A 57,671-nucleotide genomic window follows, 5' to 3' on the forward strand; every position below is an offset into this window, starting at 1 on the left:
ACGACCCACTGTGCGCTTGCCCTGCCCGCGAAAAGCAGGCACAGGCAGATAATCATTGTTATTCTTGTTCTCATGTTACTTTGGATTTTAGTGGTTGTTATTCTTCGGTCGGATGTCCCGGCTGCGGCTTCACCCGCACATAGTCCCCGTTTGGCGAGAAAGTCAGCACATCCGTGGCCTCGTTGTAGGACACGTCGATGCGGAAGCCGGTGTTCATGAACAGGTTGCCGTTCTCCTCCTGCAAGAGATAGGTTTCCGGCTTGAGCTTGCGGCGCAGACCGCTACGACGGAACACCGTCACTTTGTAGGCTTCGCCCTCCTTGTAGATAAGCACGTCAGGTTTTCCCTCCACGCTCTCCCAGTTCCCGCACAGCATGTCGCGGCGGTTGTCGGCCACGTCGCAGGATTGCAGCATCATGACCGCCAATCCGATAAGGCACTTGCTGACTTGCAGCATTTTCACTTTTGGTAAATTCATACGCGTTTTTCTTTTTTGGTTGATACATTCTGTTTTTTAGTTATTCCTTGTTTCTCCGCCTTTCGGCAAGCTGCCGGATGGCGGCTTCGATGTCGTCGCCCAGCTTCTCCGCCAGACGGTAAACCTCCACTTTTTCCGTTTCCTCGGTGGTGTACGCCAGATACTCTTCCGCGCTGACCTCCGTGGCATAGACCGCCGACTGCGTGCCGCCCAAGCCTATCCACACCTCCTTGTAGAGCCGTGAAGGGTTGTTCGCCATGTTGATGGAGAGTATCTGCGACTTCTCCTTTTCCGTCAGTCCGAGCAACGCCTGTATCTGGTCGAACTTGTTCATATATTTCCTTTGGTCAAGCAGGATTTTACAATCCGAGTTGTTGATAATGCTCTCTTTGACCACCGGAGAACTGATAATGTCGTCCACCTCCTGCGTCACCACGATTGCCTCGCCGTAATATTTTCTGACCGTCTTATACATATAGCGCAGATATTCAGCCATGTTCGCCGATGAGAGGGCCTTCCAAGCCTCTTCCACGATAAGCTGTTTCCGCACGCCTTTCAGCCGCCGCATCTTGTTGATGAAGGCTTCCATGATGATGATGGTCACGACGGGGAACAGTTCGCGGTTTTCTTTAATCGAATCTATCTCGAAGACGATGAACCGCTTGCCGAGCAGGTCGATGTTCTCCGTGGAGTTGAGCAGGAAATCGTAACGCCCGCCCCGGTAATACTGCCGCATGGTGGTGAGCATGTTGTCGATGTTGAAGTCGGACTTCTCCACCTTGATGTCACGCTGTGCCAGTTCCTTGCGGTAGTCGTCACGCATATACTCGTAGAAGGTGTTGAACGACGGCACGATGCTACGGTCGGATTGGATGCGCTCAATATAGGCACTCACGGCACTGCCCAGCTCGCCGCTCTCCGTCTTTGTCACCTTGTCGTCCTCCGACTTCCAGAGCGTCAGCAACAGGGTCTTGATGCTGTCCTTCTTCTCCACGTCGAAGATGTAATCGTCGGTGTAGAACGGGTTGAAGCTGATGGGCTTATCTTCCGTGTAGGTGAAATACACACCGTCCGCTCCGCCTGTCTTGCGTCGGATCATGCCGCACAAGCCCTGATAGGAGTTTCCCGTGTCCACCAATACCACATGTGCGCCTTGCTCATAATATTGGCGCACGAGGTGGTTCATGAAGAAAGACTTGCCGCTGCCCGAAGGACCCAGCACGAACTTGTTGCGGTTGGTCGTGATACCTCGCTTCATGGGCAGGTCGGAGATGTCAAGGTGCAGCGGTTTTCCCGTGAGCCTGTCCACCATCTTGATGCCGAAGGGCGAGAGCGAGCTGCGGTAGTTGGTTTCCTCTGTGAACAGGCACACCGCCTGTTCGATGAAGGTGTGGAAACTCTCTTCCGCCGGGAAGTCCGCCGCATTGCCGGGTATCGCCGCCCAGTAGAGTGTCGGGCAGTCGATGGTGTTGTGGCGCGGCACGCATTCCATGCTTGCCAACTGGCTGCCCACGTCGTTCTTGATATGCTTCAGTTCCTCCGCATCGTCGCTCCACGCCATGACGTTGAAGTGTGCCCGTACCGAGGTCAGTCCGTAGGAATGGGCTTCGTTCAGGTATTGGTCTATCCACTCGCGGTTGATGCTGTTGCTCCTTGAATAGCGAGATAGCGACTGCATGTTACGGGCGGACTTCTCGAACTTCTGCAAGGTTTCCTCACTGTTGTCTATCAGCACATACTGGTTGTAGATATGGTTGCAGGAGAGCAGAAGCCCCACCGGGGAGGCGAATGACAGTCGGCAGTCACTCCGGTCGGTGGAGAGCTTCTCGTAACGGGTGTCGGTAGCCACCTTGCCCGGCAGGTCTTCCGCGTCGGAGAGGGTGTGCAGACACAGGCGGTTGTCGCCGATGCGCATCTCCCTTGCCGAAAGCTCGATGTCCTGCAAGGTGGTGTCACCTTCCGGCATGAGCGAGAAGTAGCGTTCAATAAGTCCCGTCTTTCCCTCAGTACCCACAATCTCATCGGTGGAGAGGCGGCGCAGCCTGACAAGCCCGCTGTCGTTCATGATGCGCTCGAACTGTTCGCAGGCTTCCAAGAACTTGGTCGTGGTTTCCCTGTCCAGCTCCTTCGGGATGATATGTCCCCGGCACAGCGTGCTGAAATTGCTCTGCATCCGGTTACGCTCCTTTGTTGTCTTGGTCAGGTAGAGGTAGCAGGTGTGTTTCAGGTACGGACGCTCGTTGAAGTGACGCTCGAAAGAGCGGCTTAAAAAGCTCATGTCGTCCTTCTGAAGCTCCGGTTTGTAGCGTTCCTTGATGAACCAGTCCTGTTTGTGGACGACGGAGTAGTCCGGCAGCACCTTGATAGCCTTGCACCAGCAACTGTGTATCGCCTCGTACTCCGCACCCGTCACGGTGTAAAGTTCCGGTAGTTCCACCTCGAAAGCCACCGTGATGTCGGCGTCCTTTGAGATGATGCAGCCATGCTCCACCGCTAAAAGTGGGAACCTGTTTTCCAGTGTTGTCATTTTCGATGTATTCCTCATTGTCTTTCTTCCTTTCGTTGTCGTTTGAACAGACGGGTTATCCGCCGCCGGTTGATAAGGTATCGGGGATGGCTCCGTGCCGCTCCTAATTTCATCAGCCCGTGTTCACCGTACCGGGCGTTCAGCGCGAAGGTCTGCCATACAAGGAGGGAGGACGATGCCGCGCCGAAGCCGATACATATCCACTGGTCGATACCGACCATGTAGAGGATGACGAACAGGACGAAGAGAGCCAGCAGACCTCCGCAGAAGATGAAGAGGTACTGTGCCTTCAAGCCCTTGAACTCTACCGGACGGCCGATACCCTTGTTGATTGGGTATTCAGCCATACATTATTTATTAAAGGAAGAATGAGCGCAGGATGGTGGCGGCAACAATCAGGAAGATGCACGCGCCGAACCACGAGGCGGCTGTCTTGCTGGTGTCGGGGTCGCCCGATGAAAACTTGCCGTACACTTTTACGCCCCCGATAAGCCCGACGACTGCACCGATGGCGTATATCAGTTTAGTTCCGGGGTCGAAATAAGAACTCACCATAGAGGTGGCTTCGTTGATGCCCGCGATGCCGTTTCCCTGCGCGAAAGCGGAGGCGGTTGCGGCGATGACAAGTGCCGCGGAGAGGATTGCTTTTCTGTTTTTCAAGATGTTCTTGTTCATAAACTGTTCTTGTTTTTTGCCGTCAAAAGGGTGGATGGTCCTTTGTCGGGCGGTTGATACTTTGTTTCTTTACTTTGGTTTTAGTGGATGCCCGTTTGTTTCCACGGACGTGGGCGTGTCCGTTGCGGATGGGGATGCGCCTTGCGTTTCCTCGCCGCGTGGGTTGATGTCATTCTTTCATGTTCATTTCTTTTATTGTTGTCATACATAGTTGCGAATGTCGAACTCCTCGATGTTGTCCGGCACGACGAACTCCTTTTCAGATTTCTTCAGCCGAATCTCGATAAGCCCCTTGATGCGGATGCCTATCTCCGAAGAGCCTTCCATCATTTTCTCGTACAACTCCGTGCCCTCCATGTCGGTGAACACCTTAGCCGCCTTTTCACGTTCCGCCTGTGTCGCGTCCGGGTTTTTGGCGGTCTTGCAGGCGTCGTCAATCTCGTCAAAGCTGCTGCCCGAAGCCCGTGGCGTGTCCGAGGCGTCCTCTTCCGGTTCGTCGTCCCCGTATCCCAGTTCCTCCGGCGGTATGCTCGTGAAGGTCTCATCGAGTTTTTCCTCCGGGACTTGTGCCGGGCGGGATGCGTTTCCCGTTTTTCCGTCGTCAAAAGTAGCCTCTTCCTCCGACAGCTCAATGCCTTTTTCAATAGTGGCGGCTTCTTGCGTCGGTATGGCAGCGGTTGTCCGGGTGGATGCCATCCTGAAACGGCTCTTGCCGATGATGTCCGCCTTTTCCGCAGGGACTTCCTCGTGTGCCGCTATGCGTTTAGCCTCATTCCCGTCCAGTGACCGCCATAATCCGACAATGCCCTTGAAGAAGCGGACAATCCGCGTGTCCATGATGCGCTCGTAAAGGAGCAGGAACAGGAACCAGAGGTTGCAGCCGACCGATACCGCCAGCAGAATGTCTGTCATGCTGATTGTGTAATTCATATCCTTCCGTTTTTGGTTAGAATACTGAATTGTAATTTCGGGCATAAAGGCTCTTTATCGCATCTTCGCACTGGTTGAAGTGGTGCGTCAGCACATGGTCGATGTAAGCGGACAGCGTAAGCCGGTCATGCCCGATTACACGGGTGATACGCATGATACGCTCGTGGTACTCCGGGCGCACATACGCCATCTTCCCCTCACGTGCCTTTACTTCCGGGTCGCGGATGAACAGGCGTTCATAGTCCTTCTCACTGCATTTGCCGCTTACCGGGACAGGCGACAGTATTTCCACACTCGCCTGCACTTGGGTAAACATACCTCCGCAGTCTTGCTGTGGTCTTTTTTCATTCGGTGTCATTTCTTTTTCCATTTTCAAATCAGATCTTCACGTTGTTTCTTGTACAGTTCGTTGATTCTCTCCTTGTGCTGTTCCAGATGCTGGCGCAGCACGGTATCCACATATCCGCCTACTGAGATTTCCCCTCCGGCGATGTCGTTCACGATTCTGAGGATCTTGCCGTGGACGTCACGGCTGATATAGACACATTGGCGGGTCTTTATCTCGTTGCGGCGCAGGAATAGCTCGTTGTAGTCCTCGTCCTGCCTTTTCCGGCGTCCACTTTCCCTCTGCGCTTTTTCCCGTGTTACGGGTTGCACAGGAGATGGTTCCGGTGCGGCGGTGTCCTCTTCGGTCGGTGCAGCTGCGGGTACTTCCTGTGCGGGGCGCAGTGTCCCGTCCTGTGTGCGCCGCCCGATGGAGGCTAACAGCAGTTCCTCGTCGATGCCTTCCGTGTTCACTTTCCTGCTGCCCATGCTCACTGCGGTCTGATGATGTCGCTTATCTCTTCGGAAAACTCCCGGATGCCACTCCCTTTCAGCAGTGCCGTGTCCATCGGGAAGATGGTGGAGCGGAAAACGCTCTTGCGCTCTTCCGAAAGGTCACGGCGGAACTTCTTGCTGTCGGGCAAGCGGGTGGAAAGTACCGGAAAGCCCATTTCGGCTATCACTTCCTCGTAGATGCCGTACAAGTCGTTCCTCTCCCTGCCGTCCACCATCGTCCAGAACAGATGCAGCCCCTTTGTTTTCGCCTGTCCGGTAGTCATCAGCCTGTCGCGGAACATCGTGACGAATTTCAGGGTACTCTCCACGACAAAGCGGTCGGCACTCAGCGGAGTGAAAATGTAGTCCATCTGCGAGAGCGTCTTTATCACGCCGTTGCTTCGGAGTGTGCCGGGCATGTCGAAGAACACCACGTCGGGTTTCACGTCCTCAGTGGCAATCATCCTCTCGGCATCGTCGAGGGCGTTCACCGCATTGCTTTTGACGATGGTGTAGGCGTTCTTTTTGATCCGGCGGAAATGGTCGCAAGCGAGAGCCTTGAAGTAGGTGCTGCTGTCGATAAGCCCCATTTCGTGTTCGCGCAGCCCGTGGATGCTGTGCTGCGGGTCGTCGCAGTCCACGACGGCGACATTGTAGCCTTTCACGTTGTGCAGGTAGCTGGCGGCAAGTGCCGTGACAGTGGATTTGCCGATGCCACCTTTCTGTGTTGCGAATGCAACGAAGATTTCCTTACTCATAGTTCCATTTATTTTAATTGTTGATGATTTGTTTTTCTGTTTCCATACGGATTTGGCTGTCGCACCATCCGCTTCCGTGACTACACACGCAGGCGGGTCGTCGCGTATCCGGTTCTGTGGTGAAGCGGTGCGTCGGACAAATGGTGATTGACGACATTGCGTCATGAAGTCATTGAATCCATACGTCACCGAATTGTCGGAGAACCGGGTTTCCGACGGTTAGGGTATCCGTTTCGGCAAGTATCCGAAGAAGCGGATTTCCGGGTATTTGAATGTTCCGTTTATCATATCTTCAAATCGTTCGTTTCTTGAATCATGCTGCAAATAAACAAGTATATTTTGGAACCTGTATCACTTCTCCGGCAAGTGGCGGCACGTTGCGCCGGTTGGCAGTCATTGACCGGGTCAAGCATCTGTCCGATACCGCTTTAAGGGCGTAACTTTGCACCCGGACAGCAGGGTTCGCCGATGACGCGCGGCCCGGAGTCCTGAAAGGTATTTTCCCAATCCGTCCCCTGACGGATTTTTATGTTCACCTGAACATAGCAAGATGTCTTTTCAGCCGCTCAAAATATTTTGAGCAGCCACGAAAAGCACTTGCCCTTGCAGGGGGCGGGCTTTCCCTCCGAAGTCGGGAAGCCTTTCAGAACTGCGGTGCTGTAATCCGAAGCGGCGGCTTATGCCGTCAATCCGCTAAATCCAAAGTAATATGAAAGAGAAAAGGAAAAGCAAATCAGGGAGAAATCCCAAACTTGATCCGGCGGTGTACCGGTACACCGTCCGTTTCAACGAGGAGGAACACAACCGTTTCCTCGCCATGTTCGGAAAATCGGGTGTCTATGCACGGTCTGTTTTCCTCAAAGCGCACTTCTTCGGGCAACCGTTCAAGGTGCTGAAGGTGGACAAGACGTTGGTGGACTATTACACCAAACTGTCGGATTTTCATGCACAATTCCGTGCCGTGGGTACGAATTACAACCAAGTCGTGAAGGAACTGAGGCTGCATTTTTCAGAGAAAAAGGCGATGGCGTTGCTCTACAAATTAGAGCAACACACCGTCGAACTCGTGAAACTGAGCCGCCGGATTGTGGAACTTTCAAGGGAAATGGAGGCAAAATGGTCGCAAAAATCAGTGTAGGAAGTTCGTTGTACGGCGCGATTGCCTACAACGGGGAGAAGATTAACGAGGCGCAGGGGCGGCTTCTCACCACCAACCGCATCTACAATGACGGTTCGGGAACGGTGGACATAGGCAAGGCGATGGAGGGTTTTCTCACCTTCCTGCCACCGCAGATGAAGATCGAGAAGCCGGTGGTGCATATCTCTCTCAACCCGCACCCGGAGGATGTGCTGACCGATATTGAGTTGCAGAATATCGCCCGCGAGTATCTGGAAAAACTCGGTTTCGGAAACCAGCCTTATCTTGTATTCAAGCACGAGGACATCGACCGCCACCACCTGCACATCGTGACGGTCAACGTGGACGAGAACGGGAAAAGGCTCAACCGGGATTTTCTCTACCGCCGCAGCGACCGTATCCGCAGGGAACTGGAACAGAAGTACGGATTGCATCCGGCAGAACGTAAAAATCAGAGATTGGATAATCCGTTGCGCAAGGTGGCCGCATCGGCAGGTGATGTGAAGAAGCAGGTAGGCAACACCGTGAAGGCTCTGAATGGGCAGTACCGTTTCCAGACGATGGGCGAATACCGTGCGCTCCTTTCCTTATATAATATGACGGTGGAGGAAGCGAGGGGCAACGTGCGCGGACGGGAGTATCACGGGCTGGTCTATTCCGTCACGGACGACAAGGGTAACAAGGTGGGCAACCCGTTCAAATCCTCGCTTTTCGGGAAGTCCGCAGGCTATGAAGCCGTACAGAAGAAGTTTGTCCGTTCCAAATCGGAAATCAAGGATAGGAAACTGGCAGACATGACGAAACGCACCGTCCTTTCCGTGCTGCAAGGCACTTATGACAAGGACAAATTTGTATCCCAACTCAAAGAGAAGGGCATCGACACCGTACTGCGCTACACAGAGGAAGGGCGCATCTATGGGGCTACCTTCATCGACCACCGCACGGGATGCGTGCTGAACGGTTCGCGCATGGGTAAGGAGCTTTCGGCGAATGCCTTGCAGGAACACTTCACCCTGCCATACGCCGGACAACCGCCGATACCGCTATCCATCCCTGTGGATGCTGCGGACAAGGCACACGGGCAGACCGCCTACGACAGTGAAGATATATCGGGCGGTATGGGCTTGCTCACTCCCGAAGGTCCGGCGGTAGATGCCGAGGAAGAGGCTTTCATCCGGGCGATGAAGCGCAAAAAGAAGAAAAAACGCAAGGGCTTGGGTATGTAATCAGAGTATCAACAATTAAAAAATCAATGTATGTCACAACAAGAAGACGATTTGAGGGCATTGGCGAAAATCATGGATTTTCTGCGTGCCGTGAGTATCATTTTAGTGGTCATGAACGTGTACTGGTTCTGCTACGAAGCCATCCGGCTGTGGGGCGTGAACATCGGCGTGGTGGACAAAATCCTTCTGAACTTCGACCGCACGGCGGGGCTGTTCCATTCCATTCTCTACACGAAGCTGTTTTCCGTCCTTTTGCTTGCCTTGTCCTGTCTGGGTACGAAGGGTGTCAAGGGTGAGAAAATCACTTGGGGGAGAATCTGGACAGCATTTGCCGTCGGGTTCGTGCTGTTTTTCCTGAACTGGTGGTTGCTGCCCCTGCCGCTGCCGCTTGAAGCGGTGACGGGACTGTATGTCCTTACCATTGGAACGGGCTATGTCTGCCTGTTGATGGGTGGTCTGTGGATGAGCCGCCTGTTGAAACACAATTTGATGGAGGATGTTTTCAACAACGAGAACGAGAGTTTCATGCAGGAAACGAGGCTTATCGAAAGCGAGTATTCGGTCAATCTGCCGACACGTTTCTATTACAGGAAACGCTGGAACAACGGTTGGATCAATGTAGTTAATCCCTTCCGTGCGTCCATCGTGTTGGGTACGCCGGGCAGCGGCAAGTCCTATGCCGTGGTAAACAATTTTATCAAGCAACAGATTGAAAAGGGCTTTAGTCAATACATCTACGATTTCAAGTATCCCGACCTATCTACTATTGCCTACAACCATTTGCTGAACCACCCGGACGGCTACAAGGTAAAGCCGAAGTTCTATGTGATCAACTTCGACGACCCGCGACGCTCTCATCGGTGCAATCCCATTCACCCGGATTTTATGGAAGATATTACGGATGCCTATGAGAGTGCCTACACAATAATGCTCAACCTCAATAAAACGTGGGTGTGACCTGTAAAGTCACGTAATTGATTGTTAGACAGTGATATTAATTGCATGATTTAACCCGCTGTTCCGTCAGCGGTAGCCTACTATAAGGTGCATCTCCAGTGATGGGTTGTGCCAAGCTTATAGGACAAAGTACACTTTCCGAAAGGACAAGACTGAACCGTGAGGGAATGTCAAGGACGGTTAGTATCATACCGTTGAGTGGCGAGGCTGGATAGCATGGTTAACGTAAGTGAACTGACTTTAGCCGTCGTAAGGTTTGAAGGAGCGCAAGATACTTTAGCTCTCACCAAAAGGTAAGCAGTCGGATAACCCTTGCCCATGTTGGGGTTACACGGACACAGCACTGCCGGCGGACTTGGCAGAACCTAAACTATCCGTTTGTCAATTACGTGGAACAGGGCAAGCCTGTATCTCTCTCGTAAGAATGCGAGTAAGCGAACCGCAAGGCAAGCCGAATGGGGTGCAGGTATGAGATAACGGAAAAAGCGAATGCCACCCTGTAATGGGGTGGATACGGATTGAATCAACATCACGGGTTGTTATTGGTGACATCATCCGACACGAAAGTGGGCAGACTTCCGTATATGGTAACTCTTTACAAGATAACTTTTAGAACTTTCAAAAGGAGGAAAGCAAATGAACGAAACTAAAACATCGTGTGCGCCTGCTGATAGTAGGAATCTAACTTGGGACGGCATGGACTGGTCCAAGTGTGAAGCCTATGTCCGAAAGCTACAAGCGCGTATTGTAAAGGCTCAAAAGGAAGGCAGACATAACAAGGTGAAAGCCTTGCAGTGGATGCTGACCCACTCTTTTTACGCCAAGGCATTGGCGGTAAAGAGGGTTACTTCCAACAAAGGGAAGAAAACGTCTGGAGTAGATAAACAGCTTTGGGATTCTCCCAAGCGCAAGTACAAAGCAATCGGTGAACTGAAACGTCGTGGTTACAATCCGCAGCCGCTTCGTAGGGTTCACATCAAGAAAAAGAACGGTAAACTCCGACCGTTGGGAATACCGACAATGAAAGACAGGGCGATGCAGGCATTATATCTCATGGCATTGGAACCGATAGCCGAAACGACAGGCGACCGCTTTTCTTATGGTTTCCGCAAGAAACGCAGGACAATGGACGCTATCCGTCAGATTGATACGGTTCTAAACCGCCAGCATTCCCCCGAATGGATTTTGGAGGGAGACATTAAAGGCTGCTTCGACCATATCAGCCACGACTGGCTTCTTAATCATATCCCTATGGATAAGACGATACTCAGAAAATGGCTGAAATGTGGAGCTGTATTCAATGGCAAACTATTTCCGACAGAAGAGGGTACACCACAAGGAGGTATCATATCACCGACACTTGCAAATATAGCACTTGACGGACTTCAACCACTCTTGGCTGAAAGATTCAAAAGATTATGGCGCAACAATAAGACATTCCACTACAAGGTAAACCTTATTCGTTATGCGGATGACTTTATAATCACAGGTCGAGATAAGGAGCTATTGGAAAACGAAGTCAAACCTATCGTGATAGAATTTCTCAAAGAAAGAGGGCTGACCTTATCCGAAGAGAAAACTACCATTACGAACATATACGACGGTTTTGATTTCTTAGGTTTCAATGTGAGGAAGTTTGGCAAAAGGCTATACACATCCCCGTCCAAAGATGCACAGAAACGCTTCAGGGCAAAAATCGGTGACATCGTTAAAGGACATAAAATGTGTAAGCAGGAATCGCTGATACGAATGCTTAATCCTGTAATCACAGGTTGGGGCAACTATTACCGATATGGTGCATCAACCGATGCTTTTCATGGTTGTGACAATCACATTTACAATCTCACGAAGAAATGGGCTTTACGTCGCCATCCAAAGAAACGCAAGTCTTGGGTTGCAGACAAATATTGGCATGAAATTCGGGGGCGTAAATGGACGTTTGCATGGAAATATGAAACCAAGAGCAAGAAAGTGAACTACCTGACCCTTAAAAGGTTGTCGGATATACATTATACCCCGTACAAGCAAATCAAAGGTGAGGCAAACCCTTTCGACCCGGAATACGATGATTATTTCTTTCAGCGAAAGGAGCAACAAATGCTGGAATCTCTCAAGGGACGTAAGTCTCTCTTATATTTATGGAACAAGCAGAACCGGATTTGTCCGTTATGTGGCAAGGAAATAGATTGTACAAAAGCATGGAACGTCAACGAAATATCTGTTGGTGGTTCGATTGTACGGCAACTTGTCCACAACAACTGCTACAAGCGAAATAAACGAAAATGTTGAAAGTATGAGCCGATTTCTAACAACAAATAGAAATATTGAGTTGCTTGAGCCGTATGAGGGGAAACTCTCATGTACGGTTCTTAGGGGAGAAGGGGGCAGCAATGCCCTTGACTTACCCGATGTGCAAAAGCAGGGCGACTTCTTCGTGGAGTCACCTATCATTCTGTTTGCCAGTATTATCTGGTATCTCAAAATCTATCAGAACGGGAAGTTTTGCACGTTTCCCCATGCTATCGAGTTTCTGAACCGCCGTTACGAGGATATATTTCCGATACTGACCTCTTATCCGGAGCTGGAGAACTACCTTTCGCCGTTCATGGATGCGTGGCTTGGAGGGGCTGCGGAGCAGCTCATGGGTCAGATAGCGTCGGCAAAAATCCCGCTTTCGAGGATGATTTCACCGCAGCTCTACTGGGTGATGTCAGACAGCGAGTTTACGCTGGACATCAACAATCCCGAAGAGCCGAAAATCCTCTGCGTGGGTAACAATCCCGACCGTCAGAATATCTACGGTGCGGCACTCGGTCTGTATAATTCCCGTATCGTGAAGCTCATCAACAAGAAGGGGATGCTGAAGTCATCGGTCATCATCGACGAGTTGCCCACAATATACTTCAAAGGGTTGGACAATCTTATAGCTACCGCCCGAAGCAACAAGGTTGCCGTGTGTCTGGGCTTTCAGGATTTCAGCCAGTTAGTGCGTGACTACGGGGACAAAGAGGCGAAAGTGGTGATGAACACTGTCGGCAATATTTTCTCCGGTCAGGTGGTGGGGGAAACAGCCAAGACGCTCTCCGAGCGGTTCGGTAAGGTGTTGCAGAAACGGCAGTCCATCTCCATCAACCGGCAGGATGTTTCCACCTCCATCAACACGCAGATGGACGCGCTCATTCCACCGAGTAAGATTTCCGGGCTTACGCAGGGAATGTTTGTCGGTTCTGTATCCGACAACTTCAACGAGCGTATCGAGCAGAAGATTTTTCATTGCGAGATTGTGGTGGATGCCGAAAAGGTGAAACGGGAAGAAAGTGCCTACAAGAAAATTCCCGTCATTACAAACTTCACGGACGAGGACGGCAACGACCGCATGAAGGAAACGGTGCAGGCGAACTACCGGCGCATCAAGGAAGAGGTGAAGCAGATTGTGCAGGAGGAACTGGAGCGTATCAAAAACGATCCGGTGCTGTGTAAACTGCTACCAGATAATGAGACTGTCTAACAAGTCCCCAAAATTGAAAATTATCCCTATCGAAGTTTGAAGTGACCCCCAAAAGTTGGATACAATTTTTTTGGGGGGCACTTCAGTTCTGACGGGTAAAATCGTAAAATTCGGACTTGTTAGACAAATACTTACGCGGTTTCAACCTCAGGTACTGAATCTATCGAATTGACAAATTTAACCAATTGCGGATCTGAATCTTTTTGTATGAGGTTTCGGAGACTCTTTTTCAATTCATAAGCATCATCCCCTGCTGTATTTATTAAATCCATATAAAAATCTTTGTTTTGCAGAATCAATGAACGGCATGCCCCATCGGAAATTACAGGTTTCACTATTTTATCAATAACGTCTCCAGCTTGACTTTTCAAATTACCATGCGATCTAAGCCATGTTTCGAAAAATTGAAACTTTATTGCATTGATAGTCTTTTTACCGATGCAGAAATCATTTCTTATATCGGTAACTGTCGATTTAATTTTTCGTTTATCCAATCTTTCAACTATATTCTTGAAACAATTAGGGAAAGGATTCAAACTTTGAGTTCCAGAAGCAATATCCATCAGAATCTTTTTGCCAAATTCAGTCAAGTTATCTGGCAAGGATTTGATTTTAGCCAGTAAATGTTTTATTGCGACAAACCAATAATATGATGTATGTGCTGTTCTTTGGGCGTATAATGTATCAACACTTATTTCAGACAACGCTTCGAACGCTATTTTATTGATATGATCGGTCAGGACATTGCTTATTTTAGTGGTCAAATCGTAAAAAGATGCGTCAGGAATTACATCTTTAATATTGTTCTTAGTGATATACTTATCCAAATCGGTATTCCACTCTGCTAAATGCTCGATAAATACCTCATCCGTTACACCTATTCTGTTCTTAATATCTTCAAATTGGGGCAATATGTCTGAGAGCAATAATTTATAGCCAAGTTTATGATTTACCATGTATTGTAGTGTTTCATTTAATAGCGGTATATTCCATCCCACACTATTTACTAATAAGTCTCCATGATCCACATAATAGTCCATGAGTTCTGCAACATATTTTATATCTCCACCCTCTATTAAGGAAACGGAATGACCATGTGCCAATTGCATGGCGACTAAATCGTAATATCCAGACTCTTTAATGTTTCGGCCATCAGTTTCTAATTCAGAATGCAACTGATTTATGTAGGTTGAATCTAACGTTACAGGTAAAGGTCTTTCTTCGTCAGATGCCAATAAACGATAGGTTGTAAATATAGCCCCTATATTATCTTTATTTACATTCTGTTCATCAATGCAATTCGTGATCGCTTGCAAAAGCGTTGGAAACGTATAGGTAGAATTATCTTTTAACGTTTTTACAATATCTGCATGGTCGAAATTATCGGGTAGTAAGTTTGCCAAATAATTATCGAGCGCCTCCGAATTTGTTGCTACTTGATAATATTTATATGCTTTAGTTGTCGCGTTATCCCGATAGGCAGCATCTGTTGCATTTGCAGCTTGAATATAATCGATAAATGTATTTGGCTTGACTGTTTTTGCTTCAATCAATGACGTAAAATCGCACGCCAACTTATTTTGCGCAATAAACCTGTCTATTGCATCTAACGTTTTGAAATAGTCGCCGCCATTGAAGTCATTGAACCGAACTATCTTCTTATATAATTGAGCAATCACATGGTTTTGGCTTTCCGTGTCTAAATGCAACAGCAGTTCTTGGTATTCGACAGGGAACACCTGCTTCTCTATGGATTCTTTTAATTTCAATTGTGCTATTCTTTGCCATACACGCAGAATAACATCGCTCTTTCGAGTTAATTTATGCAAACAATGTATAATCTTATCGATAAGCGCATTGTCCATACATTGTATAACTTCTTCTAATACAGTGTCAAATTGTTTATTAGTCTCTGCATATTGATTTATGTCGTGGTCTTCTTCTCCGTTGATGCAGCCTTCAATATATTTTTTCAATGGAATTTGTCGAGCATCTTCAACATCGACACCATATACCAAAGCTGCAATTTCGCGTTGTGTTTGCAGATCATTGTTAATTATTGTTTGAATGCCATTCAGATAGTCGCCGGACAATATTTGTTCTACTGGATTTGCCAGAATATCCGTCTTCTTCAAACAGAACAATGCTATGTTTATCATCAAAATTTCGTTACACCACTCTTGTTTAAGAGCGACCATCTCATTGATATATGATATAATTTCCCTAACATTGGCATTAGGATTTACCAATCTGAATATCCGATTTATAGTTTCTTTCGCTTCATTTTCTGTTTCTCCAAATGCTTCAACAAACAGTTTGTTGAATATACTTCGATAGTCGGTAATAACAGGAGGAGCAACACGATAAACAATAGGGAAAGTTTTATTGATAAAATACTTGGTCAGTTGTTTCGTTTGTTCGTCGGTCTCATCTCCGAATGCACAAGCTAAATGTGTTTCATCGAAAGGAATAACAGCCCAAACATTTTCAAAACCGCTATCGGCGAAGAACGTATGGATAGAAGACCATAATTCTTTTACTTTTTCAGCGGGGAGACGATCCATGTTGTCAAAAACAAGGACTAATTTACGTTGTCCTTTTTCCTTGATAAAATCAGAAATGTCTTGCATCCATGTTTTGAACTCGTAAACCGTTGGTTCGTCTTCGCTCAAAGTCTCATAGCAAACGTCCTTTTCGACTTTATCTTGATAAATAGCTAACATATAACTCCATCCATATTTATGATCTTTGCTATATGCCCATTTCCAAACGCACAATGCAATAAGAACTGGCAGTGCAGCTATGATAATAGACAATAAAGAAAACCACCATGTTGTGGGTGTAGGTTTTACTGCATACGCAATAAATGTAAATATCGGAGTTAAAACTGCAACCAAAAATGCCGCAACCATACCATTACTGATAAGGGGATATTTTTCGGTTACGGTCTCCGTTTTACGGGCTAATAAATATTTCAGCTTTTCAGACCATGATACGGTTTTCGTACCTCCACCTTTGACTTTTATTGTTGCATTTCCAGATAGGATACCATCATCAATAAGTTTGCTTGTAAGCAATTCCAATATAGAGCGGCGTTGCAAGTCCTCTTGATGTCCCCATGCGTCATACTCAAAAAAGTAATAGTCGTCTGATAATTCACGTTCCAACATTTTAACCACGTTGGATTTTCCAGATCCCCAAATACCTTCGATGCCGATAATTCGAGGTAAAGTACATTCCTCATCCAATGAATCATTCTGACAAAAATGGCGAGCAATAGTTTTTGCCAACCTTTCTTGCGAACCTCCATCGAATTTGTCAATACCACACGGTTTATTTTGGATAAACCGCGGATATTGCTGTTTGGATTGTAGTTTTGTTTCCATATACGTAATTTATTGATTATACGAACTCCAAATAATTCTCCCGATTTACCACATGAAACTCGGCATAGGGATAGGCTTCTTGGAAGGCTTTCGGTGCGGCCGGCATTTTATTTCCCCACTTGAACTCCAAGGCGGTAAGACTGTCGGCACTCTCCTCAATCAGGTCGATTTCCTGTTTGTCGTAGGTGCGCCAGAAATAGAACTCCCTGTGCAGTCCCTCATTGAAGTTCGCTTTGCGCCGCTCTCCGATGATGTAGTTCTCCCACAGCGCACCGACATCCTGCCGAATGGCCAGCGGTGAGAAAGCCCCGATAATGGCATTGCGAATGCCGTTGTCGTAGAAGTACCACTTGCCAGCTTTTGTAACCTCCTTGCGTAGGTTACGCGAATAAGCCCCCAGACGATAGATAACGAAGACCTTTTCCAATAGGTCGAGGTATTTTTCAACGGTCGTCTTGCTCATGCCGAGTTGTTTACCTAACTCTTCGTAAGAAACTTCGCTGCCCAACTGAAAAGCTATCAATCGCAGTAGATCGCGCATCTTGCTCGAATTTTTTAAGCCGTCAATTGCTAAGATATCTTTAAGCAGGTATGCACCGACAATATCACGTAGGTAGTCTGTTTTACGTTCATAGTTCTCCATCATTACTACTTCGGGATAGGAACCGTAAATCAAGCGCGCTTCGAGGTTCTGGCGGGTTTCAAGTGCCGTTTCCGTCTGTGCGATTTCCCGTTGCGAGAATGGTGTAAGGAGAAATTGCGTACTGCGGCCGACCAACGGTTCACCAGTCTTATTCAGCAAATCGAATGACGAAGAACCACTTGCCAAGACACTTATTCCCGGTATTTCATCAACTATCAACTTCAGAATACTACCGATTTGTGGTATGTTCTGTGCCTCATCAATAGCCAGCAAATCAATACCATCCAATAAATGCCGATAATTGGCTATTGAGCGATTCTCCAATAGTGCTAATGTGTCGTAGTCTTCGCCGTTGAGCATCATCGTCCTACCTGAATAGTTGTCCACAATTTTACGCATCATTACCGTTTTACCAACACGGCGAGCACCAAAAATCAGTACTGCTTTATTGGGCGCGATTCGTGCTGTAATCTTCTCTTGAAGTATTCTATTTACTGTTTCCATACCTTATAAAATATAATGCAAAGATAATCATATTTTTTTAATTGGCGAATTTTACAAAAAAAACGGGCTATTAAATGGCGATTTTTACAACCACAATCTTATGGAAGTTGTTTCATTGTTTTTAGTAATGATATATGTTCATACTATGATGACTCAATAATTTACCAGACATACGTTTCTGAAATTTGTCCTTATAGGAATGAAAAACTCACATATATTGTGCTAATTAATATATAATTAAATGAAAATAAAAAGACAGGATACGAGTATTCCTGTCTTCTCATATGTAATGGATATTTTTTTATTTTCTCATCCGCTCCAACTCCTCATCACGCAACATTCTCTCGTTCAGTTTTTCCTGCATCCTGTCAATGAAATAGGTGCGGCTTTCGTTCTTCCGGCGTTTGATATCAGTGTAGAAGCGGTAGCAGTCTTTAGAATCAACCCCGAATATCTTATAGAGAAGTGGGGCGAGCTGTTTGAGCGGCATATTGCCGTTGTTGATGCAGCCCATCACGTCTATGCCGTAGATAAGTTCCACGAGGTCGATGGCATTGCCCGTCCATTGAAGAAGGCTGGCGGTGGTTTCTGTTGCGTTGTTGGCGGATATTAGTGGTGGCACTTGGGGCGTGGCAAGGAATTTCTGCATCTTTCTTACGAAAGACAGAGCCTTGCTGACGTAGGCGGCAATCTCTCTTTTTTCTTCTGACAGATTACGTACGGGATGGTGCTGCAACTCGATTTCGATGTAGGCAAGCGCGATGACGGTAAGGTTCATGTCCATGCCGCCGTTGCACAGTTCGATCACTTGGGTGGCGAAAGCCGTGTATGCCGTTTCCATATTGCAGTCGCCGGCTTCGTTTATCAGGCGGAAAAAGTCGGTTTCCGCCAGCAAGAAATAATTCATGGTTCTGTCAATTTTGAAAATTACACTTTGTTTTCTGCGTGCGCACATGAATATAATTGGCAAAAAACGCGGCAGAAAATAAAAAATCCAACACTCAATTTTACAAAGTGCTGGATTTCAGAGGTATAAAATTCAGTATTTTTTCACAAGGACAAATTATCTCCGACTTAAATTGTTTGTAATCGGAACATTTATTCTATTCCTGAAAATAGAAATGTATGCTTGCCGCACATTTTGGCTATCTTGCTTTTTTATCAAGGATATAGATAATGCGACATACACCGTTGGGATAGCTTTTCAAAGAGGAAAGCGTCCAGTGTTGCTCTGGCAGAGCCGACTTAAAAAAATGTCGTCCGCTTCCGGATATGAAAGGAACGGTGTATAGTATGATTTCATCCACAGCGTGCATCCGCAGCAGTCCGTTTATATAGTCTGCCGTGTCCGGTGTGGCTTCCGCGAGGTAACGGATGTTTGTGCAGTCTTTTCTCCATTCGTGCAGCATTGAAATGGAATAGTCCGGTGTCACACGGTAAAAGGCTTTCTTCCTGATTTCATCAAGACCGCAACGGTCAAGGCACAAATCCTGATGTGCTTTATCATATAACTCTGAAGAAAGACATCCGTCCATCGTCAGTACGGCGAGAATCTGAACTTTACCCATAATCGTTTCCTTTCGTTAGGCAAGGGTAAAAAAGTAGCGTGCAATTCACACTACCTTCAAGCGATGGCTCTGGTAAAGCCTTTACGGAGAGTACGTGAATGCACGCTATGCGTAAGCATAGCATAAGCATCACGCAATCGTCTCCGTAGTTCCAATTTACCAGATTTTCGCTTGAAACGCCTTGCGGTCTTATCCTATATGTTGGCGGCGAAAAGCTCCTGCCAATCGCCGTTTTTCTCAAATGTTATGCAAAGATAGCCAAATTCAGTGAATTACGGGCTATGATTGCTTGAATTTATATTTAAGTCCATACTCTTCAAGTTTGCTGTATAGTGTTGTCCTGCCTATGCCGAGCAGTTCTGCGGCGACACTCCGGTTGCCGTTTGCCTGTTTCAACGCACGCAATATCCGCTCCTTATCCTCCGCGTCATTGCGCAAGGCGAAGCTGACAGTAGAGGTCGGTTTCGTCACGGCAAGTTCCAGATGCTCTTTCATGACAACACCTTCCTGCGCCTGCAATACAGCACCCATAACTTTCTGCCGAAGTTCCCGCACGTTGCCCGGCCATGCGTGTGTCAGCAACGCTTTACGTGCTTCGGAACTGAACCCGCTCACGCTACACTCCAGCTCTCTGTTTGCCATATCACGGAAGAACTCTGCCAGCGGCATAATGTCTTCTTGACAGTCACGCAACGGAGGAACGGTTATCCCGAAGTCGTGCAGGCGGTACAGAAGATCCTGCCGAAAACGCTTTTCATTCACCGATACCTCCAAATCTTCATTGGTAGCAGCGATGATGCGGACATTGAAATTCCGGTCTGCCTTGTCTCCGACCGGGCGATACCGCCTCTCCTGTATGGCACGGAGCAACATCTGTTGGGTTTCCAACGCGAGGTTTCCTACCTCGTCCAGAAACAACGTGCCGCCTTCCGCCTCATGGAAATATCCTTTCTTGGCATTGTCCGCACCTGTAAATGCACCTTTGACGTGTCCGAAGAAAGCCGACGGTGCAAGCTCTTTGGAGAGTGAACCGCAGTCCACCGCCACAAATGGCTTGCCTGCACGTTTGCTCTTGTCATGCAACAGGTGGGCAATATGCTCCTTGCCCGTGCCGTTCTCACCAAATATCATCACGCTCATATCGGTGGCGGCTACCAGCCTTATGCGGTGCATGATTTTCTGAAAGGCGGAACCTTCACGGGCGAATATAGGCATACGGCGTTGTCCTGCCTGACGTTCTTTCAGTATGGAACGGATCAGGGGGACAAGTTTATCCTCCACAAGCTGTTTGGGAATATAGTCTATCGAGCCGAGTTTCATGCTTTCCACGGCGGTATTAACTTCGGCGTAGTCGGTCATAATGATGAAGGGCTGCATCTTTCCCTCCTTTCGCATCCAGCACAAAAGGTCTATGCCACTGCCGTCAGGCAGACGCAGGTCGGCAACCACGATATCATTATCTGTTGCCTGTTGCAGATGTTTCTTCGCGGTTGAGAGGTGGTAAGCCTTCATATTGCGGTAGCCCTCCCGTGACAGCATATTGCAGACATATTCGCAATACACGATGTTGTCTTCCACCACAATTATTTTTGTCTTATTCATCTTCGTATTTTCTCCTTTCCTCTTCTGCCAACCGTATTATTTCCACTCCCTTATCCAGCACGGCAGTCACGGCATGGCTTAACGCTTCACCATCCGGGAGAGCATCGCCACGAAGCAATCCGTAAAGTACATTCAGCGGTTGGTCGGCACGGAGCACCTCCCACGAACTGCGCAGGTGGTGGATCAGGGAATCCAGCTTTTGCAGGTCTTTTTCTTTTGCTGCATCCCGTACCGCCTGCATTTCCTTTTCTGTTTCAGTTATCAACTTTTCCAGCATGACGGCTTCATTGCCATAGGACAATAAGGCGGAAAAGTCCGGTTTCCCGTCCGGTGTCGCTTTTATGGCACACCTGTCGGAAACCTCCATCAGTTCCGATATGGAGAACGGTTTGAACAGGCATCCGGCAAAGCCTTTTGCCAATAGTTCCCCTTTGTTACAACTGCCCGAAGCGGTTGCCACAACCACCGGGATTGTTGGTGAATTGCCCACGTTGGACGAACGCAACAGTTCCAGCAATTCGAAACCGTTTATATCGGGCATATTCAAGTCTGTCAGCAACAGGCTGTATTCTTTCTGGCGTATCATTTCCATCAGTGCCGCAGCATCGGTGCAAGTGTCGCAGTGTATTCCTTCTTGGGAATACATCTCTTTCAGCATCAGAAGTAATACCTCATCATTGTCAATGGCGACAACATCATGGAATTTATTGTTATGATAAACAGGTGTATTGCTTGTATATCCAAGCTGTTCTTCAGCTTCCTGCATAGAAATTTCAACTGTGAAACGACTGCCTTTCCCTTTCTTGCTGTCTAAACGGATTGTTCCGCCAAGCATCGACACAATATTACGCATTATGGCAAGCCCAAGCCCGAAACCCTCCTTTGCGGCGGCATTTGATAGACGTTCAAACGCACCGAACGCTTGTTTCTGTTCCTCTTCTGTCATGCCTGTACCTGTATCTTCAACGACCAGTGTCAGAACTCCATTATCATATTCAGTAATCAAAGAAACACCGCCTTCTTCTGTGAACTTGACAGCGTTTGACAGCAGGTTATTCCCGATTTGTATTATTCGCTCTTTGTCGGTCAATACAATGGCATCGTGTCCAGTCTTCACGGACAAGGACAGCCCTTTGTTCACGGCAACAGGCATGAACTCCGTTTCAAGTGTGTGCGTGATTGCTGAAATCCGGCAGGGTGACAGACGGGGCTGTTCCTTGCCGTTGTCCAGGCGGAAGAAGTCAAGCAAAGTGTTAAGCATATCCCGCATACGGTCGGAGGATTGCAGTATGTTTTGGATATACTGCCCGGACTTATCCTCACACTGTTCTTTCCGTATCAGTCCGGCATAGCCTGTTATTGCTGTCAGCGGTGTGCGCAGTTCATGGGTGATAGTATGTACCGCCTTCTTCCTTGACGTTATCAGTGCCTCGTTCCGTTGTACGGATTGTTCCAGTTGCCTTATCAAATCAGTTGTCTTGTGCTTGTATTGTTTAATGCTTTTTGCATCACGATGTATGATGATGTAGGAAATTAACAACAATAGAAGAACGAATCCCATTAAACCGCCTACTTGCATAAATGACTTTTCACGCATGGCAACTATTTCGTTTTCCCGGCTTTGCAGTTCGGTTTGTACCTTTTCTTCTATTTGGCAAATCAATTCTTGCAGTTGTCTGTTAAGTTCTGCATTACGAGCTGCAAGGCTGTCGGCTTGTTCCGACAATTGGCGATCCTGCACTTTCTGTTCGCTGATTACGTTTCTATTGACCGAATGAAGGATAGTGGTTGATACTGCTGGAGTTACTTCCTTTTTTTTGCCGAATATGCCTAAGAAACCTTTTCGTTTTGGCTTTTTGGACTGTTCCTGCACACTTTTCTGTACAATAACCGGAATTTGATTGGCTATCTTCTTGTTAATAGATTGTTGTTCATCCATTAACCGGACTATCTGGAACATCTGTCGTTCCTTATCCTCTAAAAGACTGCGCACACTATCGATGCGCTCTGCTGGATAGGTGGCCTTGAAACGGCAGAGCATACTGTCCATTGCCATACGCCGTGCATGGTAATGCTCGATATCTTTATCGTTCCATTCCAGTATTGTTTCACCCAATAGAGAAAATTTTATCATTTGAATATTGATATTGTTTATTTCTTTTCGGAGCTCGTCTATTTTTTTATTGCCAAGTTCTAATGCTTCTATCTCCTGCCATTCATAGAGGCTATTATATGCCATACATCCGATAAGAATGGAGATAAGTATATATCCCAACCGTATTGCCTTATAGAAATTTCCTGACCGCTCCATTATTTTAATGACATTGATTTTTGGAACATGAATAAAAGTTTATCTTTTTCGTTCATGCGGATATTATCAGAATAACCGTCTTTTGTTATTTGATACCCACATGGCTTAACCATAAAAATGCCTAAGCCCTTAGTGTACGAACTTACTTCTGAGGCATAGTCTTTACTTGTATTTAATGGAACTTTCCCTTTAATATGACACCACTCATTATTACAACTGATGTCTTCAATCTCAGACATCAGTTTTTGCAAATCTGTAATAGCTTTGGAACTCGCTACTTGGGGTATCTGCAACTCAAAACAGAGCATCGGTTCGAGAATGTCCACACCTGACTGTTGCAAAGCCAGCCTGAAGACATAAGGGGTCAGCTGTCTGAAATCAGCAGGTGTACTTACCGGGCTATAATACTCGGCTTGAGTAAAAGTTACTTTCAGATCTGTCACTTCCCATCCATGTAAACCAGATTGGCAAGACATACGAATCCCTTCAAAAACGGCATTTTGAAAAGAATGGTTCAGATAACCATAGGAGATGTCACTTTCGATTTGCAACCCTGCCCCTAACGGTAAGGGTTCAAGAGTCAGCCCTATTGTGGCCCAGTAAGGGTTGGGTGGTACTTCGATCTGAATAATCTTATTGACCTTTTTTATAGGTCGTTCTTTGTAGATAGTCTTGATCTCATCAAAATGGACCTTTACGGAAAATCGTTCTTCCAGCAATGTCTGTATGATTTCCTTTTGGGTCAAACCATATAACGAGATTTCCAATTCATCACTATATGAGTTTATGGAAAAGGACAAAGACGGGTCTTCAATCCACAATGTATTCAGAGCGGATATCACCTTGCTTCTCTCTTCGGGCTTATTTGGCCGGACGGAGGATTTGAGAGCGGGATGCTGATGAGATAATCCTTGAATCAAACAAGGTTTAGCACCTAAATAATCTCCGATTCGAAAATCTTCTATATCTTCTACAATCGCGATATCATTGGCACCCACTTCATCAACATTTATCTCTCTGCCCTGATAAATAGTCTTTAGATTTTTAATCTTGATGAATTTTTCCGAATCGTTGATTCTTACAACGTCTCGAAGTCTCAGACTTCCGTCAATTATTTTAAGAAAACTTCTTTTATGCCCTTTGGGGTCATGCTCTATCTTATAGAGATAAGCTGAAAGTCTGTTTGAGACTGATGCCGGAGGAAGTATAAAAGAAGAAATGGCGTCCAACAACTCATTGATACCGATATTGAACATTGCTGATCCATGTAGCACCGGATAGACTTTGGCTTTTGCCACAAGAGCGATTATCGTATTCCAATAATCAGCCGGTGAAATTTCGCTATCCGCCAAATATCGTTCTAATATATCGTCGTCATGGTTGCATACAAATTCTTTGTATTCTTCCTTTATATATGTTTGGGAGCAAACCGGATAAACCGATCCATCGACAACAGTTTGCATAAACAGGACATCTTGCGACAGATTTGTTTTTATATCCATATACAAACGCTCCAAATTCACACCGGCACGGTCAATCTTATTGATAAATATAATTGTCGGGATTTGCAGCTTTTGTAAAGTACTGAACAGCAACTTTGTCTGCGCTTGTATGCCTTCCTTTGCGGATAAGATGAGGACTGCTCCATCAAGCATTTTGAATGTCCGCTCCACTTCCGCAATAAAATCCATGTGTCCCGGAGTGTCAATGATATTGCATTTCACTCCATTCCAGATAATAGATGTCGTAGAAGCCCGGACAGTAATTCCTCTACGTTTCTCTATATCCATAGAGTCCGTTATGGTGTCACCATTATCCACACGGCCGCACTTTTCCGTTGCTCCACTGGCAAACAGCAGATTCTCGGTTACGGAAGTTTTTCCTGCATCAATGTGAGCAAGAATTCCTAAATTTATAATATTCATTTGGATTAAGCAATAATATACTACAGTAGATGCATTGTCGAAACGCACCTTTTAATACCTCCTCGTAGCATATGAGAACTACAGGATTACTAACTCGTATTAATATGTATATTATTACTGCCGCATAACGATTACAAAATTACACAAAAAAATATATCTAACAAAAGTGGGAGGATTTTTTAACTTTTTACCATAGACATTTTATTAGGGAAGCGTAGGTTCAACTGGCAAGTACAAATAAGTAGAAATGTTTGAACAACACCGTTTTAGGAAGTTGAAAAATCAAGTTTCTCTCTCGGTATAGCGTTTATTTTGGCCAATATCTTCTTTAGTTTAGCATTTGTGTATTTCCCATTCGTGTTCTATTTAGCTCCTTATTATGAGTATGTAGCAAGTTACTTATCAAATTCAGCCTCTTTGAGGGTCAAATATGGTTTTGCAAATGGTGACTGACAAGACATAAACAAGGTCAGCAGGAATTTTTTACATAAATGGACATGAATGTATATAACCTAAAATAAGAATAAATTTTAATAAGGGCTGCCCAAAAAGAAAAAAATGCAGTTGCCATCCTATAGATACTTGCAGAAAGGATAAAATTTACTTTTAGACCTTTTGGGATAGCCCTTATTAATACTTCAGATAAAATTCCTTAGGTTATATTTTCAATCCTTTGGACCGGGTTTCCTCCTTGGCATACAGTCCCGGACGCCCGATTATGACATGGTTGGCAACGATACTATCCGCCGGACTGCGTATCTGCGGCGGTGCATTTTCGGGATATTGCGCCTGCCTGTTCCTCACATCTTCCGCTTCCGGCTTGAGCTGTTGCCCTTCATTCTCCTTTTCTGCGACTTCGGGCGTGGGTGGCGCAAGCTCCAGCTGAATTTTTCGGTCAAGGGCGGCAAGTTCGGACTTCAACTGCTTCAGCTCGTCCTCCTTCTTCCACACCTTACCCGCTATCTCCTGTAACTGCGGTATCTCCATCTCCAGCACCTCGTTCTTCGCCTTGTACTGGTCGATGATGGAGGGTATCCTCTCCATCGCGTTGAGGAAGTTGCGGGCGGCGGCCAACGGGTCAGCCATCGCCAGATGCCCGTTGTTGTAGGTGTACTTGTAGTTCCCCTCGACCACGAAGCGGTTGTCGGTGAACTCCAATCCCTCTTTGAGTATCCTTTCGCTCACCACCTTTATCGGAAAACCGTAAAGTTCACCGACCTGCGTGTACAACCCTCCGGTCGTGGCATTCTTGGCTATCTCCTGCAAACGCTTTCCGATGACCTTCTCATCGGCGGAATCCACTCCGTCCACCTTTATTATATTAAGGCGGTTGCCCTCCTTGTCGGTCTGCACCACCGACAGGAAGCGGTTCCAGTCCTCCGTCATGGCATCTATGAAAGCCGTGTTGTTGCGCAACTCGCCGGTCTTTGACTCCAGCTTGAACTCCGAATCACGCTTGCCCTTGTTGAACGACTTGCGTTCCCCTTCGAGCGATGCGATCCGCTTTTCCAGTTTCGCCTTGTCCAACAGGTCGGTATTGCCGGAGAGCAACGCCATGTATTCCGAGAAATTCATGCCCGATTTTTCGTCCATTGCCCCCTCGTCGATGGTACGCGCACCCATCGCACCGCTTTTGAGCTGGCTTATGAAAGTCTGCTTGCAGTGCAGGAGGTTGAACTTGTAGCTGTCCAGTGACTTCTCCACCGCGTAGATGATTACATCCACGTTGTTCCCGGCGAAATGTTTGGCAATCTCATTACCTGCCCTAACTCCGCGTCCGTCACGCTGTTGCAAGTCGGACGGTCGCCACGGCGTATCGAGATGATGGATAGCCACACACCGTTTCTGGGCGTTCACACCCGTTCCGAGCATAGAGGTAGAGCCGAACAGCACACGCACCGTCCCGGCGTTCATGGCGTCTATCACCGCCTTCCGCGCCTTGTCGGTCTTGCACTCCTGAATGAAGCGCACCTCGCTTGGCGGTATACCGTAGTCCTCCGTCAGTTTGCGCTTGATTTCCGAATAGACGTTCCACCCGTCGCCCGGCTGGTATGTCCCCAAATCAGAGAAAACGAACTGCGTGCCTTTCTGGGCGTCGTATTTTTGATAATACTCCGCGATCATCTTGGCACAGTGACTCGCTTTGTTGTCGGGATGATCTTCGTAATTCGGGTCTATCATGCGCATGTCGAGTGCCATTTTCCGGGCATAGTCCGTGGCGATGAGCATCTTCGCCTTTTCTTCCGTTTCCGAAAGCGGCAGCCTGCCCAACAAGGTGGCATCGCCCGTCTTGGCGAACTGCATCAGTTTCTGTATGAAGTCCTCCTGTTCCGGCGTGGGCGGTATATGGTGCAGTATCTCGTTCTTGGCAGGACGGTCAACGCCCACATCCTCCGCCGTGCGGTAGTCCGTGATTTCATTATAGAAGGCGGCAAGCTCCGGCACTTTGATGAAGTAGCGGAAACGCTCCTTCTGGACCACATTGTTCGTCACGTTAAATTCAAAATCCGTCGTCTTCTTGGCAAATATCGCCGCCCAAGCGTCGAAACACCTTATGTCCTGCCGTTCCAGCTCCTTCGGGCGCAGGTACTTGAACAGCAGGTACAATTCAGTCAGTGAGTTGCTGATAGTCGTGCCGGAGAGGAAGGTCGCACCCAAGTCTTTTCCTGTGCGCTCCTGTATGGTGCGTATGGCAAAGAGCATGTTAAGTGCCTTCTGGCTTCCCTCGCTGTTTCCCAATCCCGCCACACGGTCGTGGCGCGTGTTGAAAGTCAGATTCTTGAACTGGTGGCTCTCATCTATGAAGATGTGGTCGATGCCCATCTGCTTGAAATCCACCACGTCGTCCGTGCGTGACTTTATGGCGTGTTCCACCTTCTCCAGCTTCGCTTCAAGGTTGTGCTTGCGCTTCTCCAATCCTTTCAGCATCGCCCGCGACACGTTCTTTCCCTGCTGCCGTAGCACTTCGAGGTTTTCCTCCACCGTGTCAAGCTCTGCTTGCAGGATGCGCTGCTGCAATTCCGGCGACTGCGGTATCTTGCCGAACTGGTCGTGCGACATGATGACGCAATCGTAGTCGTTGTTCTTTATATTATTGAAGAAGCGCACACGGTTGGCGGTCGAAAAGTCCTTCTCCGAAGCGTACAGAATACGTGCGTTGGGATATGCCGCCTGATAGGTGGCTGCAATCTCCGCAACGTTGGCTTTCAGCCCGATAATCATCGGCTTGTGTGCCAAATTCAGACGCTTCATCTCATGCGCGGCGATGCACATTATCAGCGTCTTACCGGTTCCCACCTCGTGGTCGCAAATTCCGCCGCCGTTCTGTTTCAACATCCAGACGCAATCCATCTGTGAGGGATAGACGCTCTTGATACCCCGGCTTGCCAGCCCTTTCAGGTTGAGGTCGGGAAAGGTCTGATGGGAGCCGTCGTAGCGCGGGCGCACGAAACAGTTGAACTTGCGGTTATACATCGTCACAAGCCGCTCCTTGAACTGCGGCGACTGCTCTTCGAGCCATTCGGAGAAGCCGTTTCGTATCTCGTCAATCTTGGCGTTGGCGAGTTGTATTCCCTCGCTGTCGCGCATCTTGATGTCGTTGCCATGCTCGTCCTTGCCGATGGACTTCATCATGTCAGGGCAGGTGTTGTGCAGGGCGTGTTTTAGGAGGTGCATACCGTCATAGTTCCGGTAATACCCCTTCACCAGAAACTCGTCCGTGATTTTCATGGTGCGGTAGCCGCACACCACCGAAAACTCGTCCATGCTTGCGGAATAGGCGATTTTCACCTCCGTGTCGAACAGCCGGCTCATGTAGGCGGCATAGACACCCGTCGGAATCCAGCGTTCCCCGAAATTGAAGTCCAGATCCTCGAAGGCGATGCGCTGCGGCTCGGCATCTTTCAGAGCCTCCAACGCCTGCTTCACCTCCGGCATACGCTCATTTTCGGGATTGTCACCCATCCATGCCTCTATGCGTTCCGCTTTCTCTATGACATTTCCGGCGATGAAACGGTCTTTGATTTCGTAACCGGTCACGAGCGGATTGTAGTAGATGCGCCCTTGCAGGGCAGTGAGCAAATCCTCCGCCGTGCTGTCGGTTATCTCCCGCATATAGTCGAGATTGACCGTACCATATTTGTTGAGCGACGCAGACAGGGCTTCTTCGGGAGAGCCTACGTTGGCATGGCTCTCCACCGCGAAGGAAACAGGATGCTCGAAGATGTCCGCCTTGACGAACTTTCCGTTTTCCATCCGTTCCAGCGAAAGGATGTCGCGCCCGCCCGCATCCATCATCACTAACTTCACGTTCTGCTTGGCGTTGAGGTTGCCGTAGCGCATGACAAACTCATCGTAACAGGTATTCAGATGCTCTCGCCACGGAACATTTGCCTCGCGCCGGAGCGATTCATAACGGTACAGACGCTCGTAGGCGTCACGCAGCGACACATACAACAACGCCTTTTCCTTCTGGTATCCTTTCAGGTCGAGCGGCTGGAATGTCGCCCCGTATGGCGTGATGTCTTTCAGGTAGCCGATGTTATGACGCCCCCGGTCAGCCACCAGCGACCCTTCGCGCAGGTGCATCTCCGGCGTGCGGTGGTAGGCACGCGGAGAAAGGTCCACGACTTCCTCCTTCGGCTTTTCCGCTTCGATGTCGGGGAAAAGGAAAGTCCCCACCGCTTCCGATGGGGTATCTGTAACGGCAGGTGCGGCGACTGCCTCCGGCTGTGTTTCCTCCTGTCGTGGCTGCTCACGGGAAGTTTCCGGCACGGCTTTCACTTCCGTCTTTTCCGCCACTTGTTTCTCGTTATGCTGCCTTGCCAGTTCCCGAAGTTCTTTCCTACGCTCCGGCGTCAAACCCATCATCATTTCATAGAAACCGTTGATGGGAGGATTGGTATCCCAGTCCAGTGTGGCATAGATGTCGTCCGGGTCGGCAGGCTTGGCGGTGTTCTCCGCTTTCACCTCCTTATTCTCCATTGCGGGTTTTGCAGTTGGAGCTGTCGGTGTAACCGTGACTTTCGGTTTGGGCGGAGTGGACTTTGCCGTAACTGCCTTTTTCACCGTCTTTTTCTTTTTGGAGGTTTTCGGTTGGCTGACCTCTTCCGTCATCCCCCAGAGGTCAAGCAGGGTGAGCTGCACGCCTGCGGAATATTGCGGGCGCGGTTCTATCTCCGGCTTTTCATCTGCGGGTTGCGGCTTTTCTGTCGGAGTTTCCACCGTCTGCGCCGAGGATACTGTTTCCAATTTTATGGCAGGACGCTCTACTTTATTTTGAACGGCAACTTTTTCTTCCGTTCCTGCCTGCCGGATTGAACCCGAATACAAGCGCATGGCAAGCCTGTAATGGAAATCCTCGTCGAGCATACGGCGCAAATCCCCGGCGATGCCTGCTGCCTTGCCCTCGTGCAGATAAACCATAGCGGGCTTCCCGTAGGGGTCTGTGTCAAGTTTCGCCATCGTATGCACGATGCGTTCCGGGTGGTGGATGAAATAGGCGTTGTCGGTCAGGGCGGTTTTCGTGTCCGTCTGTATCACGGTCATCAGCCGCTCGTCCTGCGACATTTCCTTCTTGCTGAGGTTCTTTTGCAGGACAATCAGGTCACTGCCCACCTCCGTGCCCGCGTTGTCCGTGAACAGGTTGTTGGGCAGGCGTATCGCGGATACCAGATTGGCCTGACTGAACAGCTCGTTACGCACGGAGGTCTTGGTGCTATTCAATACCCCTTGCGAGGTGATGAACGCCACGATACCGCCGTCACGCACGGCATCCAGTCCTTTGAGAAAGAAATAGTTGTGGATGGTTTTCTGGGCGGAGCGTCTGCCGAAAGAGTCGCTCCGCTGAAACTCCGCGTCGAACACGGCAATGTCACCGAACGGAATGTTGGACACCGCCAAGTCGAAATAATTGTTGAACGGTCTTTCGATTTTCTCAAAACCGCAGGTGCGCATTTTCTGGTCGGGATAGAGATGCCTCAAGATTGTACCCGTGAGCAGATCCTTCTCGAAAGCCATCACATCCGCATTGGGGCTGTGCCGCAGCATGGAATCCACGAACACGCCGACACCTGCCGACGGTTCGAGCATACGGGCGGGGCGGACGCTGTAATCTGCCAGCACGTCCGCGATGGTGTCGGTTATCTCTTTGGGGGTGTAGAAAGCGGTCAGCACGGACGCTTTCAGCGAATCCACAAACCGCTTGTACTCTGTTTCGTCCTTGCTGTTCTCACGGATAAGCCTGTGCAGCTCCACCGTCGGGGCGAACAGTTCGAGGTCGGATTTCGCCCACCGGACGGCATCCGTCAGTTCCTTTGCAGGGTTGAGGATACATTTCAGACCGCCGAAACCGCAGTACCTTTGAAGTATGGCACGCTCTTCGGTTGTCGCTGTCCTATTTTCCCTGTCAAGGATGAATGCCGTCCGTATCGCCTCGATGTTGTCCCGCAGTTTCTGTTTGCGGTTAAACGCCATATTCGTCTAAGTAAAGGACGGTTGCTCCCGTCAGCTCCGTGTAGAGCAGGTCGTAATCGGAAGACAGGGCGAAATTGTCATCCGAGAGGTCATAGACGGAGAACACGTTGCCGACAAGCGGCAGCAGTTTCAGGACAAAGGCTTCACGCTTCTCTTCCGGCACTTCATCGGCAAACTCGTTTTCCACGACTTCGCGGAGGATGGCGTAACGGGAATAATGCAGCCCGCGCAGCAGCGTGTCCATCGCCAGTTCCTGCGCACCATCGGCGGGATAGCCTTCAAGCCGTGCCCTCTCATACGTTTCGGCGGCACGGTCGGCCCGTTCCCGTATGAAAGCGGTGTCGTCAGCCTGTTCAAACTTGTTCGTGCGGAGATAGTCCAGCAGGTACAGACCGTAATAGGAAAAGTCGGTCTGACCCTCGTTTTTCTTCTTGTTGTTCATTACTTTGGATTTAGCGGATTGATAATTAACGGGATAATCGGTTGGAAAAAGGAAGAAAAAGGCACTCGGTATCCCTCCGAGTGCCACCACTAAATCCAAAGTATGAGTGTAATCCGGTATCGAAGAACAATTCATTACTCTGAACAAGTGGCAAAGTTAATACTATTTCTTCCGTCCTGAAAATTTCTTGTCCTTTTTAGCCTCCGGGAACACAAAAGTCGTGTTATATTCCCCGTCAAAGGCGACAACAGCATCGAAACTCTTGCCCTGTTTGCTCTTGAACCCTTTGAGCAGCTTGGTATGCCCTTCGGTGAGCAGGTCTTTGATTTCATCGTCGGACAGGGTGCGTCCCGCTTTCAGCCGGAACACGGGCAGTCCGCACTCCGTGTTGTCGCAGCGTACCACCTTGCCGTAGAACCGCATCCTGCCCGTGCCACACTTGGGACACGCGCAGCCGGAGTCACGGCTGCCGAAGAGCTTGTCGCACGAGATCAGTTCGGAGGTTATCTCACGTGTGTACGCCTCTATCTCCTTGCGGAAGGTGTCGTCGGACAGTTCCCCGCGCTCGATACGCGCCAGCTCCTTTTCCCATTCGCCCGTCATGGCAACATCGGCGATGCGCATCGTCTTGACGACGGAATTGAGGGCAAGTCCTTTTTCGGTGGGAACAAGCGACTTCTTGCAGCGTTCCATGTAACCGCGCTTGAAAAGCGTTTCGATGATGGAGGCGCGTGTGGCGGGAGTACCGATGCCACAGTCCTTCATCGCCTGCCGCAGTGCGTCGTCCTCAATTTCCTTGCCCGCCGTTTCCATTGCCGAGAGCAGGGTGGCTTCGGTATGCAGCGGCTTGGGTTTGGTCTTTCCTTCGGTAATGGACGAGCCTTTCGGTGTCAGCGTGTCGCCTTCCTGCCAGCCGGGGATGGTAATTTCCTCTTTTTCCTCGCCATAGACGGCACGCCATCCGGTTTGCTTCACGACGCTGCCTTTTACGGTAAACTCCACTCCGGCACATTCCGCCGTGACAGTGGTCACATCCTTGACGCATTTCTCAGAGAATGCCTCGACCATGCGCCCGGCAATCATCTGATAGATGGTATTGTCCTCTTTGGAGAGGAAGAGCGGTTTCTCACCCGTGACGAGCAGGGCATGGTGGTCTGTCACCTTGCCGTCGTCCACGCTGCGGCGTGTCGGGGCGGCTTTTGCCCGCACCTTGTCTTTCCATTCGGGCTGTGTGCCGATGAAAGCGAGCAGTTTGGGAATTTCGGCAAACACGTCTTCGGGGATGTAGCGGCTTCCCGTTCTCGGATAGGTTATCAACTTCTTTTCGTAGAGTTTCTGCGCGATTTCAAGCGTCTGTTCCGCCGTGAAGCCGTGCTTGGCGTTGGCTTCTTTCTGGAGCGTGGTCAGGTCGTAGAGCAAGGGAGTTTCCTCCGTCTTCTCCTTGCGCTCGGCTTTCGTGACAGTGGCGCAACCTGCCGCCTTTACCTTATTATATAGTTCCATCGCCGGTTCTTTCTCTTTCCATTTCTCGGAGGATGAGAATTTCACGACTTCGCCGTCGCAACCGTCCGTTGCGATATGGAGCTGCCAGAATGCTTCGGACGTAAAGCGGCGGTTCTCCCAGTAGCGTTCACATACCATAGCCAACGTTGGTGTCTGCACCCGCCCCACGGAATACGTGCCGTGTCCGGCGGCGATGGATAACGCCTGTGTGCCGTTGATGCCCACGAGCCAGTCGGATTCGCTCCGCGCTTTGGCGGCGAGGTAGAGGTTGTCGTATTTGCTGCCGTCTTCGAGTTTCCGCAGTCCCTCGCGGATAGCTTTGTCGGTGAGAGAGCTGATCCACAGGCGCACGAAAGGAGTGGTGCAACCCGTATAGTGGTAGAGGTAGCGGAAGATAAGCTCTCCCTCGCGTCCGGCATCGGTCGCCACGATGATATGTTCGCTTGTGTCGAACAGTCTTTTGATGACTTTTATCTGCGACACCACGCCGCTGTCGGGCTTGTAACCTTTCTCCGTCCTGACCTGACGGGGGACGAGCGTGAATGTGTCGGGAATAATCGGGAGGTTGTCACGGACAAATCCGCGCACGCCGTAGCCGTCGGGCATGGCAAGCTGAACGAGGTGTCCGAATGCCCATGTCACGGCATAACCGCCTCCCTCGAAATATCCTTCCTCTCTCTTTGTCGCGCCCACGATGCGGGCGATTTCACGTGCCACGGAGGGCTTTTCTGCAATGATTGTCTTCATGTCTTCTTCTTTTTTGTTGATACTTTGGATTTTATTTTGGATTCAGTGGCGGACACGGGATTACATTTTCATGCCCTTGCCCGTTTTCTTCTGCGGCTTCTCCTGCTGCTGTTGCTGGCGGGCGTCCTTCGGGTTGGTCTGACCTTTCTGCAACGGCTCTCTCAGATTCTTTGTAGCCTCGTTGGTCTTGCCATCGTTGTTCACCGCCACCTGCGTGCGGCTCTCGTTGGACGGAGCAACCTGCTGTGCATTGTCAGGGTTCGTGTCGTAGCGGTACGGGCGTCCCTTCTCCGGGTTGAACTTGATATACATCGTGGCATGGAAGCCCTGCTTGTCGGTCACGTTCTCCAGCTTCACGGCTTTACCCGCCACATAGTCGGCTTTCTGCTGGTCGGTGAAGCTCACGCCGCTCCATTTGCTGATGGGGCGGATGCTGCCGTCCTCGTTCGTCCACGTGTTGCGGCGTTGCTCCTTCTTGGTCTGTGCGGCATTTTCCCCGCCCTGCGCCTGACTTTTCGATGTGTCGCCTTTGGTTTCCTGTGTCTGTGCGGTACGGGGCGACTTGCCGGTTCCCGGCACGAACTCCACGCCGCGCTGCTCCACGTTCACTTGCAGGGTGGTGACGAACTTTCTGCCGTCGTTGCGCTCGATGAGCTTGTCGCGTACGGGCAGTCCGGCGCGGAGCATGTCCCGCTCCTGCGTGGTGATTTCCGTCTTGCCGATGCGCTCCGGGATGCGCACCCTGCTTGCCGGAATGTCCGTGATTTCATTCGTCTTGCGGTCGATGCTGATGTAGGAGGGGATGATCTCGCCCGTTTCCCTGTCCACAATGTCCACGACCCTACCGAGATTGCCCGTTTCGCGGAGGTTCTTCCGGTCATTGTCGGAGAATTTGTGTTCCTTGTACTCATCCAGCTTCTGCTCCTTGCGGATGAAGTGCGGCACGAGGCTGATGTTTCCCTCACCGTCCTTCTTGAAGGAGAGGCGGGCGTCCAGCTCGAATGATTCGCCGCCGAAGGTCGGTTTGACCTTTACCAAGTCGGACTTGCCATAGTTGAGCATCTTCGTAAGGTCGCCGGACTTTTCAAGGTTGTCCCGCTTTACGCCCCATCTGTCCTCCAGCTCCTGCCAGTTGATTTTACTCTCGTCGATGGGCTGGTAGCCACGTTTGCCCTGCATCTGTTCGGATTTGTCCTGTTGCTGTTCTTTCCGTTGTTCCATGTTCTCCTGTTTTTGAGGTTCTTGTTTCTCTGTCTGTTGTGCTGCCATCTCTTCCTGCACCTTCTTCTCATAGTCGGAGGTGTCCACCTTGTGAGGGGCGAGCAGCTCCTTGTTCGCTTCGGGGTCTTTCAGCAGTTGCTTCATCACCTCTAAGAGATTTTCAGCTTGGTCTGCCGCAATGCGGTAGAAACCGAAGCGGCTGGGTTCCTTGCACTGCCGGAAGAAGTTCTTGAAGAAGTTGTCCAGCACGTCGCCATGTCGGTCGAATTGCAGGAAACTCTGCGCGTTCTCCGCTTTTGCGGGGGTGCGCTTGGGTGTGCCGTCCGCGTTCAGCCCGGCTACCACGCTGATCTCGCCTGTCTTCTCGTCACGGACTACCAGCACGTCCTTTTCGTCTTTTTTCTTTGCCATCTGAAAAATGTTTTAATGGGTTATTTATGAAAGAAATTATGGATACGAGCCTTGTAGAAGGCTATATCTTCCTTTTTGAAGTCCTTGATATGGTTGGAAAGGAATGTCAGCACGTCCTCCTCGCTGTAATAGGTCTTCTTGCCCAGCGTCTTGTAGGGCAATGCGCCTACGCTGCGGTAGCGTTGGAGGGTGCGTTTGCTTATCTGGAGCAACATGCACAAATCCTGATTGTCGAAAAGGCGGATGCTTTCCGTGATAGTGGGCTGTTTCCCCTCAGCCTTCATCGCCAGCAGCAGTTCGTCCTGACGGTCGAGCCGTTCCATCAGCTTCTGCATCCAGCCCTCGAAGTTGTTTCGTGTGAGCAGTTCCATGACCTATGTCCTCCTTCCTTTTGGTTTGCCGCCCGTGCGCAGCGTGTGGTTGTGGAACAGGGTGTCTATTGTCCCTTCCTCGTTCCTTACTGTGTTGTCCTCCAATAGCCGCAGTATCTCGGAAAGGCGGTAGCGGCAGCTTCCGCGTACCACCACATACTCGATACGGTGGTCGGTGCGCATACGCTGCATGGTGCGCTTGCTCACGTTGAGCATCTTCGCCGCCTGTGCCGTGTCAAGCAGCTTGTCTTCGGTTTCCCGCTTCCGTTTCTTCTCGTCCCTTGCCTCGCGGATGTACCCTGCGATGTTCGCAATCTGCGCCATCATCTCCTTGTAGGCGGAACTTTCCATTGTTATCACTTTCATGTTCAGTCCTTTCTTTTTGTTTCTGCGACAAAATTCGGCAATAAACAAAAGGGGCTTTAACAACTCACTACGTGACTCACGTAAGATTTTTGCGGAAGATGGCTCCGTAACCCGGTCAAACGGCGCAACAGGCAGCCTTTCAGCGGAAAACGATACGTCTTGTATGCCGTTTCGTTACCTTTGCGGCAAACTCTAAATGACATGAATATGGAAATAGTATCTATCGAGAAAAAGACTTTCGAGATGATGGTGGCGGCATTCGGCGCACTCTCGGAGAAGGTCGCCGCCCTGAGGCGCAAAAGCGACACGGGGCGCATGGAAAGATGGCTCACGGGCGAGGAGGTCTGCGGGCAGTTGAGAATAAGCCCGCGCACGTTGCAGACGCTGCGTGACAGGCGGCTTATCGGCTACTCGCAGATAAACCGCAGGTTCTATTACAAGCCAGAGGAGGTGAAGCGGCTGATACCGCTTGTCGGCACGCTCTATCCGCACGGCAGATGATTTGATTTATTCACCCACTGAATCCGAAGTTATGATGAACGAGAACAACGATGTTTTTACGATGGAAGACGAGCCGATAGCCTCTGTGGTGCAGGATATGCGCAAAGGCTCGAAATGGCTGTCCGCATTTCTGGAAAGCTACCGTCCTCCGCTGGACGGGGAACGTTACCTGACGGACGGCGAGGTGTCGGAACTGCTCCGTGTGAGCCGGCGCACCTTGCAGGAATACCGCAACAACCGCGTGTTGCCCTTCATACTTTTGGGAGGGAAGGTGCTTTACCCGGAAACGGGGCTGCGCGGGGTACTGGAAGCGAACTACCGCAAGCCGCTGGAGTGAGGCGGTTTCATGAAAAAGTAAACGGGTGACACCTTTTGTGGTGCTACCCGTTTACTTGTCTTATGGGGTATGTGCAATCAGCAATACCCGGCTTTTCCGTTCTGTATGAACATCACGTATGTCTGCCGTTTCTCTTGTGAGAGTGCCTTTCCCACCAGCCATGTGCGGAACAGGTGGGTGTTGTAGGTATTCACCCTGAAAGCGACCGGGATGATGATTTCAAGGGCGTACACGTCCGCGTGCAGCCCGTTTTCAAGCTGCATGTAGCGGCACACCTCGTAGTCGTTCAGCACGTCCGACTTGCGGACGGCTCTGATGGCGGCGTTCACTGCCGGGACGGTCGTATGGAACAATCCGGCTATTTCGGTGGCGGTCATCCACACGTCGTTACCGGTTACGCTGACTGCCTTGTCCTCGATGATGATTGTGTCACGTTTCATGGCTTTTCTTTTTAGATGGTGCAACCTGCAAATTCCTCGACGCCGTTCAATCTTGCGGCAAGGTTCTCCATGTCCTGATTGAGCTTCTCTTTGGTTATCTTTGCGTAAATCTGCGTCGTCTTTATGCTCTTGTGTCCGAGCATGGAGCTGACCGTTTCGATGGGAACACCGTTGGAGAGGAATATCGTCGTGGCTGCCGTGTGGCGGCTCTGATGCCACGTGATATGCTTGGTGATGCCGCAACGCTTGGCGACGGCACGGATACCGGCAAGGCACGTGTTATAATGCGGAACGGGAAATATCCTGCCGTCCCCGCACAGTCCCCGGTATTTGCCGATTATGCGGTTGGCGATGTCGAGCAGGCGGATGTTGGACACCACGCCCGTTTTCTGGCGGTTGATGTTTATCCACTCGTGTTCGTCGAAGTAGGTGCGGATATTCTCTTCCGTAAGGTTGCGCATATCCGCGAACGACAGCCCCGTGAAGGCGCAGAACAGGTAGAGGTCGCGGTACAATTCCTGTTTGGCGTTTTTCAGTTTCCCCTCCATCAGCAGGCGGATCTCATCTTTGGTCAGGAAACTGCGTGTTGTTTCCTCCTTCTTGATTTCATACTCGCGGAACGGGTCGCGCGTCAGCCACTCGTTGTTGATGGCGATGAATACCATCGTCCGTAACGGGCAGACGTACAGCCACACGGTATTGGTGCAGCAGTGCTTGTCCGTGCGCAGGAACATCTCGAAGTCGGAGATGAAAGCCGGGGTAAGCTCTTTTAGGGCGATGTCCTTCACATGGTAGCGGATGTCGAGGAACTCTTGCATGTGCTTGTAAACGGTGCGGTACTTCAGCAGCGTGCCTTTGGCTTTCATGCCTGCCTCCACCTGCTTCTCGTAGTCCTCGTTGTGCTGGCGGAACACCTGCATCAGCGTGTGGTAGCGGTGTTCCAGTCCGAGAAAGGCGTTCTTCACCTTCTCCGCCGTGACGAAGTTGTCACGCTCCATGATTTCCTGATAATGCCTGTTGATGCGTACCCGCATCTTGTCAAGCATACGGTTCGTTTCGAGTGCCGCCGTGCTTCTGCCCGTGACACGTCCACCTTTGGTGTCCCACAGTTTCGGATCGACAGTCAGTTTGCAGCTGAACTGTGTCTGGCTGCCGTCCACCGTGATGCGTCCCATGACGGGAACTGTCCCGTCCTTTTTCACTACCTGACGCTTGAGGTAGTAGATTACTGAAAATGTACTCTTCATTGTCCTTAATTTTTGGGTTTCAAAATTAGTTGGTGAAGAGTCCGGTGTTGGTACGCAAAACGGGGAGGAACGGCGCAATCTTTTTCCGTAACCTGATTTTTCGCATGAGTTATGGATAACTCACTATTCCTTAGAGCCTTGTTTCGCTATTCGTACCCGTTTGTCGCATTTTCGGGCATGGTTACGAACAAGTAACGTAGCGGCGTCAGGATTTGGCTTCGGCAGGGATTGTAATGGCTTCACGGATTATCGCCACTTCAACCAAAACCCTTGTAACTCAATTCTATCACTATATCTTTCCGCATTTCACTTTTTTGTAGTAACTTTGCAGCGTATAGCTATCGATTCGACCCGTTTGGGGATTCCTTTGTTGGTAGGGGCAGATGTTATTCACGGCTATGAAACCATTTTCCCGATTCCACTGGCACTTTCCTGTAGTTGGGACACGCTGGCTGTCGAACGTATGGCACGTATCTCCGCCGTTGAAGCCAGTGCGGATGGCATCAACTGGACATTCAGCCCGATGGTTGACATTTGCCGGGATGCCCGTTGGGGGCGTATTGCGGAAGGAAGCGGGGAAGATCCTTACCTGGGTTCTTTGATGGCTAAAGCGTATGTGCGTGGCTATCAGGGAAACAACCTGCAGGGAAACGATGAAATCCTTGCCTGTGTGAAACATTTCGCACTTTACGGAGCGTCCGAGTCGGGGCGTGATTACAATACAGTGGATATGAGCCGTTTGCGTATGTATAACGAATACCTGGCTCCTTATAAAGCTGCCGTTGATGCTGGTGTAGGCAGCGTTATGAGTTCTTTTAACATCGTTGACGGTATTCCAGCCACAGCCAACAAATGGTTACTGACCGACCTGCTCCGGAATGAATGGGGCTTCGGAGGGCTATTGGTAACAGATTACAATTCGATAGCCGAAATGTCCGCCCATGGTGTCGCCCCTCTGAAGGAAGCCTCCATTCGCGCTTTACAGGCAGGAACGGATATGGATATGGTTTCATGCGGATTCCTCAATACATTGGAGGAATCCTTGAAAGAAGGGAAGATAACGGAAGAACAGATTAATACGGCTTGTCGCCGTGTTCTGGAAGCCAAATATAAACTGGGACTGTTCTCCAATCCGTATAAATATTGCGATGCCCTGCGTGCCAAAGAGAAACTTTATACGCCTGAACACCGCTCTGTCGCACGTGCGATTGCAGCTGAAACATTTGTTCTGTTGAAGAATGATAACAACCTGCTTCCACTTAAGCAAAAAGGCAGAATTGCCCTGATCGGTCCGATGGCGGACGCACGTAATAATATGTGCGGTATGTGGAGCATGACATGTACGCCGTCCCACCATGGAACATTGTTGGAAGGAATCCGTGCGGCAGCGGGTGACAAGGCTGAAATTCTGTATGCGAAAGGGAGCAACATATATTATGATGCGGAAACAGAAAAAGCTGCTACGGGCATTCGCCCGCTGGAACGTGGAGATAACCGGAAACTGTTGGACGAGGCTTTGCGCGTGGCTTCCCGTTCAGACGTCATTGTTGCCGCTTTGGGTGAATGTGCAGAAATGAGCGGTGAATCGGCTTCACGTACCAGTCTTGAGATACCCGATGCACAACAGGATTTATTGAAGGCTTTAGTGAAGACGGGTAAACCTGTCGTACTTCTTCTGTTCACGGGACGTCCTTTGGTCTTGAACTGGGAGGATACGAATGTTCATTCCATATTGAATGTCTGGTTTGGCGGTAGTGAAACAGGGGATGCGGTTGCCGATGTATTGTTTGGCAAGGTCACTCCAAGCGGCAAACTGACAACTACCTTCCCGCGTTCAGTGGGACAGCTGCCGTTATTCTACAATCATTTGAATACGGGTCGTCCTGATCCCGACAGTCGTATGTTCAACCGCTATGCCAGCAATTATCTGGATGAGAGCAATGAACCTCTGTATCCGTTCGGATATGGTTTGAGTTATACGGACTTTGTTTATGGTGAGTTGCAGATTAGCTCGGAAACCTTGCCTAAAAATGGTGAGTTGACTGTGTCTGTCACTGTAACAAACAAGGGGAACTACGATGGTTACGAAACGGTACAACTGTATCTTCGTGATATTTATGCGGAGATCGCCCGTCCGGTGAAAGAGCTGAAAGGTTTTGAACGCGTCTTCCTGAAGAGCGGGGAAAGCCGTGATGTTAAGTTTGTTATTACGGAAGATGACTTGAAATTCTATAATCCCGAATTAGACTATGTTTACGAACCCGGAGAATTTGATGTTATGGTAGGAACAAATTCACGTGATGTGCAGATTAAGCATTTTAAGGCAGATTGATTGTACGCAATTTTTTTTCTAAGATGTAAGTATCCTGATTATGACTGAACTAAACTCGCAGTCTTTGGCTATATAATTCGTTTATATAGCCAGAGGCTGCGAGTTTGTAATCAAAAATATCGTTGATCATTATTGAATTTGAAAGTGCTTGATTTATTTATTTTTGTTTACGATTTAGCCGTTTTACCATTCGCAAATTGGCTACAGGTACATTATTTAACTGCAAACTTAACTATTTTTCAGTTCAAAATGTGTATTTTCGCCCGTTAATATAGTAAACATGCATTTATGAATATTCAAGTAATCAATAAATCGAAGCATCCGCTTCCGGCTTATGCCACTGAATTGTCTGCAGGAATGGATATCCGCGCTAATCTTTCTGAACCTATCACACTGGAACCATTGCAACGTTGTCTGGTGCCGACAGGATTATATATCGCTCTTCCAAAAGGGTTTGAGGCGCAAGTTCGCCCGCGTAGCGGACTGGCGATAAAGAAGGGCATTACAGTACTCAATTCTCCGGGTACGATCGATGCGGATTATCGTGGAGAAGTTTGTATCATTTTAGTTAACCTCTCATCCGAAGCATTTGTGATTGAAGATGGAGAACGTATTGCACAGATGGTGATAGCAAAACACGAACAGCCTGTATGGCAGGAAGTGGAAGTGTTGGATGAAACAGAACGGGGAGCCGGTGGTTTCGGACATACCGGAGTGTGATGAATATATAATCGAGAAAATAGAATGAAGATAAAAATAGGATGGCTGTTCGTGACGGTATTAATGCTCACTTCGTGTGGGGGAATCCGGTCTGTGCGTACAGCGAAAACAGCAGCGAAGGCAGATGCATCCTTTTTGATGAAGGTACCGTTTATTTCTGCTGAAAAGCAACGTAAATATGACTACTTCTTTTTGGAAGCCATGCGGATGAAAGAAAAGAATGAGTATGATGCGGCTTTTGGTTTGTTGCAGCATTGTCTGGATATCAACCCCAATGCTTCTTCTGCGCTTTATGAAATATCGCAATATTATATGTTCCTCCGCCAGGTGCCGCAAGGTCAGGCTGCTTTGGAGCAAGCGGTTGCTTTTGCACCTGATAACTATTGGTATAGCCAGGGATTGGTCAGTCTGTACCAGCAACAAAATGAATTGGATAAGGCTGCGGCTTTGCTTGAGAAGATGGTCGCCCGTTTCCCGTCGAAACAGGACCCTTTGTTCAGCCTTCTTGATATTTATAGTCGGCAGGAGAAGTATAATGATGTCATTTCTACATTGAATCGTTTAGAGAAACGTCTGGGTAAGAATGAGCAGCTGTCTATGGAGAAATTCCGGATTTATCTTCAGATGAAAGATGATAAGAAGGCATTTCAGGAAATAGAAAGTCTGGTACAGGAATATCCGATGGATATGCGTTATCAGGTGATACTGGGAGATGTATATCTTCAGAATGGGAAAAAGCAGGAAGCTTATGATGCATACCAGAAGGTACTGGCTGTAGAGCCTGATAACCCGATGGCGCTTTTCTCGATGGCTTCTTACTATGAACAGACCGGTCAGAAAGAATTGTATCAACAGCAACTGGATACGTTGTTATTGAACAAGAAGGTGACTTCTGATACTAAAATCAGTGTCATGAGACAGGTGATTGCGGAAAATGAACAGTCGTCCGTTAAAGACAGTACTCAAGTGATTGCGTTGTTTGACCGGATGATGAAACAGGATATGGACGATCCGCAGATACCGATGCTTTATTCTCAATACCTGTTATCGAAGAATATGGAACAGGAGGCTGTGCCGGTATTGGAGCAGGTGGTTGATCTGGATCCTACCAATAAGGCTGCCCGTTTGATGCTGGTTAGTGCGGCGGTGAAAAAGGAAGATTATAAGCAAATTATCAAGGTCTGCGAACCGGGCATTGAAGCCACTCCGGATGCGTTGGAGCTTTATTATTATCTGGCTATCGCTTATCATCAGGCAGAGCAGGGAGATAGTGTGTTGAGTGTTTGTAATAGAGCATTGGAACATATAACTCCCGATACGAGGAAAGAAGTCGTTTCAGATTTTTATTCTATCATGGGGGATATTTATCATACCAAGAAACAGATGACGGAGGCTTATGCTGCCTACGATTCGGCTTTGGTATATAATCCTTCCAATATTGGCGCATTAAATAATTATGCTTATTATCTGTCTGTGGAACGTCGTGACTTGGATAAGGCGGAAGAAATGAGTTATAAAACGGTGAAAGCCGAACCTAACAATTCGACCTATCTCGACACTTATGCCTGGATTCTTTTCGAAAAGGGAAACTATGCCGAAGCCCGTATCTATATTGATAATGCGATGAAGAACGACGGTGAGAAAAGTGATGTGATTGTGGAGCATTGCGGAGATATTTATTTTATGACCGGTGACGTGGAAGGTGCGTTGAATTATTGGAAGAAGGCACTGGAAATGGGTAGCGAGTCGAAGATGTTGAAACAGAAAATAGAAAAGAAGAAATATATTGCGGAATGAAAAGAATAGTTTATCTATTGTTGTTGGTGGTAGTGTTGGCAGGCTGTAAGAGTTCGAAGCATTTAGCGACCTCGGAAACTAAGACTTCGACAAAGACGCAGACCTCCAGTTATTTGGCTTCCAAACTTCAAATGACCATTCCCAGTAAGAAGGGAAGTATGTCTGTAGGGGGAACCATGAAAATGAAAACTCATGAGCGGGTACAAATCTCCTTATTGATGCCTATTCTGCGTACGGAAGTGGCACGTATAGAAGTGACTCCTGACGAAGTGCTGCTTGTAGACCGGATGAATAAACGCTTCGTTCGTGCAACGAAGGCTGAATTGAAGAATGTATTATCGAAGAATGTGGAGTTCTCCCGTTTGGAAAAGATATTGATGGATGCTTCTCTTCCTGGCGGAAAGACAGAACTGACAGGAAAGGATATAGGAATCCCCTCATTGGAAAAGGCTAAAGTTCAACTTTATGAGTTTTCAACACAGGAGTTTTCAATGACTCCGACGGAACTGACGTCTAAGTATAACCAAGTTCCTCTGGAAGAATTAGTAAAAATGCTGGTAGCTTTATTATGATGAAACGTTTCTTTGTTATTCTAATCAGTTGCCTTTGGTTGGCAGTTCCTCTTTTCGCTCAATCGAACAAGTTGATTCGTGAGCTGGAAAGTAAACGCGGTACGCTGCAAAAACAGATTGCCGAATCGGAATCTATATTGAAGGATACAAAGAAAGATGTGGGAAGTCAGTTGAACAGCCTGGCTGTGTTGACGGGACAGATTGAAGAGCGGAAGCGTTATATCATGGCTATAAACAATGATGTGGAGGTTATCCAGCGTGAATTGGCGTCATTGGAACGTCAGTTGCGCGGGTTGGAGAAGGATTTGAAAGATAAAAAGAAGAAATATGAAGCTTCTGTTCAGTACTTGTATAAGAATAAGTCGATAGAGGAGAAGCTGATGTTTATTTTTTCGGCAAAGAACTTGGGACAGACTTACCGGCGTATGCGCTACGTCCGTGAATATGCTACTTATCAACGTCTGCAAGGGGAGGAAATCCTAAAAAAACAAGAGCAGATACGCAAGAAGAAAGCGGAACGGCAACAGGTGAAAGCTGCCAAGGAGAACCTGTTGCAGGAACGCGAGAGCGAAAAGGTCAAGCTGGAGGAACAGGAAAAGGAGAAGCGTACGTTGGTGACTAATCTGCAAAAGAAACAGAAAGGATTGCAGAATGAGATTAATAAAAAACGCAGGGAAGCCAATCAGCTGAATGCTCGTATTGATAAATTAATTGCGGAAGAGATAGAGCGTGCCCGTAAGCGTGCACAGGAAGAAGCCCGTCGTGAAGCCGCTGCGCGTAAGAAAGAGGAAAGTAAGGAGGGGAAATCCACTGCAACGGAAACGGCTGCGAAATCGAAACCTCTTGATGCTTATACCATAAGTAAGGAGGATCGGGAATTATCGGGTAACTTTGCCGCGAATCGCGGAAAACTGCCCATGCCTATATCCGGAGCTTATATCATAACCAGCCGTTACGGGCAATATGCCGTAGAGGGCTTACGTAACGTGAAACTGGATAACAAGGGTATTGATATTCAGGGAAGGCCGGGTGCACAGGCACGTGCTATTTTTGATGGAAAGGTGGCGGCTGTATTCCAGTTGAACGGATTATTTAATGTTCTCATTCGTCATGGTGATTATATTTCTGTTTATTGCAATCTCTCTTCAGCTTCCGTTAAGGCTGGCGATTCGGTGAGTACGAAGCAATCTATCGGTCAGGTCTTTTCCGACGGTACGGATAATGGGCGGACGGTATTGCATTTCCAGTTGCGCAGGGAGAAAGAAAAGCTGAATCCTGAACCTTGGCTGAATCGATAATTGAATTAAAAAACACACACATAGAATGAAGTTAACTAAAATACTAATATGCTTGCTGGTCTTCTGGGCCGGAACATTGTCCGCGTCTCCTTATTTTTCATTCAAGAAATATCAGGTGGAGGATGGGTTATCTCATAATACCGTATGGTGTGCGCTTCAAGACAGCTATGGCTTTATCTGGCTAGGTACCAGTGACGGATTGAACCGTTATGACGGACGAGGCAATAAAGTGTACCGGAATGTTCTCAACGACAAATTTTCATTAGAAAATAATTTCGTAGAAGCCTTGATAGAGGTGGACAAGAGTATCTGGGTCGGAACAAACTCCGGACTTTATATTTATGACCGCAATACCGATCGTTTTTCTTACTTTGATAAAACTACGCAGTATGGTGTGTATATCAGTAGTGAGATTAAAAAGATTGTAAAGACAGAAAATGGTCTTATCTGGATTGCTACTTTGGGACAGGGATTTTTTATTTATGATCCGAAAACAGAGGTGTTGACTCAAAATAGTGTTCAGACTTCTTTTGTGTGGGACCTTTGTCAGAGTGCCGATCAAAAGAGGGTGTATATCTCTTCTCTACAGGAAGGTTTGTTGTGTTTTGACGAGAATGGCAAGTTTCTCCGGGCATACGAAATCTCATTGGAAACAAATGCCTCTGATAGTTATAAGGTGAACTGTATTCAGAATATCGATGGAGAAATCTGGATTGGTGCAGGAAGCAATCTGCTGAGTCGTTTGGATGAACGAACCGAAGCTATAGACAACTACAGTGGTTCGGCGTTTAATTTCGGAGCTGTTCATTGTTTGTTGAAGTATACGGATAAAGAGTTGTTGGTAGGGACTGATAACGGGCTTTATCTGTTCAATCAGAATACAAACACATTCCAGCGGGCGGATAATCCGGCGGATCCGAGAAGTTTGAGCGATCAGACCATCAATGGAATGATGTGGGATGCTGAAGGAGCTCTTTGGGTGTTGACCAATCTGGGAGGAATCAACTATATGTCCAAGCAAACTAAACGCTTTGATTATTATTCGCCTGCCTATTTGTCCGGGGTGCCGGGAGCAGGGGAGGTGGTTGCTCCTTTCTGTGAGAGTAAAGATGGGAATATCTGGATTGGAACTCAAAGCGGTTTGTATTTCTTTAATGCTGCTACCCAAGAGCTTTCTCCCTATGCTATTGGAGGAGCTAAAAGTCAGAAATATGATATTCGTTCTTTAATGTTGGACGGCGACTACCTATGGATCGGGACTTATGCCGGAGGAATACGGGTTGTTAATTTGCGCACAGGAGCAGTGAAGGCTTATACTCACTCCCGTGGAATCCCGAATACAATTTGTAGCAACGATGTGTTGTGTATCTATAAAGGACGGAAAGGAGATATCTATGTAGGAACGAGCTGGGGATTATGCTGTTATGACTCTGCGAAAGATAATTTTATGACCATCACAAGTGTTGGCTCAATGGTTTCTGTTGTCGATATATATGAAGATATGTACAATCATCTTTGGATTGCGACTTCCAATAGTGGTGTGTTTTCTTATAATACAATGAATGCTCATTGGAAGCATTATCAGCACGAACGGGAAGACTCGACTACAATTACCAGCAATTCGGTCATTACTCTGTTTGAAGATGCGAAAGGAACCATGTGGTTTGGTACCAATGGGGGAGGGCTGTGTTCCTTTGATCCTAAAACGAAAACATTCATAGAATTTGATCCGCATAATACTTTATTACCTAATAAGGTTATTTATGCGATTGAACAAGATCAGGGAGGTGATTTCTGGATATCCAGCAATGCCGGAATTTTCAAGATTAATCCTGTCACTAAAGATCATTTCCGCCAATTTACGATTAATGATGGTTTGCAGGGAAATCAGTTTATGGCTCGATCTTCATTGAAATCATCCGAAGGAAAATTGTATTTTGGTGGAATAAATGGCTTTAATGTATTTCAGCCGGAACAATTTGTGGATAACAAATATATTCCTCCGGTTTATGTGACTGACATCCGGTTGCCTTATCAGACGGACGAACTGGAAGTAAAGAAACTGCTTCAGTTGGATAAACCGCTTTATATGGCCGATAAGGTGACTTTATCTTATGAGAACAATAGCTTCTCCATCCGTTTTGTAGCTCTTAGTTTTGAAGATCCGGCAAAGAACCGATATTCTTATATACTTCGGGGAGTGGATAAGGAATGGATTATGAATACCGAGAACAATGTGGCTTCTTACACAAATTTGCCTCCCGGTGAATATCTGTTTGAAATCAGAGGCTCTAATAATGATCGTCAGTGGAATGAAAAGACTACCACTTTAAAGGTGGTGATTACTCCTCCCTGGTGGCGTAGTACTTTGGCTTATGTTGTTTATGTTCTTATGCTATTGGGATGGATCGGCTGGATGGCCTGGCGATGGAATCTCCGTGTTAAACGCAAATATAAACGGCGGATGGAAAAATATCAGACTGCCAAGGAACAGGAAGTTTATAGGTCGAAGATTAGCTTCTTCATCAACTTGGTGCATGAGATACGTACTCCGCTTAGTTTGATACGCCTTCCTTTGGAAAAATTGTTGGAGAAGGAGCGTGAAGGGAAAGATCTCAAGTATTTGTCTGTGATAGATAAGAACGTAAATTATCTGTTGGGAATTACTAATGAATTGCTTGACTTCCAGAAAATGGAGAGTGGTACGCTGCATTTGAATTTGAAGAAGAGTGATATAAAGGAACTTGTCAGTGATGTTTATAATCAATTTACAAGCCCTGCTGAATTGAAGGGGATTGATTTGCAATTGACTGTTCCTGAACAAGAGTTGGTGTCTACGGTGGATAGGGAGAAATTAAGTAAGATTCTTGTTAATTTGATGGGAAATGCCATCAAATATGCTCATGCGCATATTGACCTGAAACTACTTGTCACTGATAAGGGATATGAGATACAAGTGAACGATGATGGTCCCGGAATACCGGATGAACAGAAACAAAAGATATTTGAAGCTTTCTATCAACTGCCTGATGATAAGGTGGCTACGGCTGTAGGTACCGGTATCGGATTGGCTTTCGCAAAGTCTTTGGCGGAGGCTCACCAGGGAGATTTGTACTTGGAAGATAATGTTGGAGGCGGTTCTTCATTTATATTGTCTCTTCCGGTCAAAGAGTGGGAGACGGAGAAAACGGCTGATATTGTAGAAATGCATTCGGAACATGTGGATGCTTCTGATGCTGTATCTTCGGAGTATTCAGGGAAGAAGTTTACGGTTCTGCTGGTTGAGGATAATGTTGATTTATTGAATCTGACTCGTGAGTCGTTGGCTGAATGGTTCCGTGTGTTGAGGGCTTCCAATGGTCGTGAAGCGCTTGAAGTGCTTGCACAGGAAAACGTAGATGTCATAGTAAGCGACGTTATGATGCCGGAGATGGATGGTCTGGAACTTTGTTGCAAAGTGAAGTCTGAAATCTCTTATTCCCATATTCCGGTCATTTTATTGACGGCTAAAACGACTTTGGAGTCTAAAGTCGAAGGACTTACATGTGGAGCAGATGTATATGTGGAGAAACCATTCTCTATCAAACAGCTTCATATGCAGATCGAAAATTTGCTGAAGTTGAGGCAGTCTTTCCATAAATTGATGGTGAGCCTGGCTGGGGATACGGTGGCTGTTTCGACAACGGACTTTGCGATGTCGCAGAAAGACTGTGAATTTATTGCGAAGATACAAGGGGTGATAGCCGAACAGCTGGCAGATGAGAACTTTTCGATAGATACCCTGTCTGAACAGATGAATATGAGTCGTTCCAATTTCTATCGGAAGATCAAGGCTTTGTCCGGAATGTCACCTAATGATTATTTGAAGACACTTCGTATGAATAGAGCTGCTGAACTGATTATGAGTGGTACCCGGATTTCTGAAGTGGCAGCGCAGGTGGGATTTACTTCTTCTTCTTATTTTGCGAAATGTTTTAAAGCGCAATATGGCGTATTACCTAAAGAATATAATGGTCAGCCTCCGGTTTCAGGGGAGGTGTGATAGATTGTATAAAGGCATATAAAAAAGACTCCTGCCGGTAAATATCTTGCGATATTGCGGCAGGAGTCTTTTATAAAATAATCAATCGAATGCTTCTTATTTTTTCTTCTGTCCCGGATAAGGTTCTACCATACAACGTTTCGCCCATGCTTCGTAAGCTTTTGTCATTTCCGCTACTTTTTCAGGGTGTTGTGCTGCCAGGTTATGCATTTCGCTCCGGTCTTCATTCAGATTGTATAACTCCCATTTAGCGTTTTCTCCCGGACGAACCAGTTTCCAACCATCGTTAGAAAGGAATGCACGTTCATTGTAATGTTCGAATCCCAGATAGTCGTGTCCTTCACGATGTCCGTTCTTGAAAATAGGAACCAGACTCTTGCCTTCCAATGGAATGATGTCATTTCCTTTGTACTTGGTAGGATAAGTAGCTCCCGCCATATCGATACAGGTAGCCATGATGTCCATTACATGCCCGATTTCAGGAGTCATCTTGCCGACATTCTTCTTGATACCTTTCGGCCAGTGGGCAATCATCGGAGTACAGATACCTCCCTCATACGATTTGGCTTTCCAGAAACGGAACGGTGTATTGGCTACGTTTGCCCAGCGTGCTCCCAATGAAGCATAAGTTGTTTCCGGTCCAGGCAGTACTTCTTTGTTATGAGGATAAACCATTTTCTCCCCTTTACGTGTCATGTCAGGACGGTCGTTTTCTCCGGGAGAGTAGTTCTGGCAATCTTCATTACTGCATCCGTTGTCGGAAAGGAATAGAATCAGTGTGTTTTCAAGCTGTCCTGTCTTTTCCAGAGCATCGATTACTTGTCCTATTCCCTGGTCCATACGGTCGATCATGGCAGCATGAACAGCCATGGCACGGGCATCCCATTCAGCGTGTGGGTTGTCTTCCCATTTGTCTTTGAACTGTCTGTCAGACAGGAAATTATCCATATTAGGGAATATACCCAGTTGTTTCTGACGTTCGTAACGTGCATTACGAATGGCTTCCCAACCTACTTTATAGGTATCCTTGTATTTCTCAATATCTTCCGGCAATGCATGCAGCGGCCAGTGTGGTGCTGTGTAAGCCAGATACATAAAGAATGGTTTATCGTCTTTGGCATACTCTTTCACTTCTTTCACAGCACGGTCTGAAAGCGCCTGTGTGATGTAATATCCGTCGGGTACTTCTTTTACAGGTACTTCTCCTTCTACCAGACTGAATGGATCAAAATAGTCCACCACTCCATAAATCGTACCGTAATGGGTGTCAAATCCGCGATTCACCGGATAATGACAGAGGTCGGAGTAGGTTTCGTGGTATACGTGATGTGCGAGCCATTCGCGTTGGTCTTTACGTAGAGGAGTCTCGGCGATATGCCATTTACCTACCATGCTGGTTGCATATCCTGATTCTTTCAGAACTTCAGCGATGGTAACTGCATTGCGTGATAGTGTGCCCCGGTATCCCGGCAGATGGTCATCGAAGGTCATTCGTCCGATACCTGCCTGATGTTGATAAAGTCCTGTCAATAGGGAAGCACGTGTCGGACAGCTACGGCTGGTGTTATAGAAATGATTGAAACGTACTCCTTGTTTTGCCAGTTTGTCCAGATTAGGTGTGTGAATTTCACTACCGTAGCATCCCAAGTCGGAATAACCGAGGTCATCCGCAAGAATTACCAGGATATTAGGTCGCTGATCGGACTTTTTTCCTTTGGCATTTGCTGCAGTGTTGCCGGCTATCATTAGCGCTGCCGGCAGAAGAAAAGCTTTAGAATTCATGAATATTATTGTTTAATTAGAGGTTTGTAGTCCTTTGTCTTTGTTTTCGGCATACCATTGGCATACCTTTTTGCTCAACTTGGCAACCAGATCAGGATGCTCGCTTGCGATATTGCTCTTTTCAAACTTATCCTTTTCCATGTCATATAGTTGTGCATCGCTTCCGTCGCCATTCACTAATAATTTCCATTTTCCGCTACGTATAGCTAAATGAGGGCTTTTGTCATAAGGGTTTCCTGGAAAGCCAAAATGTTTGTTTCGTCCGAAGTCCCACATTAAATCAGTCTTGCGTTTAGCTTCCGATTTACCGAGAAGAACTTTTGCATAGTTCTGCCCATCACCTTTATAGCCTTTTTCAGTCTTGATTCCGGTTACTGAACACAAAGTCGGATATAAATCTACGGCACATAATACTGATTCATTATTTACCTGTCCGGCTTTAATCTTCTTAGGATATCTGACGATGAACGGCATGCGGATACCGCCTTCATAAAGACTATTTTTAGTTCCTCTCAGATAAGCGGAACGTACAGACTTGAAGCTAGGTGCGGGACCATTGTCACTGGTGAAAATAATGATTGTGTTTTCGGCTAGGCCTAACTCATCCAGTGCTTTGATAAAACGTCCGAGCTGTTTGTCCATTTCCGCAAGTACGGGTGCAAACGCTTCCTGGGTTTCCCAGCTTTTTCTTTCCTTTTGTTTGAATTCCGGTACCCAAGGGGTGTGCATATCATCCGGCCATAGATTCAGGAAGAAAGGCTCATCTTTATGATGCTTTACAAACTCAATACTTTTATCTACAAAGTATTCGGTACGTCTCCAGCGCTTCACGCTGTCTTTATCCGACCATATCCATTTGGTAGCAGTGATTGCCGGTTCCGGATCCGGACTCTCGTAAGTTGATATGTATTCATCAAAACCGTAATTCTTAATAGAAGGAGCATCATGTACGTCACGTCCGCCTCCCATGTGCCATTTTCCGATGTGTCCTGTTGAGTAACCTGCATTTTGGAAAGCACGTGCCATTGAAGGCAACTTATCATCAAGGAAATTACGTTGTTCGCACCTCTTATTAGCAGCTTTATCATTCAGGAAAGTGTTGATTCCCACTTCAAGAGGAAAGAGGCCTGTTGTCAGTCCGCAGCGGGATGGAGAGCTAACCGGCGCAGAAGAGTAATATTGGTTGAATAATAGTCCGTCCTGTGCCAACTTGTCAATATTGGGAGTAGGAGCGAATTTACCTCCATAACAACCGATGTCACCGATACCCATATCATCGATATAGATAATTACTACATTGGGTTTTGTTTCAGCTTGTGTGTTAGCAATGGGGAGGAGGGCTCCCAGCCAGGGTAAATGTTTTTTTAAGTTCATAATTATTTTGATTTAATTAACTTCAGTTTTTCGTGATGACTTTTCGCAAAAGTAGGGAAGATATTAGAGAAGAAAGGAAAAATACTAATCAATAAAGGAAAAAAAATGGTAGAATGATAGATTTCTCCTTTCTTCTGTTGATAAAATAGGAATAGAGAAGCTCGTAGAAACCGAATACTTCTCTATTCTTCTAATTATTCTATGATACTATCATTGGAGAAAGTATCTTAAATGGGAATTTTACTTTACCACGGTTTTAGTCAGTAATTGTACCCATGAGTATTTTGTGTTTTCTACCCAATTATCCGGTGACACTTCGATTGTACCTGTTTTTGCTGTTATTTTTTGTATGCAAATCAATCCTTTCTTTCCATTGGCTGTTTTGAACAGGTAAACTTTATTTGCTTGAATAGCTAAAACCTCGGAGGTCGGATCTGCCAGACGTTCTATTGGGGTTGCATCTACTTGTGAGATTGCATTAAACTCCGCTTGTGATAAAGAGGTTTCAGCAAATAATGTGTGTTGCAAGCCGCTAATTGTCATCAAACCATACTCACTTCTTTTAGCTGGTGAAACAAAGGCGGGTACTGCTTCACTTCCCGGAGACAAGATAACATCTCCGAGTGAGAAATCTACTTCATTTGTATATTTCATGGCATCAGCAGCCATATAGGTGCGTCCAAGAAGCCATGTTGCATAATAACAACCATAGTAGGCCGAGGCTGTCTCTACTATTTCTCCATCTTTTCCGTAATCCGGATCGGAGAATAAAACAGAAGGAGTAATCTCTACCAATAAGTTACGTTGGTACGTATGACCGTCAGCACCTAGAACAACTACTGTAATACAGGCATTTTCTTTTAAAGAAGTAAACTTGTAAGTTGTCTCATAATTAGTGGTTCCGTCTGCAAATGACTGGGCAGTTTCTTCTATCAGACTTCCTTGCATTCCGGTTTTGGAGTCTGCCTGGTAGATTTCAAAACTCATGATTTCTCCCTGAACTTTGACAGTTGCTGTGTATTCTGCAACTCCTTTCTCTAATGATACTCTATTGTTCTGATCGACACCTGTAAATTCAATCTTGACAGGTGCTTCATAATCAACTTCATATTTATCTGCACAACCGAATAATCCAAATAAACTGATTGACAGAATTAATGCAATTATACTATTTGTTTTCATGACTTTATTTTTTTTGAGTAAACATTCTATTTAGATTAGTATCCCGGATTCTGGTAGATATTCGGGCAGTTATTAACTTCATCCTGTGGTATTGGAGCCAAGTTCATGCGCTCGTTATAATTACGTGTATCTAAAGTTACCCGTTGATATTCACCGTTAATTTTCTTTATTCCGACGGCCGGTAATCTCATCACATCTTTTGCTATCAGCCATCTTCTTATATCAAAGAATCGATGATCTTCAAAACAAAGTTCTACACGGCGTTCTTTGCGTATGCGTTCCCGAAGGGTTGTCTGATTATAATCTGCGGCCAGTAAGTCTGTCGTGATACCGGCACGGCGACGTATCCTGTTAAGTTGGGCTATTGCTTTTTCTCTGGCTGTGTTCGTATCTTCAGCCTCATTCTCGGCTTCTGCATAATCGAGCAGGATTTCTGCATATCTCATCATTGGAAAGTCCATGTAAGTGGTACCACCTTTTCGATGATCGATACGGTCATCCAGGAACTTTGTCAGGAAGTATCCGCTTCCCCATCTATATGATTTTGACAGGTCTATTGCAGCTGGCTTACCGTTGACTAAAGGCCAGGTAGCACCATCACATAGAATACTCTGTGCCAAACGAGGATCCCTGTTAGCATAAGGAGAATTTACATTGTAACCGGAGTTTGGGTTGATGATGGCTTTCGTATTTGATTCGTAACCGAGAATGGGTTGTGAGCCGTCGAGCATATCATAACAGTCTACCAACCATTGGTTTGGACAAGTCAGTAGTTCTTTATTTACATTCCAGGGGTCAAAGGCAGGCATCATTCCGTAAAGGTCATTTGCCGGTGCACGGAGAAATCCCATGATTACCTCACCATTGGCACGGGTATTGAATAATCGTGTGTAGCTCTTTTCGGGAGTGGTCGGATCTTCATATAAACGATAGAAATCTCCATTGTCAGCATATTCAATCATATCGTAGGCAGCATCAGCCGCTTCTCTCCAAGTTACTCCGGACGCATTGTGTAAGGGACTTGCTGCATAAAGTAATGTGCGTGCCAGATAGCCTAGGGCTGCTCCCCGGGTAGCTCTTCCGTAATCTGCTGCATCGTATTTGTCGGGCAATACTCCCGGCTCTGCAAGTTCTTTGAATTCATTAGCAATCCAACGGACTGTGGTTTCTAACGATTCACGTTTGATTTCGTCATTAAGTAACGGATCGAGTTCTTTGTCTCCGATTACTAATGCTCCGTAGAAACGAAACAGTTCGTGGTGATACAATGCACGCAGAAAGCGTACTTGGTTTTTCAGGGAAATCTTCTCTGCATCCTCCAATGGTGAACGGTCTACGTTGTTCAGGAATGTGTTTGCAGAACGGATGGCCTTATAGTAGAATATCCATGGATGGTCACCGCCAATCAAACCTTTGGAAGCATCAATTCCCCCTTTGATAAATTTCTCGAGTTCGGGAATAACTGCCCCTCCGGCACGGGTTGTATTTCCGGCTCCATCGTCTGTTGCGTTGTCAAGCATACAAGGCGAACCACCAATGTTTGCCAAAAAACCAAAACTGCCAAGGCGGTCTCTCCCCATGCGCATACGTGCATACAAGTCGTATGCAACTTTGCGGGTCAATGTAATGTCCGAATAAACTTTCTCTGTATCCGTCAGATCCAGTTCGGTTTCTTTCATCAGGCTATCTGCACTACAACTTGCAAGCAGGACAGCCGTTACAAAGGATATAAATAGTTTTCTCATAAATTATTCATTTCAAACATTAGAAATTCAGGTTGATACCAAAATTTATTACTTTTTGTTGTGGATAGAATTGTCCATTACTATTGTTCGATGATTCAGGGTCTACCTTCTTTACGTTATCCCATGTAAAGAGATTGTAGGCATTCGCATATACTCTAAGTGAACGTACTCCGAATTTTTTCAATAGTTTGCGAGGTATAGTGTAACCTAACTGAATGTTTTTCAGACGTAAGTATTTGGAGTCTTTCAACCAATAGTCAGATTTATAATAATTAGGATGCGCGGCAGTGGCTGCCTTAGTGAAACGTGGGTACGTTGCTGTTGCTGCTGTTTCCGGTGTCCATCTTCCGATATGCTCTTCGTAATAATTACCCCAGAAATTATCCCATGCAATATCCTGTTGCAGATAGATGGATGAACGGGCAGCTCCCTGAAGCAATATACTAAAATCAATTCCTTTCCAGTTCAAACCGGCAGCAAGAGAGAAAGTCATTTCGGGTACCGGATTATAGCCGATAGGAGCTTGGTCGTTAGAATCGATCACTCCATCATGATTCAAGTCTTTATATTTAATATCTCCAGGTCGGCTTACTTGTCCGAATTGAACGGGAGAACTTGCTATATCTTCATAAGAGCTAAAGAAACCGTCGGAAATATAGCCGATAAACTGTCCGATAGGATTTCCCGTTTGTGACATATAGGCATAGGGCTTTACAGATTCACTTTTCTCTACAATTTCATTGTGTGCATATCCATAAATCCCTTTTATGGAATATCCAAAATCTCCTTTTTGATCTTGATAGCCTATTTCCAGATCATATCCCTGATTTGTTACGACACCATAGTTTATGGGAGCCAATCCGTTTGAACCGGCTGCTTGAGAATATCTTTCCGGTTCACATAGGATATTACTACGACGTTCTTTAAAAAAGTCGATACTGGCAGATATTTTGTCTTTCAACCATTTGGTCTCAAGTCCTAAGTTGTATTTCCGTGCAACTTCCCATGTGATATTTTCATTGGCGCTTTTTCCTTGAATCAGACCTTTAATCGCAGGATTATGTGTCTCTCCAAAAGTGTAGCCTAGTCCTTCATCGTATCCTGAACGATAATAGTAAGAGAAACCTCCCAGCTTGTCATTACCAACTTCACCATAAGAGAAGCGTAGTTTAGTAAAACTTAAGATAGGGTTTTCTTTAAAGAAAGGTTCGTTAGTCAGTACCCATCCCACTGATGCTGCAGGAAAGAGCTGATAACGGTGTCCTTCCGCGAAACGGTTTGAGCCGTTATAGCCTGCGTTAACTTCGAATAGATAGCGATTCTCATAATCATAGTTAACACGTCCTACTAAAGCCTGATAGATATGAGGTACATAAGAATAGCGTCCACCGGGAGTGGAAGTGTAACTCATATTATAAAGTACCAATCCAGATATATTATGTCCGGAGAAGGATTGCTTATAACGAACTGCCGCTTCAGCATACTTCCGATGTGTAGCTGCCGTTTTATTGGTGGCTTTTGTTGGCAACACCATTTCAAGTCCTTGTTTATAAGTCCCGTTTACAGGATTATATTGATAGATATTGGGACGCTGCTGTATGCTTCGGTTATTGCTCCAGCCTGCATCGTAAGAGAATTTTCCGTCTATACTTAATCCTTTTAACAGTTTCCTTAGGTTATATTTAAAAGCAAAATCTGTCTCAAGTTTGTTATTGAAATTAAGAAAAAAACCTGAATAGCATAATGTCACGAGTGGATTCTGTCTCCATATACCATCGGCGGCGGCATAAGTTCCATTCGCGTTTAAGATTG

General features: G+C 47.3%; 42 protein-coding genes and 1 pseudogene (2 of these 43 running past the window's edge). 14 read left to right on the plus strand and 29 right to left on the minus strand.

The window, feature by feature from the left end:
- The 9 genes from H8796_RS07565 to H8796_RS07605 form a co-directional block, all read right to left on the minus strand.
- Positions 1-74: the start of a DUF4141 domain-containing protein gene (locus H8796_RS07565; protein ID WP_004304283.1), read on the minus strand. Its footprint begins 556 nt before the window's first position; the window shows 74 of its 630 coding nt (coding positions 1-74); its start codon is at positions 72-74; the stop codon falls past the left edge of the window.
- Positions 75-97: 23 nt separating this feature from the next.
- Positions 98-478: a DUF3876 domain-containing protein gene (locus tag H8796_RS07570; RefSeq protein WP_004291516.1), complete on the minus strand. Its 381-nt coding sequence runs from the start codon at positions 476-478 to the stop codon at positions 98-100.
- 40 nt (positions 479-518) lie between these two features.
- Positions 519-3,023 carry a TraG family conjugative transposon ATPase gene (locus H8796_RS07575; RefSeq protein ID WP_004291515.1) on the minus strand — a complete coding sequence of 835 codons (2,505 nt, stop codon included), beginning with the start codon at positions 3,021-3,023 and terminating at the stop codon, positions 519-521.
- Positions 3,020-3,352, minus strand: coding sequence for a DUF4133 domain-containing protein (locus tag H8796_RS07580; protein ID WP_004291514.1), 333 nt, complete (start codon positions 3,350-3,352; stop codon positions 3,020-3,022). The genes H8796_RS07575 and H8796_RS07580 overlap by 4 nt, the downstream gene beginning before the upstream one ends.
- Positions 3,353-3,362: 10 nt before the next feature.
- Positions 3,363-3,680, minus strand: a complete 318-nt coding sequence (locus H8796_RS07585; RefSeq protein WP_002560983.1) for a DUF4134 domain-containing protein — start codon at positions 3,678-3,680, stop codon at positions 3,363-3,365.
- A gap of 201 nt (positions 3,681-3,881) precedes the next feature.
- Positions 3,882-4,610: a hypothetical protein gene (locus tag H8796_RS07590; protein WP_004304280.1), complete on the minus strand. Its 729-nt coding sequence runs from the start codon at positions 4,608-4,610 to the stop codon at positions 3,882-3,884.
- Positions 4,611-4,626: 16 nt separating this feature from the next.
- Positions 4,627-4,980: a DUF3408 domain-containing protein gene (locus H8796_RS07595; RefSeq protein ID WP_004291505.1), complete on the minus strand. Its 354-nt coding sequence runs from the start codon at positions 4,978-4,980 to the stop codon at positions 4,627-4,629.
- A 2-nt stretch (positions 4,981-4,982) separates the two neighbouring features.
- A complete protein-coding gene (locus tag H8796_RS07600) occupies positions 4,983-5,423 on the minus strand; it encodes a DUF3408 domain-containing protein (protein ID WP_004291503.1) in 441 nt (146 codons plus the stop codon).
- 2 nt (positions 5,424-5,425) lie between these two features.
- Entirely contained in the window at positions 5,426-6,352 is a 927-nt protein-coding gene (locus H8796_RS07605) for a ParA family protein (RefSeq protein ID WP_005783105.1), read from the minus strand.
- Between the two features lie 107 nt (positions 6,353-6,459).
- On the opposite strand from H8796_RS07605, the gene H8796_RS07610 reads away from it, so the two are divergent.
- The 6 genes and pseudogenes from H8796_RS07610 (at position 6,460) to H8796_RS07635 (ending at position 13,016) form a co-directional block, all read left to right on the plus strand.
- Entirely contained in the window at positions 6,460-6,627 is a 168-nt protein-coding gene (locus tag H8796_RS07610) for a hypothetical protein (protein ID WP_004313591.1), read from the plus strand.
- Positions 6,628-6,896: 269 nt separating this feature from the next.
- Complete coding sequence (mobA, locus tag H8796_RS07615) at positions 6,897-7,325, plus strand: conjugal transfer protein MobA (RefSeq protein WP_004291488.1); 429 nt, start codon at positions 6,897-6,899, stop codon at positions 7,323-7,325.
- Entirely contained in the window at positions 7,304-8,551 is a 1,248-nt protein-coding gene (mobB, locus tag H8796_RS07620) for a conjugal transfer protein MobB (RefSeq protein ID WP_004291483.1), read from the plus strand. Before mobA ends, mobB begins: the two co-directional genes overlap by 22 nt.
- A 30-nt stretch (positions 8,552-8,581) precedes the next feature.
- Positions 8,582-9,505 (plus strand): annotated as a pseudogene (locus tag H8796_RS07625) (YWFCY domain-containing protein); the annotation flags it as partial.
- Between the two features lie 639 nt (positions 9,506-10,144).
- Positions 10,145-11,797, plus strand: a complete 1,653-nt coding sequence (gene ltrA, locus H8796_RS07630; RefSeq protein ID WP_004308488.1) for a group II intron reverse transcriptase/maturase — start codon at positions 10,145-10,147, stop codon at positions 11,795-11,797.
- A gap of 4 nt (positions 11,798-11,801) precedes the next feature.
- A complete protein-coding gene (locus H8796_RS07635; protein WP_007564028.1) occupies positions 11,802-13,016 on the plus strand; it encodes a TraM recognition domain-containing protein in 1,215 nt (404 codons plus the stop codon).
- A 131-nt stretch (positions 13,017-13,147) separates the two neighbouring features.
- Here the strand turns inward: H8796_RS07635 and H8796_RS07640 are convergent, their stop codons facing one another.
- The 13 genes from H8796_RS07640 to H8796_RS07700 form a co-directional block, all read right to left on the minus strand.
- Positions 13,148-16,402, minus strand: a complete 3,255-nt coding sequence (locus H8796_RS07640; RefSeq protein ID WP_004291481.1) for a P-loop NTPase fold protein — start codon at positions 16,400-16,402, stop codon at positions 13,148-13,150.
- Positions 16,403-16,418: 16 nt separating this feature from the next.
- Entirely contained in the window at positions 16,419-17,549 is a 1,131-nt protein-coding gene (locus H8796_RS07645; RefSeq protein ID WP_004291480.1) for an ATP-binding protein, read from the minus strand.
- 301 nt (positions 17,550-17,850) lie between these two features.
- Entirely contained in the window at positions 17,851-18,456 is a 606-nt protein-coding gene (locus H8796_RS07650) for an RteC domain-containing protein (RefSeq protein ID WP_004304269.1), read from the minus strand.
- A gap of 238 nt (positions 18,457-18,694) precedes the next feature.
- Positions 18,695-19,117, minus strand: coding sequence for a dihydrofolate reductase family protein (locus tag H8796_RS07655; protein WP_004291474.1), 423 nt, complete (start codon positions 19,115-19,117; stop codon positions 18,695-18,697).
- 279 nt (positions 19,118-19,396) lie between these two features.
- On the minus strand, positions 19,397-20,719 hold the full coding sequence (locus H8796_RS07660; protein ID WP_004291471.1) for a sigma-54 dependent transcriptional regulator: 1,323 nt from the start codon (positions 20,717-20,719) through the stop codon (positions 19,397-19,399).
- Entirely contained in the window at positions 20,712-23,030 is a 2,319-nt protein-coding gene (locus H8796_RS07665; RefSeq protein ID WP_004291467.1) for an ATP-binding protein, read from the minus strand. The genes H8796_RS07660 and H8796_RS07665 overlap by 8 nt, the downstream gene beginning before the upstream one ends.
- Positions 23,030-24,955 (minus strand): tetracycline resistance ribosomal protection protein Tet(Q), encoded by a 1,926-nt coding sequence (gene tet(Q), locus H8796_RS07670; RefSeq protein ID WP_004291466.1) that lies wholly within the window; start codon positions 24,953-24,955, stop codon positions 23,030-23,032. The genes H8796_RS07665 and tet(Q) overlap by 1 nt, the downstream gene beginning before the upstream one ends.
- A gap of 657 nt (positions 24,956-25,612) precedes the next feature.
- Entirely contained in the window at positions 25,613-31,429 is a 5,817-nt protein-coding gene (locus tag H8796_RS07675) for an N-6 DNA methylase (RefSeq protein ID WP_004291462.1), read from the minus strand.
- Positions 31,419-31,871, minus strand: coding sequence for a DUF1896 domain-containing protein (locus tag H8796_RS07680; protein ID WP_004304266.1), 453 nt, complete (start codon positions 31,869-31,871; stop codon positions 31,419-31,421). Before H8796_RS07680 ends, H8796_RS07675 begins: the two co-directional genes overlap by 11 nt.
- A 162-nt stretch (positions 31,872-32,033) precedes the next feature.
- Positions 32,034-34,121, minus strand: coding sequence for a type IA DNA topoisomerase (gene topB / locus H8796_RS07685; protein WP_004291456.1), 2,088 nt, complete (start codon positions 34,119-34,121; stop codon positions 32,034-32,036).
- A gap of 60 nt (positions 34,122-34,181) precedes the next feature.
- On the minus strand, positions 34,182-35,753 hold the full coding sequence (locus tag H8796_RS07690; protein ID WP_004291455.1) for a DUF3945 domain-containing protein: 1,572 nt from the start codon (positions 35,751-35,753) through the stop codon (positions 34,182-34,184).
- A 20-nt stretch (positions 35,754-35,773) separates the two neighbouring features.
- Complete coding sequence (locus H8796_RS07695) at positions 35,774-36,124, minus strand: helix-turn-helix domain-containing protein (RefSeq protein WP_004291454.1); 351 nt, start codon at positions 36,122-36,124, stop codon at positions 35,774-35,776.
- Between the two features lie 3 nt (positions 36,125-36,127).
- The gene (locus tag H8796_RS07700) at positions 36,128-36,490 is read right to left on the minus strand and encodes a helix-turn-helix domain-containing protein (protein ID WP_004304264.1); all 363 of its coding nucleotides are present in this window, start codon (positions 36,488-36,490) and stop codon (positions 36,128-36,130) included.
- Between the two features lie 201 nt (positions 36,491-36,691).
- Here H8796_RS07700 and H8796_RS07705 point away from each other — a divergent pair, with 201 nt between their 5' ends.
- Both H8796_RS07705 and H8796_RS07710 read left to right on the plus strand, forming a co-directional pair.
- Complete coding sequence (locus H8796_RS07705; protein ID WP_004291426.1) at positions 36,692-36,991, plus strand: helix-turn-helix domain-containing protein; 300 nt, start codon at positions 36,692-36,694, stop codon at positions 36,989-36,991.
- A gap of 31 nt (positions 36,992-37,022) precedes the next feature.
- Positions 37,023-37,328, plus strand: a complete 306-nt coding sequence (locus H8796_RS07710) for a helix-turn-helix domain-containing protein (protein WP_004291424.1) — start codon at positions 37,023-37,025, stop codon at positions 37,326-37,328.
- A gap of 77 nt (positions 37,329-37,405) precedes the next feature.
- On the opposite strand, the gene H8796_RS07715 is transcribed toward H8796_RS07710, so the two are convergent.
- Together H8796_RS07715 and H8796_RS07720 are read right to left on the minus strand one after the other, a co-directional pair.
- The gene (locus H8796_RS07715; protein WP_004291423.1) at positions 37,406-37,768 is read right to left on the minus strand and encodes a hypothetical protein; all 363 of its coding nucleotides are present in this window, start codon (positions 37,766-37,768) and stop codon (positions 37,406-37,408) included.
- A gap of 11 nt (positions 37,769-37,779) precedes the next feature.
- On the minus strand, positions 37,780-39,015 hold the full coding sequence (locus tag H8796_RS07720) for a site-specific integrase (RefSeq protein WP_004291422.1): 1,236 nt from the start codon (positions 39,013-39,015) through the stop codon (positions 37,780-37,782).
- A gap of 325 nt (positions 39,016-39,340) precedes the next feature.
- Between H8796_RS07720 and bglX the strand changes: the two genes are divergently transcribed.
- From bglX to H8796_RS07750, 6 genes are all read left to right on the plus strand, one after another.
- The gene (gene bglX / locus H8796_RS07725; RefSeq protein ID WP_255502189.1) at positions 39,341-41,347 is read left to right on the plus strand and encodes a beta-glucosidase BglX; all 2,007 of its coding nucleotides are present in this window, start codon (positions 39,341-39,343) and stop codon (positions 41,345-41,347) included.
- Positions 41,348-41,635: 288 nt separating this feature from the next.
- Positions 41,636-42,067: a dUTP diphosphatase gene (dut, locus tag H8796_RS07730; protein ID WP_117932351.1), complete on the plus strand. Its 432-nt coding sequence runs from the start codon at positions 41,636-41,638 to the stop codon at positions 42,065-42,067.
- Between the two features lie 24 nt (positions 42,068-42,091).
- Entirely contained in the window at positions 42,092-43,864 is a 1,773-nt protein-coding gene (locus tag H8796_RS07735; protein WP_117932349.1) for a tetratricopeptide repeat protein, read from the plus strand.
- The gene (locus H8796_RS07740) at positions 43,861-44,436 is read left to right on the plus strand and encodes a DUF4292 domain-containing protein (RefSeq protein WP_117932347.1); all 576 of its coding nucleotides are present in this window, start codon (positions 43,861-43,863) and stop codon (positions 44,434-44,436) included. The genes H8796_RS07735 and H8796_RS07740 overlap by 4 nt, the downstream gene beginning before the upstream one ends.
- Positions 44,433-45,734 carry a murein hydrolase activator EnvC gene (locus H8796_RS07745; protein WP_117932345.1) on the plus strand — a complete coding sequence of 434 codons (1,302 nt, stop codon included), beginning with the start codon at positions 44,433-44,435 and terminating at the stop codon, positions 45,732-45,734. The genes H8796_RS07740 and H8796_RS07745 overlap by 4 nt, the downstream gene beginning before the upstream one ends.
- A 25-nt stretch (positions 45,735-45,759) precedes the next feature.
- Positions 45,760-49,776, plus strand: coding sequence for a two-component regulator propeller domain-containing protein (locus tag H8796_RS07750; RefSeq protein ID WP_117932343.1), 4,017 nt, complete (start codon positions 45,760-45,762; stop codon positions 49,774-49,776).
- Positions 49,777-49,872: 96 nt separating this feature from the next.
- Here H8796_RS07750 and H8796_RS07755 read toward each other — a convergent pair whose 3' ends face one another.
- The 5 genes from H8796_RS07755 to H8796_RS07775 form a co-directional block, all read right to left on the minus strand.
- Positions 49,873-51,558, minus strand: coding sequence for an arylsulfatase (locus tag H8796_RS07755; protein WP_004307326.1), 1,686 nt, complete (start codon positions 51,556-51,558; stop codon positions 49,873-49,875).
- 12 nt (positions 51,559-51,570) lie between these two features.
- On the minus strand, positions 51,571-52,932 hold the full coding sequence (locus tag H8796_RS07760) for a sulfatase (RefSeq protein ID WP_117932341.1): 1,362 nt from the start codon (positions 52,930-52,932) through the stop codon (positions 51,571-51,573).
- A 240-nt stretch (positions 52,933-53,172) separates the two neighbouring features.
- Positions 53,173-54,114 carry a hypothetical protein gene (locus tag H8796_RS07765; RefSeq protein ID WP_117932339.1) on the minus strand — a complete coding sequence of 314 codons (942 nt, stop codon included), beginning with the start codon at positions 54,112-54,114 and terminating at the stop codon, positions 53,173-53,175.
- Positions 54,115-54,149: 35 nt separating this feature from the next.
- Positions 54,150-55,859 (minus strand): RagB/SusD family nutrient uptake outer membrane protein, encoded by a 1,710-nt coding sequence (locus H8796_RS07770; protein WP_117932337.1) that lies wholly within the window; start codon positions 55,857-55,859, stop codon positions 54,150-54,152.
- Between the two features lie 19 nt (positions 55,860-55,878).
- A protein-coding gene (locus tag H8796_RS07775) for a TonB-dependent receptor (RefSeq protein ID WP_004324404.1) crosses the window boundary here: on the minus strand, positions 55,879-57,671 show its 3' portion. The gene runs 1,324 nt beyond the window's last position; 1,793 of the gene's 3,117 nt are visible here — the last part of the coding sequence; its start codon lies off the right edge, out of view; the stop codon is at positions 55,879-55,881.

The organism is Bacteroides sp. M10, from assembly GCF_014334015.1.
Lineage (GTDB): Bacteria > Bacteroidota > Bacteroidia > Bacteroidales > Bacteroidaceae > Bacteroides > Bacteroides intestinigallinarum.

Coding starts and splice junctions, on each gene's coding strand:
- H8796_RS07570 (WP_004291516.1), bottom strand. CDS start 478: ATGAATTTACCAAAAGTGAAAATGCTGCAAGTCAGCAAGTGCCTTATC.
- H8796_RS07575 (WP_004291515.1), bottom strand. CDS start 3,023: ATGAGGAATACATCGAAAATGACAACACTGGAAAACAGGTTCCCACTT.
- H8796_RS07580 (WP_004291514.1), bottom strand. CDS start 3,352: ATGGCTGAATACCCAATCAACAAGGGTATCGGCCGTCCGGTAGAGTTC.
- H8796_RS07585 (WP_002560983.1), bottom strand. CDS start 3,680: ATGAACAAGAACATCTTGAAAAACAGAAAAGCAATCCTCTCCGCGGCA.
- H8796_RS07590 (WP_004304280.1), bottom strand. CDS start 4,610: ATGAATTACACAATCAGCATGACAGACATTCTGCTGGCGGTATCGGTC.
- H8796_RS07595 (WP_004291505.1), bottom strand. CDS start 4,980: ATGGAAAAAGAAATGACACCGAATGAAAAAAGACCACAGCAAGACTGC.
- H8796_RS07600 (WP_004291503.1), bottom strand. CDS start 5,423: ATGGGCAGCAGGAAAGTGAACACGGAAGGCATCGACGAGGAACTGCTG.
- H8796_RS07605 (WP_005783105.1), bottom strand. CDS start 6,352: ATGACGCAATGTCGTCAATCACCATTTGTCCGACGCACCGCTTCACCA.
- H8796_RS07610 (WP_004313591.1), top strand. CDS start 6,460: ATGTTCCGTTTATCATATCTTCAAATCGTTCGTTTCTTGAATCATGCT.
- mobA (WP_004291488.1), top strand. CDS start 6,897: ATGAAAGAGAAAAGGAAAAGCAAATCAGGGAGAAATCCCAAACTTGAT.
- mobB (WP_004291483.1), top strand. CDS start 7,304: ATGGTCGCAAAAATCAGTGTAGGAAGTTCGTTGTACGGCGCGATTGCC.
- ltrA (WP_004308488.1), top strand. CDS start 10,145: ATGAACGAAACTAAAACATCGTGTGCGCCTGCTGATAGTAGGAATCTA.
- H8796_RS07635 (WP_007564028.1), top strand. CDS start 11,802: ATGAGCCGATTTCTAACAACAAATAGAAATATTGAGTTGCTTGAGCCG.
- H8796_RS07640 (WP_004291481.1), bottom strand. CDS start 16,402: ATGGAAACAAAACTACAATCCAAACAGCAATATCCGCGGTTTATCCAA.
- H8796_RS07645 (WP_004291480.1), bottom strand. CDS start 17,549: ATGGAAACAGTAAATAGAATACTTCAAGAGAAGATTACAGCACGAATC.
- H8796_RS07650 (WP_004304269.1), bottom strand. CDS start 18,456: ATGAATTATTTCTTGCTGGCGGAAACCGACTTTTTCCGCCTGATAAAC.
- H8796_RS07655 (WP_004291474.1), bottom strand. CDS start 19,117: ATGGGTAAAGTTCAGATTCTCGCCGTACTGACGATGGACGGATGTCTT.
- H8796_RS07660 (WP_004291471.1), bottom strand. CDS start 20,719: ATGAATAAGACAAAAATAATTGTGGTGGAAGACAACATCGTGTATTGC.
- H8796_RS07665 (WP_004291467.1), bottom strand. CDS start 23,030: ATGGAGCGGTCAGGAAATTTCTATAAGGCAATACGGTTGGGATATATA.
- H8796_RS07675 (WP_004291462.1), bottom strand. CDS start 31,429: ATGGCGTTTAACCGCAAACAGAAACTGCGGGACAACATCGAGGCGATA.
- H8796_RS07680 (WP_004304266.1), bottom strand. CDS start 31,871: ATGAACAACAAGAAGAAAAACGAGGGTCAGACCGACTTTTCCTATTAC.
- topB (WP_004291456.1), bottom strand. CDS start 34,121: ATGAAGACAATCATTGCAGAAAAGCCCTCCGTGGCACGTGAAATCGCC.
- H8796_RS07690 (WP_004291455.1), bottom strand. CDS start 35,753: ATGGCAAAGAAAAAAGACGAAAAGGACGTGCTGGTAGTCCGTGACGAG.
- H8796_RS07695 (WP_004291454.1), bottom strand. CDS start 36,124: ATGGAACTGCTCACACGAAACAACTTCGAGGGCTGGATGCAGAAGCTG.
- H8796_RS07700 (WP_004304264.1), bottom strand. CDS start 36,490: ATGAAAGTGATAACAATGGAAAGTTCCGCCTACAAGGAGATGATGGCG.
- H8796_RS07705 (WP_004291426.1), top strand. CDS start 36,692: ATGAATATGGAAATAGTATCTATCGAGAAAAAGACTTTCGAGATGATG.
- H8796_RS07710 (WP_004291424.1), top strand. CDS start 37,023: ATGATGAACGAGAACAACGATGTTTTTACGATGGAAGACGAGCCGATA.
- H8796_RS07715 (WP_004291423.1), bottom strand. CDS start 37,768: ATGAAACGTGACACAATCATCATCGAGGACAAGGCAGTCAGCGTAACC.
- H8796_RS07720 (WP_004291422.1), bottom strand. CDS start 39,015: ATGAAGAGTACATTTTCAGTAATCTACTACCTCAAGCGTCAGGTAGTG.
- dut (WP_117932351.1), top strand. CDS start 41,636: ATGAATATTCAAGTAATCAATAAATCGAAGCATCCGCTTCCGGCTTAT.
- H8796_RS07735 (WP_117932349.1), top strand. CDS start 42,092: ATGAAGATAAAAATAGGATGGCTGTTCGTGACGGTATTAATGCTCACT.
- H8796_RS07740 (WP_117932347.1), top strand. CDS start 43,861: ATGAAAAGAATAGTTTATCTATTGTTGTTGGTGGTAGTGTTGGCAGGC.
- H8796_RS07745 (WP_117932345.1), top strand. CDS start 44,433: ATGATGAAACGTTTCTTTGTTATTCTAATCAGTTGCCTTTGGTTGGCA.
- H8796_RS07750 (WP_117932343.1), top strand. CDS start 45,760: ATGAAGTTAACTAAAATACTAATATGCTTGCTGGTCTTCTGGGCCGGA.
- H8796_RS07755 (WP_004307326.1), bottom strand. CDS start 51,558: ATGAATTCTAAAGCTTTTCTTCTGCCGGCAGCGCTAATGATAGCCGGC.
- H8796_RS07760 (WP_117932341.1), bottom strand. CDS start 52,932: ATGAACTTAAAAAAACATTTACCCTGGCTGGGAGCCCTCCTCCCCATT.
- H8796_RS07765 (WP_117932339.1), bottom strand. CDS start 54,114: ATGAAAACAAATAGTATAATTGCATTAATTCTGTCAATCAGTTTATTT.
- H8796_RS07770 (WP_117932337.1), bottom strand. CDS start 55,859: ATGAGAAAACTATTTATATCCTTTGTAACGGCTGTCCTGCTTGCAAGT.